A 57,671-nucleotide genomic window follows, 5' to 3' on the forward strand; every position below is an offset into this window, starting at 1 on the left:
CGGGCTGCTTCGGGTGCGGGACTTTTTTATGGTGTGCAGACATTCCTGCAAATAGTGAATGAAAAAAAGGAATTACCGGTAGGAACCGTTACCGATGAGCCGCGCTTTGCTTATCGTGGTATGATGCTCGATGTTTCCCGTCATTTCTTTGATGTGAATTTTGTGAAGAAGCAGATTGATGCTTTTGCCTATTACAAACTGAACCGTCTCCATTTACATCTGACTGATGCGGCAGGATGGCGTATTGAAATAGATAAATATCCCCGTCTTACTGAGTTTGCTGCGTGGCGTGAATTCCCCACCTGGAAAGAGTGGTGGAACAATGGTCGCCAATACAGTGAAGAAGGTAGTGAGAATGCTTATGGAGGTTATTACACCAAAGAGGATATCCGTGAATTGGTAGCTTATGCCGAATCTCGTTATATAACTATCATTCCCGAAATAGAAATGCCGGCACATTCGGAAGAAGTATTGACTGCTTATCCCGAACTGTCCTGTACACATGAACCCTATAAGCAGGCTGATTTCTGTGTGGGCAATGAAAAGACTTTTGAGTTTCTGGAAAATGTACTGACGGAAGTGATGGAATTATTCCCGTCCGAATATATCCATATTGGTGGAGACGAGGCAGGTAAAGCATCTTGGCCGAGTTGTAAGTTATGCCAGGCACGGATGAAAAAAGAAGGTCTGAAAGATGTGAATGAATTGCAGAGTTATTTGATTCATCGCATTGAAGTATTTCTGAATGGCCATAACCGTAAACTGTTGGGCTGGGATGAAATTCTTGAAGGAGGACTGGCGCCTAATGCTACAGTCATGTCATGGCGTGGAACGGAAGGAGGTATGAAAGCAGTGGAATCCGGTCATAAGGCTATTATGACTCCGGGTGAATTCTGTTATTTTGATTCTTATCAAGATGCACCGGATTCGCAGCCCGAGGCTATCGGAGGCTATCTGCCTTTATCCAAAGTCTATTCGTTCAATCCTGTTCCTGATACATTAAGTGCCGAAAAGGTGGGACTGGTGTATGGTGTGCAGGCAAATCTGTTTACAGAATATATTCCGACACCCGAGCATGCTGAAATGATGATTTATCCCCGTGTTCTTGCGTTGGCGGAAGTGGCCTGGAGTGCACCGTCAAAGAAGAATTATGAAAACTTCCATGTACGGGCTTTAAAAGCAGTGGAAGAATTGAAAAAATCCGGTTATAATCCTTTTGAACTTAAGAACGAAATCGGTAATCGTCCCGGAGCTGATAAGCCTGTGGAACATTTGGCAGTAGGGAAAAAAGTGACTTATGGTCTTGATGCGGCTTATTATCCCGGATATGCTGCGGGGGGAGATACGGCCTTGGTCGATGGTGTCCGTGGCGGATGGACCTATGGTGATAAGCGTTGGCAAGGTTTCATTGGCAAGAAAAGAATGGATATTACGATTGATTTGGAAAAAGAAACGGAACTTCATTTTATCGGTGCAGACTTTATGCAGGTCTGCGGACCGGAGGTATTTATGCCTGCCGAAGTGATAATTTCTATATCCGATGATGGTAAAGATTTTACAGAATTGAAGCACATCGAGCATAAAGTAGTGAAAGATGATAAGGTAACTTTTACTAATTTTGGTTGGGAAGGTAATGCGAAGGGACGTTATGTACGTTATCAGGCAACTTCCGGCGAGTTTGGTGGCTTCTTGTTTACAGATGAAGTTGTAATTAAATAAATGACTATGATACGAAAACTGAGTATTTTGACCGGTGCCGCATTGTTTTCTTTGCTGACTGCAATGGCGCAAAAAGAACCGGCCGATTATGTAAATCCTTTTGTGGGGACTACTAATTATGGGACAACTAATCCCGGTGCGCTTTGTCCGCAGGGAATGATGTCGGTCACACCTCTCAATGTGTTGGGGGCTGTTCCCGAAAATAAGATTAACAAGGATAGTACCTGGTGGTCTACTCCTTACGAGTTTAATAATAAGTATATGACGGGATTTGCTCATGTCAACCTGAGTGGTGTGGGTTGCCCCGAATTAGGCTCTTTGTTGCTGATGCCGACCACCGGAAAGCTGAATGTTGATTTTAATACTTACGGAAGTGTGTACAGCAATGAATCGGCTACTCCCGGCTATTATACCAATGTATTGGATAAGTATAATGTGAAGTGCGAAGTGACTGCTACTCCCCGCACCAGTATGGCACGTTTCACTTTTCCGGCAGGACAAAGCAATATCTTATTAAATTTGGGTGAAGGATTGACAAACGAGAGTGGTGCTACAGTGCGTTTTGTCAATGACCGTGAGATTGAAGGAACCAAATTGCTGGGTACTTTTTGTTATAATCCGCAAGCTGTATTCCCGATATATTTTGTGATGCGCATTAATAAAGTTCCGGCAAAGCGCGGCTACTGGAAAATGATGCGTCCGATGGGTGTGGAAGCACAGTGGGATGACACGGCAGGCAAGTATAAACTTTACACTTCCTATACAAAGGAAATGAGTGGTGACGATGTCGGTGCATGGTTTACTTTTGACTCAACAGTGAGCGAAACGATAGAAGTCAGCATGGGGGTATCCTTTGTGAGCATTGAGAATGCACGTTTGAATCTGGAAAAGGAGCAACCGTTCGGAACCACCTTCGACAAGCTGCGTGCCGAAGCGCGTAAGATGTGGAATGATGACCTTTCACGTGTCACAGTCAAAGGCGGAACTGAAGAACAAAAAGGAGTATTCTATACAGCCATGTATCATACCCTTATTCATCCGAATATCCTTCAGGACGTTAGCGGTCAATATCCGCAGATGGAAGGTGATAAGATTCTGACTACCAACCGTAACCGTTATACTGTATTTTCATTGTGGGATACATACCGCAACGTACACCAACTGATGACATTAGTGTATCCTGAGCGCCAGATGGATATGATTCATACCATGCTCGGCATGTATAAGGAACATGGATGGTTTCCCAAATGGGAACTTTACGGACGTGAGACACTGACAATGGAAGGCGATCCTTCTATTCCGGTTATCGTGGACAGTTGGATGAAAGGTCTTCAGGACTTCGACATCAACTTGGCATATAAAGGAATGTATAAGTCTGCCACTACTCCGGGTAAGGATAACCTGATGCGCCCGGATAATGATGACTATATGGCAAAGGGATATGTGCCGATGGAAAGCCAATATGATAATTCTGTTTCACATGCCCTGGAATATTATGTGGCAGATTATGCGTTGTCTACTTTGGCTGAAGAATTGGGAAAGAAAGAAGATGCCAAGTTGTTCCGCAAACGTTCCATGGGTTATAAGAATTATTTCTGCAAAGAGTTTGGTACTCTTCGTCCCATTACGAAGGAAGGCAGATTTTATGAACCGTTCGATCCCAAAGAAGGAGCAAACTTTGCACCCAGTCCCGGTTTCCATGAAGGAAATGCATGGAATTACACATTCTTTGTTCCTCATGATATTAAAGGGCTGACAAAATTGATGGGCGGTGACAAGAAGTTTGTAGATAAGCTGCAAAGTGTGTTCGATGAAGGAAATTATGATCCCGCCAACGAACCCGACATTGCTTATCCGTACTTATTCAGCCGTTTCAAAGGCGAAGAATGGCGTACCCAGAAATTGGTAAAAGAGTTGTTGGCCAAACACTTTACTACCAAACCCGACGGTATTCCCGGAAATGATGATACAGGTACTATGTCTACATGGGCTATCTTCAGCATGATGGGATTGTATCCTGATTGTCCCGGTGTACCCGAATATACATTAACTACTCCGACTTTTGATGAGGTAACTATTAAGCTTGATCCTGAATATTGGGGTAAAGATAAACTGGTTATCAAAAAAGAAGGCCATGGAGATTACATCAAGGAAATCAGATTAGGAAATAAGAAAGTGAACAAATACCTTATTTCTCATGATGACTTGATAAAGGCGGGAGAGATTACTTTTGTTGTTACAGACCATATCAATAAATAAGAAAAACTATGAATACTAAACGATTTTTATGTGCCGCATTGGGAGCTATCTGTTCCCTTGCTTTCATGCAAGCGCAGGTAAGAACCGAGCAGACCTTTGAAAAAGGGTGGAAGTTCACTCGTGAAGACAATGCAGACTTTGCGAAGCCCGGATTTAATGATGCCAAGTGGCAGAATGTCACCGTCCCTCACGACTGGGCTATCTACGGGCCATTCAGTATAAATAATGATAAGCAGGAGATGGCAATTACCCAGGACGGACAAACAGAAGCAATGGAACATGCCGGACGTACCGGCGGGCTTCCTTTTGTGGGAACAGGGTGGTATCGCCTCAATTTTGATGCTCCTTCTTTTGAGAAAGGCAAGAAAGCTACATTGATATTTGACGGTGCCATGAGTCATGCCCGTGTATATATCAACGGACAAGAGGCAGGATACTGGCCTTATGGCTATAATTCGTTTTATGTGGATGCCACTCCTTATCTGAAACCGGGAGAGAAAAACGAACTGGCAGTCCGCCTGGAAAACGAACGTGAATCTTCACGCTGGTATCCCGGGGCAGGATTGTATCGCAATGTACATTTGGTGGTGACAGAAGATGTACATATTCCCACATGGGGAACGGTTATCACAACTCCCGTTGTAGAGGACGGTTTCGCAAGAGTTAATGTGAAGACCGATTTAGTGATGCCTGAAGGAAAAAACGTCGGTAATTACCGCATTGTAACTGAAATTCTGAACCCCGAAGGAAAGAGAATTTCTTCGGATGACAGACCGGGAGATAAACTGGACGGGAATTTCTTTAATCAGAATTTTGTTGTGTACCGTCCTTCTTTATGGTCGCCTGAAAATCCGGCATTGTATACCGCAGTTTCCAAAGTATACGATGGAGAGACATTGAAGGATGAATATACGACTCGTTTTGGTATCCGTACATTGGAGATTATCCCTGACAAGGGCTTCTTCCTGAATGGTAAACTGACAAAATTCAAAGGCGTTTGTAATCACCATGATTTAGGTCCTTTGGGAGGAGCGGTAAATGATGCGGCCATCCGCCGCCAAATCCGTATCTTGAAGGATATGGGCTGTAACGCTATCCGTACTTCTCACAATATGCCTGCTCCTGAACTGGTAGAGGCGTGTGATGAAATGGGTATGATGTTGATGCCGGAATCATTTGATGAATGGAAATCGGCAAAAATGGCGAATGGCTATCACAAGATATTCGATGAGTGGGTTGAGAAAGACCTGGTAAATCTTATTCGTCACTATCGCAATAATCCGAGTGTTGTGATGTGGTGTATCGGTAATGAAGTGCCCGACCAATGGAATGGAAATAACGGACCTAAACTTTCACGTATGTTGCAGGATATCTGTCATCGCGAAGACCCGACCCGTCCGGTCACTCAGGGTATGGATGCTCCAGATGCTGTAGTCAACAATAATATGGCGGCTACTATGGACATAGCCGGATTCAATTATCGTCCCCACAAGTATCCCGAAAACTATAAGAAGCTGCCGCAACAGATTGTTTTGGGCAGTGAGACTGCTTCTACTGTCAGCTCTCGCGGTGTGTATAAATTCCCTGTGACGCGTCAGGCCATGAAGAAGTATGACGACCATCAGTCTTCATCATACGATGTGGAACACTGCGGATGGTCTAACTTGCCCGAAGACGACTGGATTTGGCATGATGACAAACCATGGGCTATCGGAGAATTTGTATGGACAGGTTTTGATTATCTGGGCGAGCCGACACCTTATTATACTGATTGGCCCAGTCACTCTTCTTTATTTGGCATCATTGACCTTGCCGGTCTGCCGAAAGACCGTTACTATCTCTACCGCAGCCATTGGAATAAGGATGAAGAGACTCTTCATATCCTTCCTCATTGGACATGGCCGGGACGGGAAGGAGAAGTTACTCCGATTTTTGTCTATACCAACTATCCTTCGGCAGAAGTGTTTATCAACGGTAAGAGTCAGGGTAAGCGTACCAAAGACTTGAGCGTTACTCCTGAAAATAGTGCTGATTCAGCATCTACAGCCAACTTTAAACGCCAGCAACGTTATCGCCTGATGTGGATGGATACGAAGTATGAACCGGGAACAGTAAAAGTAGTGGCTTATAATGACAAAGGAGAAGCTGTTGCCGAAAAGGAAATTCACACTGCCGGCAAGCCCGACCATATCGAACTGGTAGCCGACCGTAACGAAATCAAGGCAGATGGTAAGGACTTGTCATTTGTAACTGTAAGAGTAGTAGACAAGGACGGTAATTTGTGCCCTGATGCTCAACATCTTATCAAATATTCGGTGAAAGGGGCAGGAACTTATCGTGCCGGAGCTAATGGCGACCCTACATCAATAGAGCTTTTCCATCTTCCACAGATGAAAGTTTTCAATGGAATGATGACCGCCATTGTCCAAAGTACCGATAAGCCGGGCGAAATAACATTGACCGCAACCGGTAAAGGACTTAAATCAGGTAAGTTGGTTTTAATGAGTAAGTAAAGAGATTTGTTTAAATTCCCTCTATCTGTGCCCCGCTTGATTTTATTAAGCGGGGCTTTTTATATTAAAATAGTTAGAAAATAATTCGGGATATCTGCAGTTAGCTCTGAAAAAGTTGCTAAATTTGTTCCCATATTTAATATGCTGTTTAGAAATCTTAATATTTTATTACTATATTATGTTGACCCAAATCATAAACGCGAAGATACTTACCCCTCAGGGATGGTTAAAGGACGGTTCGGTCCTGATGCGTGACAACAAAATTTTAGAAGTAACAAATTGTGACCTGGCTGTTATCGGAGCTGAACTGATTGACGCCAAAGGTATGTATGTAGTTCCCGGCGGTGTGGAAATCCACGTTCATGGCGGTGGTGGCGGAGACTTTATGGAAGGTACCGAAGAGGCTTTCCGTACAGCTGTTAACGCCCACATGAAACACGGTACTACCAGTATTTTCCCAACTCTTTCTTCATCTACCGTGCCGATGATTGAAGCGGCTGCCGAAACCTGTACCAAGCTGATGGCAGAGCCTGACAGTCCGATACTTGGTCTTCATCTTGAAGGACATTACCTTAACATGAAGATGGCAGGCGGCCAGATGCCTGAAAACATAAAAGACCCGGATCCGAAGGAATATATCCCTATTGTAGAGAAGTGGGGCTGTATCAAGCGTTGGGATGCTGCACCCGAATTGCCGGGTGCCATGCAGTTTGGTAAGTATATCACAGGAAAAGGCATCTTGGCTTCTGTGGCACATACACAAGCCGAATATGAAGATATCCGTGCAGCCTGGGAGTCCGGTTATTCTCATGCTACACATTTCTATAATGCGATGCCGGGCTTCCATAAGCGTCGTGAGTATAAATATGAAGGTACAGTAGAAAGTATCTATCTGATAGACGATATGACAGTGGAAGTGGTAGCCGATGGTATTCATGTTCCTCCTACTATCTTGCGCCTGATATATAAGATTAAGGGTGTGGAACGTGCTTGTGTTATTACCGATGCTTTGGCATGTGCCGCCAGTGAAAGCAATGTAGCTTTTGACCCTCGTGTCATTATCGAGGATGGTGTGTGCAAATTGGCCGACCGTTCTGCTTTGGCAGGCAGTGTGGCTACCATGGACCGTTTGATCCGTACCTTGGTGCAAAAGGCAGAAATCCCATTGGAAGATGCTGTCCGTATGGCTTCGGAAACTCCGTCCAAGATTATGGGAGTATATGACCGCAAGGGCTCACTTCAGAAAGGCAAAGATGCCGATATCTTGATTCTTGACCAGGACTTGAATATCCGTGCCGTATGGGCAATGGGCAAGCTGGTAGAAGGAACTTATACTTTGTAAGAACCGGCTGAATAAGAACGGAAACAGGACTTTATAAAATCTCCTTTCACACCAAACGGATTATAATTCTATTGATTTACAATTTGTTACGGTGAAAGGAGATTTTCTTTAATTATAAAAACAATGCATTATGAACAAATATTTCTTTAGGTTTTCATTCTATTTTTTCATGGCAGTTCAGTGGTAAAACCACTGTTATGTTTGTTTCATCATGATAGATGAATCAGCTTTTAGTATTGCATAATATATCTTCTTCTATCTCTTCTGTTGTTTCTTCATGGTATTCTTTGTAAATAACCCCTTCGTTCAGATAGTGGATAATATCACATATTTCCCTTAGCGAGGCAATGAGATGTGAGGAAATTATCACCGTCTTTTCTTTTGCTTTCAGTTGCCGGATGAGTCTTTTCATCAGGATACATCCCTTCAAGTCCACCCCATTGAACGGCTCGTCAAGAATAAATACGTCATTGTCTTGCAACAATAATGCCATAAATCCCAGTTTCTTTTTCATTCCGGTAGAATATTCGGCAGCATACCTGTCAAGGGGCAGTTGGAAAATTTCATTTAAATGTTGAATGGTGGGTGTATTGACCGGCAGACCTTTGGCCTTCATACAGAATTCCAAGTGTTCAAGACCCGTGATTTGGGAATAAAAGAAGCTGGATGCAGACAGATAACCTGTTTTTAAAGTTTTGCTTTTGGTTATGCTTCCGGTATAATCATAGATTCCCATTATACAATTGAATAAAGTAGTCTTTCCGGCTCCATTCTCGCCCACCAAGCCATATATTTTTCCGGGGTGATACTCCAAATGAATGCCGTTTAATACTTTGACCTTACCGAAACTTTTATGTAAATCATTCACTTCTATCATAATAATCTTTTTAAGTGTTTGTGCGCATGGCAGGTCAGCAATGCTGTAAGTGCTATGTCGGATATTAAAATAATTGGAACAAAAAGAGAGCCTAAATAAAAAGGCATTAATATACTTAATTGCACAATAAACAGCAATAGGGGGGATGGGATGATATGGCGCAACATACCGATGCCAATGGCATAAATTAAGGTGGCAGTATAATAAGATAAGAAAAAGAGGATTTCATCTTGGTCATAGGTAGACGCTATAAGCGCTAAGCTGAAAGGAATGGAGGTGATGAAAACATTCCATGCTATGCTTTTTAGTTGGAAAAGGCATAAAGTCTTGAAATTTTTGAAATGAAGAAGATATCTGTTGTCCATTGTTTGCAGATAGCCTGATGCCTGTACCAATCCCCATAGTATGAGACATATTTTGTTTATTTTTATATTTCCGTGTACGGCTCCTGCGGTTGCAAAAAGAAAGAGTAGGATATAGACCCAAAAAGATTGGCGGAACATTCGTATATATTCATAACTTCCTTTGTAAAGAAAAGGAAGACGGACAGGCTTGTGTTCCGGTTTTATTTCTTTCAGGAAAGGTAATAAGACGGCGAACAGCCATAAGCCGATAGCGTCGGTAAATTGTCCTTTTATTATTTCTATTCCGGCAAAAGGTAATGCGATTAAGGCGTATTCTTTTATCAGGAACACAGAAAGATGGGGCGTTAAAGTGCGTAAAAACTCTTTGTCTTTCCGGACATTATGATAACCGGCTAATAAGAGAACGCATACCACAGGAATAGCGAAACGGTTTTCTGCCAAGAATAATATCATGATGGCAGCCACCGTTAAGATGGTAAGGAAGACTATTCTGAAGATACCCAATTCTATAACTATTCTTCCAAAATTTTTCAGACGAAGCAGCAGATACAGTTGAAACATAAAGTGCTTTTTTATTTTGATTGAGGGTACAAAGGAATAAAATATCCGGCTAAGTACCCTCTGTATTTAAAGTAGGTATTACAGGTCTGTTCTTTCAAATGCAATGATTTGTAATTTTCTTGATGTAGCAGGCTGGATTACTTTTTGCGGACGTTAAAGCATTTGTCGAAAAAGTCTTTTTTATTTTTCCATGAAAAACTACTGTCCGGTCCTTTCCATATTTCAGGAAATATCTTTTTAGTGAGTTCCACCTCTTCTTCAAGAATCGCAATATTATCAGTCATCAATGCCATGTTCAGTGCGCGGTTGATGCGGGAACCGGCATACCTGAGGCTGTCTGTAGCATATTCTTTTATGAGGATGGCATAGGCGGAATCGGCAGACCGATAATTTTTTTGGGCGGTAAGGCTGTCTCCGAAATAATCTTCAAACATCGCTTTCATTGACCATAAGTCGGCATTGAGGGTGGATTGTTTTTCGGCTTGCCGGAGTACAGACAGAATCTCATGGTACTTTTTGCAGACTGATAAATAACTGATTCTTCCCACATATACTTTTATATTGGTAGGGTCAATGGCTAACGCGCTGTCAAGTTTGGCCCATATTTCCTTGTCGTTTATAGATATATGTTCACTGTCATTATTAAAGAAGAAAGTGCTGTCTAAAGGAGGCAACCATAGGTTCCTCGCTTCTGCTACCAGACGGTTGGCTTCTTGGGTGTGGAAGTTTTCTTCGGTAGTCACGGGGTTGGAATGGTGTTTGCATGAAACAGTAAGGGTCAATAATAAGCCAAGTAAAATAGTGGTTTTCATCAGTCTGTGTATTATGGTATTAGTTTGTTGCCAACACAAAAATAGGATAAATCTTTGGAATGACCGAGAAAAAAGGTTGAAATGTCACTGAAATGAGTATCAATAAAGCGTTTGCAGTGTCCATTGAAGCCAACCGCAAAAAACAGGAAATGCAAAGGGAAGCAGTTTTATGAAGCAGAAAGGTTTTCAAATCGTTACCCGAAGCGAAACGCAATTATGAAAACACTTTGGGACATCAATCTCGCCCTCGACAACATCAAGGCGTAAATCATCACATAAAGGGCGAAGACTTTGAACATTTTTGGGTGTTTTGAGCCGTACAACAAAATGATTTCGGATATAAAGAGTTATCTTTGTCCCCATAAATCATTTTAATAATCAGATAAGAGAAATGGCAGACGGAATTAACACATTGCGTTATTCAGACATTTTTTTTGCGATGTATTTTGACGGTGGAATGAGCTGTACGCATCGAAATCATTCCCATGTATTGTTATATATTTATTCCGGTGAAATGCTAATCGAGGAAAAAGGAAAAACGACAAGGCTGCATAGAGGCGACTGTGCCTTTATCCGCAAGGATTTCAGTGTGAAGATGACTAAGCAGGCGTGGAACGGAGAGCAGTTCAAAGCTATTTTCCTGACGTTTACACCGAACTTCCTGCGTGGCTTTTACAATAAGTTAGAACCAGACTCAATTCCAAAGGATGCCCGAAGGGAGAACGTAAGCCTTTGTAAACTACCGTCCAACCGTCCCGATATCGTAAGTCTGTTCGAATCCATGACACCTTATTTCGATTCGGGTATCCAACCGTCAGAAGAGTTGTTGCAACTGAAAATGGTTGAAGGAATGTATGTATTGCTTAATACGAACAAGAATCTGTATGCTTCGGTTTTCGATTTTACCGACCCATGGAAAATTGATATTCTGAATTTCTTGGAGAACAATTACATGAATGACATATCAATAGAAGAAATAGCCAATTATACAGGACGCAGCCTTTCTACATTCAAACGGGATTTCAAAAAATGCAGTACGCTTTCTCCTCGGGAGTGGCTGATTCATCGCCGTCTCGAAGCCGCTCACGAGTTAATACAGAAAGGAGAACGCAAAGTATCGGAGATTTGTTTTGATGTCGGTTTCAAGAATTTATCGCACTTCTCTAAGATTTATAAAGAAAAATATGGTACTCCCCCTACAAGGAATCTGCAACACGGAATGGGGGTTGAATTCTAAACGTGGATAACGTTGTCGTTTCGTTCGTAGGGGCGAGGTTTGCTCGCCCGCAAACAGTTTGCTTTGTGTCTTCGGGCAGTCCCTGCCCCTACAGCTGATGATTGGATAGGTCATTTTAGTTTTGACTCACTCCCTTTTTACTCCTGAACCTTGCAGCAAAGTAACTTGAGCCATATAACAAAGTCATTGTGCGGCATTCCCCTTACCTTTGCATCAGAAAACGTAAAACATGGAATGTATGAAGAATATTTTTGAAAAAGATTTGTCAGGTGAAATGGTTTCTCCCAATGAACCGGGTTATGAGGCTTTGATTAGCGATATTTTCGCAACTATCAAGACTGCGACTGAAATGAATACGGGTTATCGCACTTCCGAAGAAGTACGCGAGTATATGAAGCAGATTCTTGGCAAACCGCTCGAAAAGAGCACAACGGTATTGCCTCCGCTCTATATAGACTATGGCAAACCTATCACTATTGGCAAAGGGTGTTTCATTCAGCAATGCTGCACTTTTTTCGGTCGTGGCGGTATTACAATCGGTAACGATGTATTCATCGGTCCGAAAGTCAATCTGATAACAATCAATCATGACCCGAATCCGGAAAACCGCAGTGCAACCTATGGTCGTCCGATAGTCATAGAAGATAAGGCATGGATTGGAATCAATTCCACCATTCTTCCGGGAGTACGCATCGGTTACGGTGCGATTGTCGGAGCAGGAAGTGTCGTGACCAAAGACGTGCCGCCGATGACAGTTGTAGCAGGTAATCCGGCTCGCTTTATTAAGGGGATTGAAGCCTGATGAATTAGAAAACATTGAAATATGAAACCTTACATCATTGTTCACATGATGACCTCTATTGATGGCCGCATCGGAATGGATGCGTAGTAACAACAAAACCTATCCGGTCATTAATCTGGTTATCTTTCCCCTTAATCCATCTTTTCCTTTATATTAAGCCTTTATTCACTAAAGATTAAGTACTTTTGTACAGATGTGTTCCATCTCCATAGGTTGCGGAGTTAACTCCATAACCTTTGGAGATGACTCCATAGCCTTTGGAGTTAAGTCCAAAGGTTATGGAGATAGAACACCAAAGGAAGAAAACCCTTAGCCATAGAGCTGCAAGGGCTTACGGATACAGACAAAATCTTTTAAAGATGGATATAGAATATGATTTCAAGGCTAACCCTTTCAAGGAAAAGGACGGCAAGCCGGTGCTTTATCCGGCGGTAGTGGTGAAGGAAACGATTACTACCGACCACATAGTGAAGGAATTGTCCAAGCACAGTGCGTACTCGGCAGGCTGTGTGGTGGGAGTGCTGCAAGAGGTATCCGATGCTATTGTGGCTCATTTGCGGCAAGGAAAAAATGTGCGGCTGGACGGACTGGGTACGTTCTCTCTTGCCTTGTCCTCGCGTGAGGTGACAGACCGGAAAGAGATACGTGCGGCATCCGTGAAGATAAAGAAGGTGAACTTCCGTCCGGTGCCGGAACTGGTGAAGCGGGTGCGGCAGGAAACAGACATCCTCCGTGCCGAGTTCGGCTTCCTGCCCACGGTGAAGAAGCGTAGCAAGGAGGAGCGTTGGACGTTGCTGGAGGCTTATCTGAAAGAACACGGTTCCATTACACGTCTGGCTTATTCGGAATGGCTGAGAGTGGCGCGTACCACGGCTGCTTACGAACTGAAGGCTTGGTATGAGGAGAAGAGATTGGACAAAAAAGGAAAGCATTCTCATGCGGTGTATGTGTTGTACAAGCAGGAAAGTATCTGATTAATATTGCAGCTGTGAATAATTTTTTTGGTAAATAAAAGATGCGTACTATGAAAAAAAGTATTTCAACTCTTCTTTTCTATTTTATTTCAGTTTCTTTGTTTTCTCAAAAAGTATATACTCCGGATTGGGAATCATTGGATAAACGTCCGGTTCCGTCTTGGTTTGAAGATGCCAAATTTGGTATTTTTATTCACTGGGGATTATACTCTGTGCCGGGATGGTCGCCTAAAGGAACTTATTCCGAATGGTATAAGTATTGGTTGGAAAACAAGAAATTGATGGGGAACGGTGATTTTACCGGTACGGAAATCTATGATTTTCATACAGCCATGTATGGCAGGGATTTCACTTATGCCGATTTTGCTCCCATGTTCAAGGCGATGAGTTATGATGCCAATGAGTGGGCGAAGCTGTTTGAACGTGCAGGTGCCCGCTATGCGGTGTTGACAACCAAGCATCACGATGGTTTTGCATTATGGCCTAGCAAGGAGGCTTCCACATCGTATGGCAGACCTTGGAACAGTATGGTGATAGGTGCTCATCGCGATTTGGTGGGCGAATATGTGGATGCGTTGCGGAAGACCAATATAAAAGTGGGGTGTTATTTCTCGCTTCGCGAATGGGGGAATCCGTTGTATACCAAAGAAACGATGGGATTGTTTTATGAAAAACATTTCTTCCCTCAGCTGAAAGATTTGGTGAATACGTATAAACCGGACTTAATCTGGTCGGATGGTCCTGATGCTATCAATGATAAAGAATGGCAGGTGGAAAGAACATTGGCATGGCTTTATTCAGAATCTCCTGTGAAAGACAGTGTTGTGGTAAATGACCGTTGGGCAAATAATACAGGACGGAAGCATGGAGATTATTACACCAGGGAATATAGTAATTCAAGTGCATCTTATGATAAGCCCTGGGAAGAATGCAGGGGAATAGGATTGTCTTTCGGATATAATCAGAATGAGGATTTGGAAGATTATACTTCTCCTAAGGCATTGGTTTTGACTTTGGTTAATATTGTAAGTAATGGCGGAAACCTGTTGCTGGATGTGGGACCGAATGCGAATGGTAAGATTCCGCCGATCATGCAGGAACGTTTGGTTCAGATGGGAGACTGGCTGAAAGTAAACGGTGAAGCGATTTATGGGACACGTGCCTGGGTGCGTCCTTGTCAATGGACAAAGGGTAACCGGGAATGGAAATCGAAGGAAAAACATTATGTGAGCGGTGATGCTATTTTGAAGCAGACAGTGGACCCGGAACCGGGTTATGCGGTGAAAGAGGTGTTTTTTACCAAGAAAGGAAAGAATGTATATGCCATTTTGCCTGCGTATCCGAAAAATACCATCAAGTTGAAGGATATCCGTTCTACCGGTAAGACCAAAATTTCCTTGCTGGGATCAGAGAAGAAGGTTAACTGGAAGCAAAAAGGAGATGATATTGTAGTGGAAATGCCGGCCTTGTATATGGATGATATGCCATGTGACTATGCCTGGACGCTTAAATTGGAAAATGTGGCAGACTGATTTTTTCTTTTTCCTACCCGCCGGCATTCCTTTTATATATTCCGGGTCGGGAAGTAAAAGTAATGCCGGCGGGCAGGCTGTAAAGAAAGGTTATATTTTTTCTATTTTTGCCAAATATCCTCCTCCCGGGAGTAAGTCAAGCTGTAATGTTTTGCCGGATTTGATTTTTCGGTTGCTGATGACTATCTTTTTATAGTTCGAGCCTTCATCCGATGCGATGGTCATCCGGTAAGTGCCTTTGGGAAGGAAGTCGGTCTGGAGTTTGCCTTTATAGGGTGTTTCACCGTTAAGTACGGAAAGATACCATGTATCGCCACTTCTTCTGACTAAAGCTGCCAATTTTCCGATGCGGCTTTCGGGAAGTACTTTGGTTTCGTCCCAAACCACCGGTACTTCTTCGATAAACATCCGTCCCGGGCATGATAACATATCTTCCATGTCGGCGGCAAAAATCAGCATGGGAGAGGTAAAGGTGTAAATGCTTGCCAATTGGTGTGTAAAGGTTACCGACGGAGGGCAAAATTTCCGGAAATTCAAAGGGGTATAGTCGGCAGGGCCTGCCAGCCAGCGGGTAAAGGGTAATACAGTGTTATGGTAAGGCCATGCCGGACCGGGTGCCCAGCTGTTTTCGGCTCCTACGCTTTCCAGTCCGCGTACTGCTTCTTTTGCCAGCAGGTTAGGATAAGTATAACTGTCACCGGTAGGTTTGTTTACTCCATGGAAAATAACCATCAAATGGGCTTTGGCGGCATCTTTTAAAATGTTTTCCATCAGATTGACGGTAAAAAGGTTTTCGGTGTGGAAGAAGTCAATCTTCAGCCCTTTGACACCTGCTTCGGCACATTTCTTCATAAAGCCGGAGCGTTCGTCGGCATCTACCAGCCCTATGTCGGTCTTGTTGCCCGAACGGGGAGAGGAAGGGCGCCATACCCAGATGTCTACATTCTTGGCTTTGCCATAGTCTGTCAGTTCTTTTAAAAGTTCCCATTTGGAACGTCCGTTGGTGTTCTTTTCAGTTTCTTCCCAAAGTTCCCAACCATCGTCTACCACAACCGATTGTAGTCCCAGTTCGGCTGCCCCGTCTACATATTTTTTATGGTTGGCTACGCTGAGGCGGTCATTCCCTTCTGTCAGCCATGTGAAAACAGAGCGTCCCGGTTTGATCCATTCCGTATCTTTTCCCTTAGGAAAAAGGGTGGGGTTGGGACGGTCGGATACTTGGGCAATGATTTGGTTATTGACTAAACCGTTCAGGTCTTCGGCCAACATCAGTACGCGCCACGGGGTGACGATTTCATTTTCTCCGTTGCGCGGCGAGGTAATCCACGGTATGTTACGAACCTCTTCATGCCAAAACTTGGAGTCGGGAAGACCTGTGATGATTCCTGTTTCCACGTGTCCTTTGTTCTCTACATAGCCAAATTGTACGCGGTTGTTTTCTTTGCCGAATAAAACAGCTCCGTGGAAATTGAAAAGGTTGGCTTCCGTGATGGCAGCATAGGTTCCGTTCGGTAAAAGGAATGTGGCGGGAGGAGCCAGCAGTTCGTCTTTGATGGAGTCGGTGCTCCTGTCCTGATAAGCTTGTATCCATCCATACTGGAAGGGGCCGCTGGCATACCATACGTGTGTGCCGGAGGGGAAAGTGTAGGCGGTTTGTTCGCCGTAAATACAACGGGGACCATCGGAGGGAATACGGTAACGGAGAGCTACGCCGTCATCGAATTCCCATGAGTCTATGTAATAGGTATTTCCATCTTTTTGTTCTATTGTATATGTTTTATACTTTCCGGAAGTTGTGCTGACGGTGCTGTTCTTTACTTCTTTTCCCAGTAGGTGGTTGTCTATGTTCATTCCTAAAGGGGAGGAAAGGATGACGGGTTGCCCTTTGAACGAGACGTCAAAATTGAGTTGGCCTGCTTCTATCCCGATGTTCATTTTGGCTTGTTGTGCTTGAAGGAAGCACGGGATGGAGAAAGTAAATGCCAGATAAGCCAGTCTTTTGAGTTTCATGATATTTATATAGGTTTAATGAGTTATTCAATTACATACCAAGTGTATCCTTTAGCCGGAATTTTTACGGTAAGGTTCACCGTATAGTCCCTGTTCAGGGTATAAGTTGCCGGTGTGCCTTCCTGTTCGCGGATGCGGGCTGTCTTTGTCAGTCCGGTATAGTAAAGCGGAAGTTGGATGTCACGTGTCATTTCCTTGTCGGTAGGATTATAGAACATGGCCAGCCCTTTTTCTTTTCCGGCAGGAGCGACGTGCATGATACCATCCCAGTCGCGGGCATCCGGTTTGCGTAAGTGGATGATGTCACTGTTTAATATATTCCGGTATTTCTTATACCAGCTGATGATTTCCACTACTGCTTTTTTTGTTTCGGGAGTGTCATACAGACGCGGGCCGCGGTAGCAGGCTTGTACTCCTGCACCATAATTTTGGAACATCAGTGTTTTGTATTCGTATAAATGTTCACTCAACGGTTCCAGTGTGGCTGCTGCTCCACCTCCCTGGTATTCCACCAATGGGACAAAGCTCCACAATGAGGAAGGAATGCGTTCGAAAGTGCAATCGTAGTTCAGTTGACGGGTATGGATAAGTTGGCGGTCGCGTGGTAATGACCAATTGGCTTCACGGTAGCCGATTCCTACTTTGGTAGAGCCGTTCAGAAAATAAAAGTCGGGGACATTGAGGTAGATTCCGTTTTCGCACATCCAATGATAAAGTTCCGTTACCTTATGGAATTGGTTCCATTGTGAGTCTTTCAGTCCTTTATGGTGGGGATGGACGGTTGAGGCACAGAAATCTCCCGGATAAGAGCCGTCGTGTTCAAAGCAGCGCATTCCGGTTTTCTCGAAGAACGTCTTTATCTTATGGAAATATTCATAACCCCAGTCACTGCACAGGCAGGGAGAACTGCCGAATGTCATGCCGCCGCGTTTCCCTGTTTTCGGATTGATGACATCCACTTCGTCACTTATCCAGCGGCTGGCAAGCAGGGAGTAACATCCCATTTCGATGCCTTTGTTGCGGGCATAGTCCACGAATGCTTTATATTTGGCGATGTTGGCATCCGAGATGTCTTCTGCATTCAGACCCGAACCGAAACTCAGGATAATCATCTCATAGCCTGTTTCGGCACATTGGTCGATGGCACGGTACACCGTTTCCGGATTGGTTGAGGTGAGATGCATGAAGATGGGATTTTCCGTAGTCCAAGGTGCGATGGTGCGGTACATTTTGCGGGTAAACAGTCCTTTACGTTCACGGTCGTAGCTGTCGAACGGCATTTCGTATACGCTGAAAGAACGGAAAGTGCCTTGGGACGGTATGGCTTGGTCGGGTCCCATTTTGGGGGAAACTTCCAGTATGCAAGGGGTTTGCATCAAATAGTTCCGTTGCGAGGTATAATCAGGATCGGTTACCCATTTTTCGGTAATGTCTGTTTCTTTTTCCGTGAAACTGCCGGCACAAGCATAGTCGCTTTCTATATGGATATTGGGCAAGAGGAACTTGGACGGGTCACCTCCTCCGGGAGATTCAGGTTCGGCAAAAGCCAGGTATTCCAATTGGAATGTGTCGATGTTGATAGGTAGGTCGGACCGGTTTATCACTTCAAGCCGTTTGCGGATGACGGGAATTTTATCGTATACCGATACATGGAGTTTCACAATGACATCTTTCAGTTCCTTGTCACCCCGCAAAGTAAAGGTGATTTCACTGCCGGTTGCAGCTTCCTTATTAAGTGCCCAACGGCTGCGTGCCCATTTTATATCTTCCTTGATAGGGTTTATTTCAAAGTCCTCTACCAAAAAAGATTCGGGAATGGTAGTCATGTTCTCTATCCATTTGTCTTCAATGTAAGCCCGTTCCGGCTGTCCGGCCAATCCCCCGATTAAGTGCTTCTTGCCATCAATTTGTATGCTGCCTTCACTGCTGACAGCACGGAGCATACTTTCTCCGGTCATGCGGTTGATGATATTGGTTGTGGCCAGGTTCGGGAAAATCCGGAAGGTGCGGGATACCATCGGGTTGGCCACAATAATACTTTTACCGTCTGCCGAAGCATAAATGCCTGCTTTGGCTTTTTCGGGTGTAATCAACCAATCAAAGTCGGTTTTCGTAGAAGCGGGAACGGATAAGACAGGGAGTTTGCTGATTTTATCTGCCAGTTTGCGGGAAATGCCGGTCGTCATTTCCGGGCCTTTTCCTGCGTATCCCGCATGGATGGTTTCGGGTTTGGCCGATTTATATTCAATGGTTGGGGTAATCCACAATGCATTGTCACCGCTGGCACCGTCGTCGGTGGGTTCTACCGATAATTCCAGTATACGGATGCCTTTCAAGTCTATATCCATGGATAGAGGCGATTCATTGCCGTGCAAGATGCCGCTGTTGTAAAGCTCTTTGCCGTCTCCTTTCACGATAAAGCAAACGGAACCTTTGTCTATTTTGCCACTGGTGCCGGCCAGTCCCAGGAATTGCTTGTCATTGCCTTCCTTGCGGAAATAAAGTTTTGTTCCGTTTACTAATGGAAGGACGGCCAGGCTCTTGTCCGAAATATCGACTTTGCTGTCTGCAACGCCTATTTGGGAGCGCAGGCGTGTAGCATCCCCATGAAGGTCTATTTTCAGTATGCTTTTAGCATGGGTACCTATCACTTCATTGTATATTTTCCCATTGACGGCAGCTTGTTCTCCGGTGACGGATTTTCCGTTCTGTACTTTTCCATACTCTTGCCATATATGAGATAAGTCTAGTTCCGATAGTTTTATCGTATGTTGGGCTTGCCCGCTTAAGCAGATGAAAAGGGCAGTGGTCAGTAATAAATTCTTTTTATTCATATAAATCTTTTAAATGTGTTTCTATTTATTACCAATATCTGTCCTTTCCGGTTGAACAAATTCCTGATGGTAGTATCAGGTGTCTTTTGGTGGCAGGACTGCAACAAAAGGACAGAAATGGCTTTTATGTAACAAAGGAAAGAATAATAAATGTATAAATCAATGGATTTTCTTGTTTAAAACATGGATTATGTTTTTGTATTCCATTGATTTGAGATGAGATAGGAGTGTGCCAAAAGCTCTAAATGACACTTGCATCGTGAATCATTACTTTTGACACACTCTCTCTTTTTAGTATTTCTATTTCCTATTCATACGGATTGAATGTTCCGTTGTCCCAATCTTGCGTTTGCTCCAGCTTGGAATTGGTTTCCAAATGCTTGTTGGGAATGGCATAGAAATAATAGTTATTTTGGAAATTGATTTCATATTTCTGGTCTAATACCACCACAGAATCTTTAAAATAGGTCGTATAGTCTTTGTCTATGTCTATATTGTCTTTTATTTTGTCGAATTCGACGGGGGAAATCTTTAGTTTGGGCAAAAGACCATGACGTCGGGTTCCATTCATTTCGGATGCGAACATGCGTTGTCGGCGCAAATCCCAGTAGCGTTTGCCTTCATAGGCAAATTCTATTTTACGTTCCAACATGATGGCAGCTATCATTTCATCGTGTGACATATTTGCTTTCAGACCATACATGCCATTGCTTCCGGCTTCTATTCCGGCGCGTTGGCGAATGCGTTTTAAAACTTCGTAAGCTTCATCCGATTTACCATTTTCGGCAGCACATTCGGCATAGTTCATCAAGACTTCGGTAAAACGTATTTCTATCCAGTCGGTACTGCTTCTTTCAGTATAATAGGGAGTATAGCTTACATTGATGGCTTTCCGGCAATAGAAACCGCTGCTGCTGGGGTTCAGGGTAGAGTGTCCTTGGTATGTCCATTGGATTCTGTCTTTTTTACCACTCAATTCCCATTTGCATCCATTATAGGCTATGGTGCTGGTGAAGCGGGGATCACGGTTTTGCCAGAAGTGAAGCGGGTCATAATCAGGTGATTCTGTGATAGGAGTTCCGGTGATCATCGGGTAAGATTCTACCATTTCCTTTGTAGGCTGATTGCAACCCGAATAGTTTTGGGCTTCCGACAGAGGACGTGTCGCAGCATCCCAATGGTGGGTAATGTCGGGTTCCTGATAGCGTGTAACGAATAATACTTCTTTATTCATTTCATCAAACCAGATATTTTCATAACTGTCGTACAGCCCGTATCCGTTGGCTTCTATTTGTTCGGCTGCCATTTTATTGTACGTATAGGCTGTTTCCCAGCGTTCAGCCTTGTTCTCAGGATTGAATTGCGGGCTGGCATAATAGAGCAGAATCCGGCCTTTCAGTGCCATTACGGTTGCTTTTGTAAAGCGTCCTTCGTCGTCTCCTGTCCATTTCCAGGGCAGGGCATCGATAGCATCGTCCAAATCTTTGATGATTAAGTTGATGCATTCCGAAGTTTTGTTACGGGTGACATATAAGTCATCGGTTAATGCCTGCGGTTCCAGAATCATAGGAACTCCACCGTATAAACGTACCATCTGGAAATATCTCCAAGCTCTTAAAACAAGTGCCTGGGCCTTTAATGAGGTTTTGGTTGCGTTATCTATATTTCCGGTTTCGATACTGCTTAACATGATATTGATGTTGCGTATTTCTTTGTAGGGCCAGTTATCTATTGAAGTAGTGGTAAGATGACCGTATAAAATGCCAGTTTCACCATAAGCCTCGTCCGAATATCCGGCTACGTCCTGATCCCATCCCGGAAGGTTGTCACGATACAATTTGTTAAGATAGGCGGTGGCATATTGGGCATTGTTCCAAACATCTTTCTCGGTGATGGCAGATAAGTCTTTTTTATCTAAAACATCAATACATCCCGAAAGGACAGCGGTTGTTAATACGCTATATAATAAATATTTTATTTTCATGATATTTTCATATTTAAAGAGTTAGAAACTGACATTGATACCAAATGAATAGGTGCGCATCAATGGGTAATTCATGATGCTTGAGTTCTCCGGATCATAAGCTTTAATTTTATCTTGCAGCAGGAACAGGTTGGTTCCCATCAGGAAGAATTTCATTTGTGAAAGCCCCCATTTGGATACCAGTTGTTGTGGAAGCTGGTAAGTGATATTCACATTCTTCAAGCGCAGGAATGAAGTATCTTGAATCCAGAAAGTCGATTCTTCGGAAGCTCCGTTGTCGGCTCCTGCCCTTGGGAACTTGGCATCTGTGTTCTCCGGTGTCCAATAATCTGCCCGCCATGCATATGCGGAAGCTTCCATTCCTTCCCATTCTGTACGCTGGTCATAAAAGCGTTTACCTCCGGCTACACCTTGGAAGAATAAGTCCACACTTAATCCTTTCCATGCCCCGCCCACAGAGAAACCGTAATTGATAGGTGATTTGGTATGTTTTATAATCCATTCTTTATCATTATCGTCAATCTTTCCATCCGGTTCGTCCGAGTTTGCACCTCTGATATCTCTGTAATTGAGCATTCCCAGTTCCGGTTTTTTCCCAAAGATGGTATATCCTTCGGGCAGTGCGTCGAGGTCGGCCTGTGTGCGGATGATATCGGTTGCCACATATCCCATGCTGCGGTCTGTGTTGTATCCTAATTCTGATTTATAGGGACGTAAGTTTTCGGCTTCGTCTTTGGTAATCAACTTATTGGTGGCGTAACCGAAGTTGGCGTTGATATTATAGGTAAAGTCTTTTCCTATTTTATCTTTGTAGGAAAGTTCTATTTCGAAACCTTTTGTGTCAATCGTCGCGTAATTTTCTTTAGGCATGACTCCTCCGAAAGTTGAAGGCAGGCTGGCCAGGCGGTCTCCTAAAATATCGTAGGTATGTTTATAGAATCCACCGGCACTTAACGATAAGCGGTTTCGTAATATCTGCATATCAAATCCATAATCTATATCCAATGATTTTTCCCAGGTAATTTCGGTATTGGGGATTACATCGGCCGAAACTCCGTTGCTTAGCGAACCGAAATAAGCACCGGTATTCAGGTTGTAGCGTTGCATCCATTGCCAGCCTCCCACAGCATCATTTCCCAGTAAGCCTATGGAGGCGCGTAGTTTCAGGTAATCAATGAACCGGACGTTGTTTTTGAAGAAGTTTTCTTCTGAGATTCTCCATGCCGCCGATGCTGACGGGAAGAATCCCCAGCGGTGTTTCGGATCGAAATTGACAGAACCGTCATAGCGGAAAGAGGCTTCCAGCAAATACTTGTTGTCGTATGTATATCCCAGGCGGCCTACATAAGAGAGGCGTCCGCTTTCTGAACCTTTACCGTTGAGTGTCGAATTTTTAGGATCTGAACTTCCGGCAAATAATTGGTCTACAGCCGAAGATATGAAGTAATTGCGTTGTCCGTCCATCCAGTCGGTAGTTCCTTCATACTGTTCGTATACAAACAGGGCATTGATATCGTGTTTGCCGAAAGTATTGTTGTAAGTCACCATGGCATTGAGTTGGTAACTGTTGTCATTATTGTATTTTTCATACAAGAAGTCTCCGTCATCTCTGGTTTTCACATAGTCCAGTTCATTGGTTTGTATGTGGTTGTGTGATCCTGTAGTTTTGAAAACATACAAGTCGTAAGGACGGCTGAACTGCTTGATGAACGTGTGTCGTTCATATTTATTGTATGTCAGTTTCAGGCTGAGGCCTTTGATGAAAGGAACATCATATTGGAGAGCTACGTTTATTTCATAGTTGGAATAACGTTTTTTGTTGTATCCGCTATTTCCATTGATTACTTCCATCGGGTGCCATGCCAAATAGGTTCCGTTGGGTTTTCCGTCAATATAAGGGGCAAAAAGTCCGCGGCGTAGCAATCCATTGTATAGGTTGTTCATATTGTCGTTGTCATTGTCCCATTTCCAATAAGGTTTATGGTCGTTGCGCGTATCCATGCTTAAGTTTAAAGATACTTTCAGGTCTTTGGTGATATTGGCATCAATGTTGCTGCGGATACTGTATTTTTTGAAATTAAGGTTGTCGAATGAACCTGTCTCGTAATAATAGTTTCCACCGATAAAATAGCGCACCTTATCATTACCACCGTTTACATTCAGCGAATGGCGGGTGACAACGGGAGATTTCCATGTCTCATCCATCCAGTCGTATGAGTGGTTCTTGTAATATTCCAGTTCGTCTTCGGCATAATATTGCATGTCTCCTTCGGGAACCAGTTGGTTGCGCAAAGCCTCGTTGGTGTATAAAGCTTGTTCGTATGCATTGAACATATCCGGTATTTTGGTTGCTTCCGAAATACCGATTGAGCCTGTATAATTGATGGTCGGTTTGCCTATTTTGCCTTTTTTGGTAGTGACCAGGATAACACCGTTGGCGGCACGTGAACCATAAATGGCAGCCGAGGCACCGTCTTTCAAGACAGAAAGATTTTCCACTTCGCTGGCATCCAGCCCGTCGAAGGCAAACTTGTCGCGGACTACGCCATCAATGACGTACAGGGGGGCGGTACTGTTCCAGGTACCATCGGCACGTATGGATACGGATGAACCACCTCCCGGTTTACCGGCTGTTTGGGTGATGTTGACTCCGGCCAACCGACCGCTTAGTGCATTGGAAAGGTTGGAAGCGGGTACATTTTCGATTACTTCGGAATTGATGGAGGCTACCGAACCGGTCAGGTTGACTTTCTTTTGGGTGCCATAGCCTATCACAACAACTTCTTCAAGAGTTTGTGAATCTTCCTGAAGGATGATGGAAACCATACTTTTATTGCCTATTGTTATATTTTGGTCAACGTAGCCGATATAAGAGATAGCTAAGGTTGCTTTGGCTCCCACTTCAAGGGAAAAACGTCCGTCTATGTCTGTAATGGTTCCGTTGGTCGTTCCTTTTTCCAGTACACTGGCACCGATGATGGCTTCCCCATTTTTATCCATGACTGTTCCCGTCACTTTCTTTTTGGTTTGCTGAGTAACATTAGTTTCATCGTTTTTCTTTGAAAATACGATGTAATTGTTGGTATGTTCGTATTTTAGATTGGAACTTTTCAGCAGTTCTTTCAGTATGTCGCTTACTTTGGCTTTTTTCTTTGACAAAGTAACAATGTTCTTTACATTCAGTTCTCGGTTGCTGTACACTACCAGGTAGTCTGTTTGTTTTTCTATTTCAGAGAAAAGGGTTTCTACCGTTACAGCGTTTGAAGGTAGTTCTATTACAGCGTTTTGTGCTTTACCGGTAGAAGCAAATAAGGGGAAAGTACAGAAAAACGTCAAAAATATAGTTACTTTCATAATATTTAATGTCCTGTTTTGCGTTTTTAGGCATAAAAGATGCCCTAACAAAGGTTTTATTTTCATATCTTTGTTTCCGATTAAGTTAATAATTTCTAGATTTTTGAAAGGGTTTGGAATACGTTACGCTTAATGTCGGGTTGGCAGGTGTTGGCGCATCTGCCGACTTTTTTATTAAGGAAACGCGTGTGTGGTGTGTTTTTCTATGTTTTCATGGTTCTTTTTGGTTTTATGGATTAGACAATAGGTTAACGGTATAAAGTAATTTCATTCGTATTCTCTTTTTGTTTTATTTTGAAAGGGTGTATTTTCTGAATAATCCGCAATACCTCCATTACCCCGTCGCGCTGGCGGAACTTTCCTGTGTATTCGTATTCCAGTATAGAGGTGTCTTTGACGATGATTTTCACGTCATAATAAAGTTCCAGTTTTTTCAATATGTCTTTCAGCTTTTGTTTGTCGAAAGCATAAAGACCGTCTTTCCAGATGATGGGGTCTTTAGTGATGGAGCCCACCAGGAAACGTCCATTGGCAGTTGCGGTTAGCTGTTGTTCAGGGCTTAACAGAACTCCTTGTTGTTCTTGTTCGGGATGGTAGACGCGTACAGATCCTTCCAACAGTGCAACGGTAAGTTCTTCGCTAGGATAGTTGAAGACATTGAATTGTGTACCAAGTGCTTTTATATCCACCTTTCCGGTAGAGACAATAAACGGCAACGTTCCTTTCGCCACTTCAAAGAAGGCTTCTCCGTTGAGCTTTACCCGGCGTTCCTCACCGAATATGGAAGGATAGGTGAGGGTGGAACCGGCATTCACCCATACTTTGCTGCCGTCCGGCAGTACAATATGTGCGCGTTGTCCGGCCGGGACAGAGAGTTTCTGAGTGACAGGCTGTGGTATATCCATACTGATAAACGAGTAAGTAACCCACCATGTGGAAACTATACAGGCAATGATGATAGCCGCATAGCGTAAAAAATGGAATGACAATCTTTTCTTTTTTTCTATCTGTCGGGCTTTCATGAAACGCTTCAGGCTTTCCTTACCTAATAATTCGTTTTTTTCTTGTGGGTGGAGTTTTACCAGCGATTGCAAGTGCTGGCAATTTATCATTTCCTTCTTCAGTTCTTGGTTGGAAAAGGCCTCCTGCAGTAAAGCTTTCCTTTCTTCTTTACTGAGTTCTCCTGCGTAATATTTTATAATTCGATGGTCCATTTTTTATCTGTTCTGTATAGTAAACGAAGCAAGAGAAAGAATCCGCCAAAAGAAAATGAAAAAAATCAGGGAAGAGTAAATAAAAAAAGAAGTAGAGGCAGGCAGTCTTTTAATTCCTCGCGTAATTTTTTGTATGCAATAGCCATTTGTGATTCTACGGTGTTGATGGATATTTGCAGTTCTGAAGCTATTTGCTGTTGTTTTTTGCCTTCCAGTTTGTTCATGACAAAAATGCTTCGGCACCGTTCGGGGAGTTTCTGCAAAGCTTGTTCCAAACGTTCTTCTATGTCGGTTTCATCGGGGAAGTTGGTATTGAGGATCTCCAAAGAATCATATTTCATGCGTAAGGTCATATCAAATTCGCTTTGCATTTCGGCCACAGCTTCCTGTTCGTTCACCCGTTTGCGTAAGTAGTCCAGACATTTGTTTTTGATGGAAGTAAACAGGTAAGCTGTAAGGTTGGTGTATGCATCCAACCGGTCGCAGTGTTCGTATAAATGCAGGAACACGTCTTGAACGATGTTTTCGGCATCACTTTCGGACAATACATATTCGCGTGCGAAATAAATAGCACGTGAATACCATGTGATATAGAACCGTTCAAAATTTGTCATGACGAATCCTTAAATGATTTAAATGCAAATTTAAATTTTTCTATTGAAATATTAAAAAAATGATAAGGAATATTATGGGATTTTTATTAAGAGAAGAATTACGCTCTTTGTGCTTCTTACATCGGTTGATACGGTCATCTCTCCGAACTGTTATAAAGTCAAAAGAAAAATATGGGGGGAGTTTCGTGATATCCTGTCCGGAGAATAAAATAATTCTTTAAGAACTCAAGCCCCATGATTTTGTAGGCGGGTCGGTTTTACTTTGCCGGTATTGTTTGAAGCCGTCAATTGATGGGGTAAGGTAAGTAATTGAAAAGTTTTTTGTATTTTTGAGCTGTATAAACAGTGAAATGGATGAAAGAAAATAATAAGGAACAAGAAAGGTTTGTTGCTTATATTACTAAGCAGCAATGTGTTAATGAAGCAGCATCCGTTACCGATTTTCTTCGGAAATATGCTTTTAGGTATCATAATTCCGCTTTTATATCATCTGATCCGGTTCAGTTTCCTCATCGTTATCATCGGAAGGAAGATATAGAAATAAGCGGTTTTTTGACGGCCTATCTGAGTTTCGGTGCTCGTCCTCAAATACTGAAGGCAGCGGAGAGGCTGGATGCTGTCATGCAGCATAACCCTTTGGTTTATGTATTGTCGAAAGATTGGAAATCGGATTTTTGTGGGGAAGAATCTTTTTATCGCACAGTGTCGAAGAATAAAATGGGGGAATTATTCCATTGGTTACATGGAATATATACAAAATATGGCTGTATGGAAGCGGCTTTAATGGCGTGTCAGGAGGGCTCTCCGATACAACGCCTATGTCGTTTGTTGGGCGTTTCGGACAAGGCACCGCAAAAAAAACTTAATATGTTTCTTCGTTGGATGATCAGGCGTGACTCGGAAGTAGACTTCGGTATTTGGACTTCTTTTTCGCCTTGTGATTTGTTGATTCCGTTGGATATTCATGTCTGTGAAGTAGCTCATCGGCTTCATCTTACTCGAAGTAAATCTTATACATTGAATAACGCAAAGGCCATTACCCGTGCACTTGCCGAGGTTTTTCCGGACGACCCGTGTTTGGGGGACTTTGCGTTATTCGGTTATGGAATTAATGATGGAAAATAACGATATTAATTTTACTATGAAAGAGTCTTTATAGCAGTTGCTGTATTTGTTCTCTTTTGAGTTCCGTATCAACATGGAATGCCGGACTGTTCATGTATTTTTTCAAGCTATATAACAGTTGTCGGGCTTCGGGGCGTTTATCCATGTCTTGCCAAAAGTCTATACCTGAAACCAATATTTTTCCTTTACCTACTCTAGCTTCGAACAATAAGGCTAAGGGGCGATTGGTAAACCAGTCGTCGATGACGCGGACGATGGGATGTATCTTTGGAGAAAGTTTGCTGAACTCAATTGCTCCGGAATGGCTCATGGCATCCCACCATTGGTAGTCGCTGTGATATTCTGTGGGGAATTCACTAAGAGCCGGATGTGCGGGATTGCATAATATGCCCAAGGTATGAGGTGCTTGTTTGGCAGTCCATGCTGTATTCCAGAAAATGCTGGAGAAGCCTATTTGGATATCGCCCCCCAGTTTTTTGGATAAACTTCCTTTCTTTAGTGAAAGTAAGACTGTGGCTCCTTTCTCAAGGGTGTTTAGTGTGATGGTATCCAAGCGGTCGGTCATACAGATTTTATTTTCATGGGGAATGGCTTGTCGGACTGTTGGGTATACCCAGATGTTCCAGTCATTTTTTCTATTGTTTACTGAAACTTCTAATATCAAACGTTGAGGTGTGGTCACAGTAGTGAGTGGAGCTGCTACTTCCCCTAAAGTAAAATTATTGCCGACAGGTATTTCTTTTGAATTCCATTGTCCTGATTGGAGAATGTTTCCTTCAGTGTCACGTAAAGTCCATCCGGTAGTTGCGTTTTGCAGAGGGCTGCTTCCATAGTGAGCGACCTCGGCAGATGCTTTCAAAGTATCATTGTTTGTGAAAATTAGTTTGGACAGACGTGCCAATGGTACGGTGGCATTGCAGAAACGGCTGTATTCTTCGGGGGATATATACCCTTTTTCTTCCCAGAAGGCATCAAGCACACCTACCGGTGCGGTGCCTTGTCCCGGAAAATCGTATAAACCCAACAATTGGAATCCTCCGAAGTCTTTAGTGCGGAGGGCGGCTTCTATGTCGGCCTTGTAACAAAGTACTTGTAACTTTCCTGATGCCAGCAGGAAACTATCGGAAAGGGCTTTCATGCCATTCTCTTGTAGACTTTCTTGGAATATTTCAAAGTTGGTAGGGCGCATTACCCCTGTATACTTTTTCATTTCTTTAAAATTGGGATAGACGCACCATTGTCCTATTTCATGACTTACTATGGGTTGGGTGAACCGGTTAATATATTCAGACCAGTCGTAGTCTGTACGTGGTGCCTGGGCATTGATGATACTGTTCAGCCCTTGTCCCCATCCCTGTATGCGTGGTGAGGGGTCGCTTAAGAAATCACTGACAGGCAAGTTGGGCCATCCGCCTGCTGTGCTATAAATTCGTCTTTTATCTTGTTTTTTCCAATAGAAGGTAAATTCAGCCAGATAATTGTTGCTTCCTGCGCCGGCAGGTTCATTGCCGTACATCATCATGCAGAAAGAGGGATGATTGCCAAAAGTTCTCACTATAGCTTCGCTTTCTTTTAATATAAAGGCGTCCAATGGTTTCCCATCTCCGATAGTGGTGCTGCTGTTTGCCCAGGATGAACATTCTATTTCCAGATACATTCCCATTTTGTCGGCTGCACAAAAAGCAGCTTCGGGAGGACACCAGGAATGAAAACGTATATGATTCAAACCGTGGTTACGGCAGGCTGTGAATATCTTTTCCCATGAAGCTTGGTCGGTAGGTGGGTAGCCGGTTTTGGGAAAAGCTGCACAATCCAGTGTTCCGCGTAGAAAGACGGGACGTCCGTTGATGGTGATGTGGCGGTCTGTTACTCTGAAATCGCGCATACCGAACTGCTCTGTATGAGTATCGGTAGTTGTTTTTTCTTTATCGGTCAGGCTGGCTTCCAGTGTATATAAATTCGGATTGAACTCATCCCACAGACAAATATTGTCTCCTAATGAAAGTATTGTTTCAGTTTTGTTCTCGCCGGGGAGAAGCACTATTTCTTGTTGTATGCTTTTCCCATTGGCTTTTAAGGTTAGAATAGCGGTGGCTTTTGTCTTTTTTTTGTTTTTCAGGTATGTTTTTACGCGAATGTTTTTAGCATTGATATCAGGATAAATATCTGTGTGTACTATGCTTACTTGTGGGCGGACTTGCAGGTACATGTCGCCTATTACTCCGTTCCAGTTACCTTGCGTGTGGTCTGAAATACTGTGTGAGTTTTCTCCCGGATCAATGTCTTTTATTCTGTTATCTATACGTAAAGTGAGTGTATGCTTGCCTGGAGTGAGTACATCGGATAAGTCATATTGATGGGGAGTTCCGAGTGTGTTCTGCATGCCTATTTCTTTATCATCTACCCATAAACGTGTTTCCCAATGGCATCGTTCCAGAAAAAGAGAGATGTCTTGCTGGTTCCAGTCGGTTGGAATATTTACTTCTTTCCGATACCATGCTACACCTTTGTAGTATTTTATGGGTTGCAGCCAAAAAGGTATTTTGATGTTATCGGAGTTCCGATATTTTGCATAATGTTCATTTTTAAAATAAGAGTCATCGTTGATGCTTCCTGTCCAAGGTGTGTTAATATTAATATCTTCTCCTAATCCATTGGAAGTCATAGAACCGGGCAATAGAATGCTACCACTCCAATTGGTAGAGTCTGTAGTAAATTGCCATTTGCCTGTCAGGTCAATTCGGTTTTCAGGTTGTGAACATGAAACTGTTAATAGGAATAAGAATAATAAAGAATTGATTTTCATCTATCTGATTGTTTATGGTACTTGGTTAATGATATATTAAATGTTGTCTCCTGCCGATATTTTTTATTATCTATCTGTGCGGAAAGGTGCTACAGGCAGTCCTTCTGCATTGAATAAATTTCCTACAGTCGCATCATCGAAACAGTAACGGACAGCAATCGGCTGTTTTATTTTGGGTGAAGAAACTATCAGCCGGTTTTCTTTGATACGTGCATTGGCAGGTACGAAGTTTCCGTCATTTCCGGCTATTGTTACTCCTCTGATTTTTTTGTCGGGACATACTAATTTCTTTTCTGTATGACTAAAAGAGAGGATAGCTTTTCCTTTTTCTATGGTCATTTGTGTGAAGAAAGGTGTTTCATAACCTTTTTTTAATGCTTTGTAAGTTCTGCCCAATACTAAATTAGCCAGTCTAAAGCCAGCTTCGGCTTTTTGGGCAGGATGGATGTTGTCAGGGTCACCAATATCGGTAGTGGTTATCAGTCCTACATTGTCAACTCTATGTGCTACTTGTTCTTGTGCTTCACGTATCAATGCGGGACCGTTATTGGTAGAGTGGTAGTTGTATGGAGCTATTTGAACCATATAAAAAGGAAAATTCTTGCCGAAGCCTTTTCGCCAACTTGCAATCATTTTTTCCATGAGCAAATTGTATGATGACGGATTGTCTCTGTTTGATTCTCCTTGATACCAAATGGCTCCGGCAATGTCGTATGGCATTAACGGATGAATCATGCTGTTGTAAAGGACTCCCGGTGTTACCGGCCACCAGGGGTAAGGCTTGTTTATTACTGCTTCGGCAATGACTTTGTTGTTTATGACGGTGTCTCTCGGAGTCCATACTTCGGCAGGAGTTCCTCCCCATGCGGAAACAATTAATCCTATGGGTACATTGAGTTTCTGTTGCAAACGTTTGCCGAAAAAATAAGCTATGGCACTTCTCTTCTGCATTATTTCGGGGGTACATTGTTCCCATTGTGCATAGCAATCTTCTTGCGGAGATTTGCTTCCTTGTTTGCTCAGACTGAAGAAACGTATGTGGGGATGGTTAGCGTTGTCAATCTCTTCTTGCCGGTTATGGATTCCGTTATTGGGACTCCATTCCATGTTTGACTGTCCACTACATAACCATACTTCGCCCAATAGGATATCTTTCAGTATTATTTTGTTTTCTTTTCTGTTGTCGGTGAATATTTGCAGGGTGTACGGACCTCCGTGCCCACAGGTAGGAATTTTTGTTCTCCAACGTCCGCAGTCATCTACAGAGGTTGAAATGGTATCATTGGGCATCCAACTTCCTACTAATTTGACCGTAGTGCTTGCTTCTCCCCATCCCCAAATAGAAACAGTACTTTTCTGTTGGAGTACCATGTGGTCCGAGAATATGGCCGGTAAATGTATTGGGGTAGAAGTTTGCCCATTTGTAACTGCACTATAACACAATGCCAGAAAAATAGTTTTAATAGTTCTTTTCATTATATTGTATAGATTAAGGTGAATGAATATTCCTGATAGAGGAATAGATTTGCAAAAGAAATAATAATTGTTGTATAATCCCATAGATATTTTAGCTTAAATGATGGATTATATTTCTATTTTTGGGGGTAGGAAATAAAAATCCCCGGTCAGGATAATCACATCCTCCGGGGATTTACTTTTACTTTAAAGGTTAGTATAAATTAGGTTAGGTCTTATACTTCTTATAGTGGGACATATTCTACAAATGCTTCCATGGCTTCATAGCATGCCAAACCTAGCTGGTCATACAATGCTGCTGTACCACGATTACGGTCTTCGCTACGTTGCCAGAACAGACGTTCGTCATTACCCAGGAACGGTGCACTTTCCATTTGAGACTGATGTTTCAAGATAGAGTTACGTTTAGCACGCAGTTCCTCAGGGCTGAACGGAACTGCCATTTCAATATTCTCTATTTCCCATTCTGCCCATGCGCCACGGTACATCCATGTGCGACAGTCTTTCAACCATTCTGCTCCAGCTTCCTTTTCAATATCGATGGCAGCAAGAACTGCATCAGTACATACGCGGTGAGTTCCGTGTGGGTCGGCCAAGTCACCGGCTACGAATATTTGGTGAGGCTTTACTTCGCGTAACAGCTTCAGTACAATTTCTACATCAGCTTCACTGATAGGATTCTTTTCAATCTTACCGGTTTCGTAGAACGGCAGGTCGAGGAAGTGGCAACGGCTCAAAGGAACTTGATTGAAGGTACAAGCAGTACGGGCTTCACCACGACGAATCAGACCTTTAATGGTCAGGATGTCGCGTGTATCCATATCGCCTTCCTTCTTTGCTGCAAGGAATTTCTTGATTTCAGCATACTTGTTCTTGATTGTCTCATTAGAGTTATCATCGAAAAGTTGATTGAAACCATTGATAAAATGCATGAAACGTACTACTTCTTCATCACCTACGGCGATATTTCCGGATGTTTCGTATGCAACGTGCACTTCATGACCTTGTTGAACCAAACGGCGTAAGGTTCCACCCATTGAGATGACGTCATCGTCAGGGTGCGGAGAGAAGATTACCACACGTTTGGGGAACGGTTTTGCACGTTCGGGGCGATAGGTATCGTCTGCATTCGGCTTGCCACCCGGCCATCCGGTGATGGTGTGCTGCAAATCATTGAAGATTTTAATGTTTACGTTGTAAGCAGAGCCATAGAGTGCCAGCAGTTCGCTTAATCCGTTTTCGTTATAGTCTTTGTTGGTAAGCTTCAGGATGGGTTTCTTTGTCTTCAAGCATAACCATACGATGGCACTGCGAATCAATTTATCGTTCCACTCGCAGTTGGTTACCAACCATGGACGTTGAATGCGTGTTAAGTGGGAGGCTGCTGCCAGGTCAATGCAAACATTTGCATTGTTATGCAACTGTAAGTAAGAAGCGGGAAGTGTATCACTTACTTTATCTTCCACTGCTTTCTTGATAATATCGGCTTTGTCATCGCCCCATGCCAACAGATAAACCTTGCGAGCTGCCATGATAGTGGCAACGCCCATAGTGATGGAACAAGGAGGAAGATTGTCCACACCCAGATTGTGTGCGGCTTCGGCACGTGAAGTGGAGTCAATCAGAATCAGTCGGGTAGGTGAGCTGAGACTTGAGCCCGGTTCGTTCATGGCAATATTGCCTTCACGACCGATACCCATCAAAATGATATCCATACCGCCAAATGTCTGGATGCGTTGTTCATACAGGCGGCAGTATTCGATTACGGCTTCTTGAGGAATAGTGCCGTCAATCGTAAACACATTCTGCTTATCGATATCTATCTGGCCTAAAAACAGGTCATTGAGTTGTGCGAAACTGCTTCCTGCACCTTCGGCGGCCAAGGGATAGTATTCATATAAGTTGAAGATGACTACATTGCGGAAACTTAGTCCTTCGTCTTTATGCTTACGGACGAGCTCAGCGTATAGCGGACGCAATGAAGCACCAGTTCCTGCACCAATCACGCAGAATTTTCCTTCGCGCTGGCGCTCATGGATTTTGGCAGCTATTTCATCGGCTATGTGTTGCACTCCTTCGTCTACCGTTTCGTAGATGTCTGTCGGCACCTTCTCAAAACGAGTGAGTACGGAACGCTCCACTGCATTTTCGGGTTTATAATACTTCGGAGATACTCTGTTAAGAGAAATCTGCGAGCTTAGGTTTGTTCTCATAAATTACAAATTAGCTTTTTCGATGTCCTTAAAATACTTGTAGGTACCTACTTTCAGTTCATCTGTTGCTGCTTCATCACAAACAATGATGCCATGTTGATGCATTTGTAATGCGCTAATGGTCCACATTTGTGTGATACCGCCTTCGACAGCATGCTGTAATGCGCGAGCTTTGTTGTGACCGTTGCAGATAATCAGCACTTCTTTGGCTGAAAGAACAGTTCCTACACCTACTGTTAACGCAGTTTTGGGAACTTTGTTCACATCATTGTCGAAAAAGCGTGAGTTTGCAATGATAGTATCGGTGGTCAGGGTTTTGATACGGGTGCGAGAAGACAGGGAAGAACCCGGTTCGTTGAAAGCGATATGGCCGTCAGGACCGATACCTCCCATAAACAAATCAATACCACCTATTTCGGCAATCTGCTTTTCGTAGTTTGCACATTCAGCTTCCAGATCTGTTGCGTTTCCGTTCAGGATATGTACATTTTCTTTCTTGATATCAATATGGTTGAAGAAATTCTTCCACATGAATGTGTGGTAGCTTTCAGGATGGTCTTCGGGTAAACCGACATATTCGTCCATGTTGAAAGTAACAACGTTCTGGAAAGATACTTTTCCTTGTTTGTTCAGCTCGATCAGCGCTTTGTACATACCTAGTGGCGATGAACCGGTAGGACAACCCAGTACGAATGGTTTTTCGGGAGTGGGGTTTGCTGCATTAATTTTACTTGCTACATAGTTTGCTGCCCATTGTGACAGTTTTTGATAATCAGGTTCGATAATTACTCTCATGGTTCTTTTTTTAAGTTTTAAGTTAACTATTCGTTTTTTCTATTTATTGTCTGTTTTAGGATGAACTGTTCACCCAAGTTGCAATATTACTGAAAATTGGGGACATTCCCTTCAATAAATGAGTTTTTTCTTTCTGAGAAAGTGATTTTCTTTGTTTTATTAGCATTCTCTTTCGTTTTTATAAAAAATAACATAAAAAAATGGTTCGTCTAAAATGAAAAAGAGATGAGGGTAGGAGGAGTGCCTTTTTTATTTATAGGAAAGAAATAAAGAGTTATGTAGGTTGTAGCCGGTATTGATATATAAATCATTTAGTAATAGAGTTTGATAAGTGAATTTATTTATTAAATAAAGCTTATTTAATAATCTCCTAATTTATGGGTACGTAAACGGTGTTGACGAATAATTCTTATGAATTAGAAATAATTGACAGAAAGATATAATATATTAGGTTCTATAAAAACTTTTTGCAAAATTCTCTCTTTATGAAATATGATTTCATAAAAAAATAACTATATTTGTGAGCATTAACGGAATATTTTAGTATGGGTGATAAGTTGTTGAAAGAGATAGAGAAAGGCTCTAAGTTGGCTGTGATGAAGAAACGTATCATCACACATTATATTTATAATGGTAGTTCTACCATTACTGATTTGGCAAAAGAAATGGATTTGAGTGTGCCTACTGTCACAAAGTTCATTGATGAAATGTGTGAGGATGGGTACATTAATGACTATGGAAAGTTGGAAACCAGTGGAGGCAGACATCCTAGTCTGTATGGATTGAATGCAGAGTCCGGCTATTTTGTCGGAGTAGAGGTGCGGCAGTTTTCTATTCATTTGGGGTTAATAAACTTTAAAGGTGACGTGATGCAATTAAAGATGAATGTACCTTTTAGGGCAAAGAATACTCCTGAGTGTTTGGATGAGTTGTGCAAGATAATCAAACAATTCCTTCAGAAACTTCCGATAGAGCAGGATAAAGTTTTGAATATTAATGTAAACCTTTCGGGACGTGTAAATCCTGATTTGGGGTACAGCTATAGTATCTTTAATTTTGATGAGCGTCCACTTTCGGATATTATTTCTGAAAAATTGGGCGGTTTCCGGGTGTCGATTGATAATGATACGCGTGCAATGATATATGGTGAGTATATGCAGGGTGCGGTGAAAGGTGAAAAGAATATCATCCTCATTAACGTTAGTTGGGGATTGGGTATGGGTATTATCATTGATGGAAAGCTTTATAAAGGAAAATCCGGTTTCTCCGGTGAATTCGGACATAATTACGGATATGAAAATGAGATTATCTGTCATTGTGGCAAGAAAGGATGTATAGAGACTGAAGTTTCGGGTTCTGCCTTGCAGCGGATTTTATTGGAGCATATTAAGAATGGAGAGACTTCTATTATTTCAAATAGCAGGAAGAATATTGAAGAAATAACGCTTGATGATATTATTGCTGCTGTGAATAAAGAAGATTTGCTTTGTATTGAGTTGGTAGAAGAAATTGGTGTGAAGCTGGGAAGGCATGTTGCCGGATTGATTAATATATTTAATCCTGAATTGGTGATTATCGGTGGTGATCTTTCTCGTACAGGAGATTATCTGATACAGCCTATTACAACGGCTATCCGTAAGTATACGCTCAATTTGATGAACCGTGATTCTGTGATTGTGGAATCTAAATTGAAAGAGAGAGCCGGTATTATCGGTGCATGTATGCTTTCCAGAAGTAAATTGTTTGAATCTTAGCCTTTTTCGGGCAAATTATTGTTTTGATGTCGAAACATTAATAATGTAATTATTTTGTTTTGTCATTCTGAATTTTGCGAAGAATCTGTAAACATAAAGTAGATGTAAACAGATTCTTCAATTTGTTGGGGATGACAAAGTGATAGGTTATTTTAGCCTTGACACATACATGGCGATAATGAGAGATTGCCTCTTTCTATTTATTTTTCAACTCTTGTTTCAATATTTCCCAATTCTCATTGAATGCAGGCATGGAAGGAAATAGTAGGTTTGCTCCTTCATCCCATAGCACTTGGTCGGGCAGAGGACCGGTGTTTACCGCAATCGTAAAGATACCCGCAGCTACTCCGGCTTGTACTCCTAATGGTGCATTTTCTATAACGAGTGCTTCATTGGGTTGAAGGTGAGCTTTCTTTAAAGCCATTAAGTAGGGCTCGGGGTTGGGCTTACCATATTTTACATCGAAAGCAGTGACCATCAGTTCCTTTTTAAATATGCCGGGGAAATTATGGTTTAATCTGTCTAATAGAGAAGTTTGTCCCGAACCGGTTACTACCATCGGAATGAGACCTTCTTCTTTGATTTTTGTCAGAACTTCATAAGCTCCGGGCATTCTTTCTGCCATAGGGCATTTATTAAACTCTTCAGTTTTTGCCTGATAGATTGCTTTTATTTCTTCTTCTGTTGCGTCATGTCCGCGTTCACGACGGCTTACAATGTTTATCGTTGAGGCTCCTGTGCGACCTTCGTGCATGTAGGCTTCATCGCGGCTGAGTCCGAAACCGAAGCGGAGCATCACTTTGTGCCATGATTCGGCATGGTTGGGCATGGAGTTGAATAATACGCCGTCCATATCAAATAATACGGCTTTCAGATTGATGGTATTATATCCGTGAGATTGGAGGTAATTGTTTATTGCTTCTTGAAACATTATTTTATAGTATCATAATGAAGCACGGATTACACAGATTCACAGTTTTAATGAAACTGCATGTATCCGTGAAATCCGTGCCTGAATAAAAAATCTTATAGATTATAATCTAGCTTGGATTGCTTTAGATTCTTCTTCGTATCCCGGTTTGTTTAATAGAGCGAACATATTCTTTTTGTATGCTTCCACACCCGGTTGGTTGAAAGGATTAACGCCAAGAATATAGCCACTGATACCGCAACCGATTTCAAAGAAGTAAATAATTTCTCCCAAATAGAATTCGTTCAGTTCAGGAACAATCAGACGCATATTAGGCACGCCACCGTCTACGTGTGCCAATTGCGTACCCAGCTCTGCCATCTTGTTTACTTCATCTACACGTTTTCCGGCCAGGAAGTTTAGTCCGTCAAGGTTTGCCTCATCCGAAGGAACTTCAAGTTTATGATTCGGCTTCTCAACAGAGATTACTGTTTCGAAGATGGTGCGTTCGCCTTCCTGAATCCATTGTCCCATGGAGTGGAGGTCTGTTGAGAAATCTACAGAAGCGGGGAAGATACCTTTGTTTTCCTTACCTTCAGATTCTCCATACAATTGTTTCCACCATTCTGATACATAATGCAATTTAGGTTGGAAATTCACTAGAATTTCAATCTTCTTGCCGTCTTGGTATAAAGCGTTACGAGTTGCTGCATAAACAGCAGCAGGATTTTCTGCAAAAGGTGTGTCGGGATTGCTGCAAAGAGCTTCCATTGTACGTGCGCCTTCCACTAATTTAATAATGTCATATCCGGCTACTGCGATAGGTAATAAACCTACGGGAGTCAATACTGAGAAACGACCGCCTACATTATCCGGAATAATGAATGATTTATAACCTTCTTTGTCGGCAGTTACGCGTGCAGCTCCTTTCTTGGCATCGGTAATGGCTACAATTACTTTCTTTGCCATTTCTTTACCGCGTTGGTCTTCGCATTGCTTTTTCAGCAGACGGAAAGCCAAAGCTGTTTCTGTAGTAGTACCTGATTTGGAGATATTAATTACACCGAATTTCTTGTCTTTCAAGAACTCTGTCAGTTCAAACAAGTAATCTTCACCGATATTATGTCCTGCGTAAATGATAGTCGGAGCATTTTTCTTTTCCTGCAACCATTGGAAGCTGTTGGATAAAGCTTCAATAATGGCGCGTGCACCAAGATAACTACCACCGATGCCGGCAACGATGACTACTTCACAGTTTTCGCGAAGTACCTGAGCAGTCTCTTGCAAATCAGTCAAGTGTTCAGCAGTAATTGATGAAGGCAAGTGTAGCCAGCCTAAGAAATCATTACCTTTACCTGTACCGTTTTCCAGAGTTTCAATACAGGCTTTTACCTGAGGTGCATAAGCAGCGATCGTTTCTTTTGAAACAAATCCGGCTACTTTGTCGATGTTTAAACTAATATTCTTCATTGTATCTGAATTTTATCTGAATGAATCAGTTAATAATTTTATCTCAATCATGGGCGAGATGCGCTCATACAATATATTATAAACGGCATCTACGATGGGCATGTTCACGTGCAAATGTTTATTTAGCTCCTTAATACATTTTGTACCGTAGTACCCTTCCGCTATCATTTCCATCTCTATTTGTGCGCTTTTTACAGAATATCCCTTACCAATCATTGTACCGAACACACGGTTTCGGCTGAAATTGGAATAAGAAGTAACAAGCAAGTCTCCCAAATAGGCAGAATCATCGATAGAACGTTCTACGGGATGTACGGTGTTAAGGAAGCGATTCATTTCCTGTATGGCATTCGAAATCAATACTGCCTGAAAGTTATCGCCATATTTCAAACCACTGCAAATACCGGCAGCGATAGCATAAATATTCTTCAAGACAGAGGCGTATTCGATACCTGCCACATCAGGGCTTACTGAAGTCTTGATATAATGTCCGGCCAATTGGCGGGCAAAAATTTTGGCTTTGTCAATATCCTTACAACCGATAGTCAGGTAAGAAAGACGCTCCAAAGCGACTTCTTCTGCATGGCAAGGCCCTGCGATAACGGCAATATTATCTTCGGGAACACCATATACTTTGTTAAAATAGTCGGAAACAATCAGGTTTTCATCAGGGACGATACCTTTAATAGCTGTGACGATGAACTTGTCCTTTATTTTGGTTTTCAGCTTTTTGAGGTGGCTTTTCAGATAAGGAGAAGGAGTCACAAATATCAGGGTATCCGATTCCTTGACTATCTTGTTTATATCCGACGAAAAGTTAATGCGCTTGATATCAAAACGCACACTAGTCAGATAAGCCGGATTATGGCCGAGACGTTTAAACTCTTCAATTCGGTCGTCACGACGCATATACCAGTTGATTGATTCAGACTGAGCCAAGACTATCTTTGCAATAGCCGTGGCCCAGCTGCCACCACCCATTATTGCTATTTTACCGGGCAATTTCATGTTTTGTCAATTAGATTTTGCTAATCCATCCGGCTACTTCATCTACCGTAGGATTGGTCAATTCCAATTTATATTTTTTATTTATGCCACAAATGTCTTGGTGTAACTTCTGTGGGTTTACATCTTTCATATCACTCACTAAATTGTAACCGGCTTTTTGAATAGCGGGAACCCACTCTTCTGCAATACCCAGTTCCATGAACTTGGCTGCCGAGTCTTTTGGAGTAATCTTTTCAGGACGCATTTGCGGGAAGAATAATACTTCCTGAATATAAGGCTTACCTGTCATCAGCATCACCAATCGGTCGATACCGATACCGATACCTGAAGTGGGAGGCATACCATATTGTAATGCACGCAAGAAATCCTGATCAATAATCATTGCTTCGTCATCACCCTTGTCGGCCAGCTTCATTTGTTCTTTGAAACGTTCTTCCTGGTCAATCGGGTCGTTCAGCTCAGAATAGGCATTCGCCAATTCTTTACCGTTTACCATCAATTCGAAACGTTCTGTCAGTCCCGGTTTAGAACGATGCATTTTAGTCAGCGGTGACATTTCCACCGGATAGTCAGTGATGAAAGTGGGTTGGATATAGGTACCTTCGCAAAACTCTCCGAAGATCTCATCTATCAGTTTTCCTTTACCCATTGTTTCATCTATCTCTTCCATTTTCAGCTCTTTACAAACCTGACGTATTTCCTCTTCGGTCTTATCATTGAGGTCATAGCCGGTCTTTTCCTTAATAGCCTCCAAGATAGGCAAGCGGCGGTAAGGAGCTTTAAAACTGATTGTTTTTCCGTCAATAATACTATCTGTGCTTCCGTTTACAGCAATACAGATGCGTTCCAATAATTTTTCTGTGAAACTCATCATCCAATTGTAATCCTTGTACTGAACATAAAGTTCCATGCAGGTAAACTCAGGATTATGGTTCTTGTCCATACCTTCATTACGGAAGTTCTTACCGATTTCGTATACACCTTCAAAACCACCTACGATGAGTCGTTTCAGATAAAGCTCTGTTGCAATACGCAGATAGAGATCCATATCCAATGAATTATGGTGCGTAATAAACGGACGTGCACTTGCTCCACCGGGAATGGATTGGAGGATAGGAGTTTCCACTTCTGTGTAGCCGGCTTCGTCTAAAGCTGCACGCAGTGTTTTAACCACAATGGCACGTTTTTCAAAGGTTTCTTTTACACCTTCGTTGACAATCAGGTCAACATAACGTTGACGATAACGCAATTCCGGGTCTTCGAACTTGTCGTATGCTACACCATCCTTATATTTTACGATAGGCAACGGTTTCAGGGACTTAGATAGTACGGTCAGCTTTTTGGCATGGATACTGATTTCACCCATTTGTGTTTTGAAGACATATCCTTCGATACCTATGAAGTCACCAAGGTCCAGCAGACGTTTGAATACTATATTGTATAAATCCTTATTTTCATCCGGGCAGATATCATCGCGGGTGATATATATCTGAATACGGCCTTTTGAGTCTTGTAATTCGATAAATGATGCTTTACCCATCACACGGCGGCTCATCATACGTCCGGCTACCGATACTTTGCGGGGCTCTGTTTCATCTTCTTTGAACTCGGCTTTTATATCTGTAGAAAATGCGTTGGTTACATACTCAGCTGCGGGATATGGATCAATGCCCATAGCGCGCATTTCATTCAGACTGTTCCGTCTGATAATCTCCTGTTCACTTAGTTCTAATACGTTCATCCTGTTAAAACATTAACTCAATTTGGAGGCAAAAATACGAAAGATTTTGCAAAGTACCTCATTTAGACTTATTTTTATTTCGATAAGCTTCCATCTTGTGCCAGCTCGCATACCATGGAAATCATAAATAACAGACTGATGGCTCCACAAACAACAAGGAGAGTAATGTTGACTAGGCGTGCTTTTAAATGGGTTGCAGTGTGCAGATTGGCTGCTATGTATTCTTTAAAGAAAAGGTATAATCCGGGTACGGCTGAACTTGCCAGCAAGAAATCTTCGGGAATCTGGAAGAAATAAGTTTTGGTAAAACCGATAAGCGCCCAATGGCACAAGAATAAGATGAGGAAAAGATTGACTCGTTGTGAAAAAGCCAATAACAGTCCGATGGTGAATACTGCTACCGAACATGGCATGACAGGAGAAGTCATCATGGGGAAATCCATGCCGCGGGCTACAGAAAACAAGGGGTAAGCTAAAGGGAGGAAACATAATAGAACAGCTAGTTTCTTATGTTTGTGATTCAACTCGAAGGGAGTGTAATCTACTATTAAATCGTAAATCCAGAAGACGCACATTATTCCCCAAAAAAGAGCTAATGCATTGCTGTAGCTGCGCGGATCGCAATAAATATGATAATAAACTACGGCTACCCATGCATTGATAAAAATAAGATAGAGTTTCATCCCCTTTTTCTTTGCAGGGGTGGGATGGTGGAATAATGAATAGGTAAGCCATAAGCCGACAAGGGTGATAATTAGTTGGTAAATCCATGTTCCGGCATTGTATTGAGCGATTGTTTCCCAAAAAATATTCATCTCGTATGTGGTTATTGGTTAAATTCGGGCGGCAAAATTACAAAAAAACGATTGAATAGTCTATCTTTGTGGCAAATTATAAATGGAGAATACAATGAAAAAGCTGATGAGTTTAATGATGTTGGTTTGCGCATGTCTGCTCAGCCAACCGATGCAGGCACAGAAGAAGGAGGTAACTCCTGATGATGCCGGTTATATAGTAAAAGTAGGTGATATGGCCCCTGATTTCGAAATGGAGCTGACCAACGGGCAAAAGGTGAAATTATCCGATTTACGGGGTAAAGTGGTTATGCTTCAGTTTACGGCAAGTTGGTGTGGTGTTTGTCGTAAGGAAATGCCTTTTATCGAAAAGGATATTTGGCAAAAGCACAAAGATAATGAAGCGTTTGCTCTTTATGGGGTAGATCGCGATGAGCCGCTTGATAAAGTAGTGGCTTTTGCCAAGCAGACGGGCGTGACCTATCCTTTGGGGCTTGATCCGGGAGCGGATATTTTTGCAAAATATGCAGACCGTAAAGCCGGTATTACTCGTAATGTGTTGATTGATAAGGCCGGGAAGATTGTGATGTTGACTCGTCTTTATAATACAGAAGAGTTTGCTTCGCTATGTAAAAAGATAGATGAAATGTTGGCTGAAAAGTAATAAAGAATGAGATTTATAATAGTACTGATTACTTCATTATTTGTTTTATCCCTTTCATCGTTTGCACAGAATAAAAAGCCCCGTACCGGTAAGGAATCTCTTTTTGGCAAGAAACTGGCCACTTATCAAATTACTTCTAACGAACTTAGCGGGGCTTGTTTTTATTTGGTGAGTGGGCATGGAGGTCCCGACCCGGGAGCAATAGGTATTTATCAGGGACGTCAGTTGCATGAGGATGAATATGCGTATGATATCATTCTTCGTTTGGCACGTGAACTGCTGACACGGGGGGCAAAAGTGCACATTATTATCCGAGATAAGAAGGATGGTATCCGTGACGGTCACATTTTGTCGAACAGTAAGCGGGAAACTTGTATGGGAGATCCCATTCCTTTGAATCAGGTGGAACGGTTGAAACAACGTTGCAAGTGGGTTGACAAGCTGTTTAAGAAAGATAAGAGTAATTACAAGCGGGCAATCTTTATTCATGTGGATAGCAGAAGCAAAGGAAAGCAAACGGATGTATTCTTTTATCATGCACCGGGTAGCAGTAAAGGCAAACGTTTGGCGAATAATTTGCATCGCACCTTTGATAAGAAATACGACAAGCACCAGCCGAACCGGGGATTTACCGGGACGGTAAGCGGACGTAACCTTTATGTATTACGCAACACGCAGCCGGTGGCGGTGTTTTTGGAACTTGGAAATATCCAAAACAAGCGTGACCAACAAAGACTGGTGTTGCAGAATAATCGTCAGGCACTGGCTAAATGGATAGCAGAAGGTATAGTGACCGATTATAAAAAAGGGAAGTAATTACTTCCCTTTTTTTATATTCGATAAGAAAAATTTGTTAAACTAAAGATGCAATATTGCCTGTGTCCGACAAATTTGTATATTTGAATCTTATATATCTGATCTATCGATTGAAAAACTAAACACAAACAATTATGAGTAGTAATATCTTCTTAATTATCGCTCTTATCACAACCGGAATCTTTGTGATACAATTTATTCTTTCTATTTTTTTCGGGGACATTGATACGGAGATAGACGTAGACGCTGATATCAGTAGTGTAGTGTCTTTTAAAGGACTTACCCATTTTGGTATTGGCTTTGGCTGGTACATGTATCTGGCAGGACATACGGATGTAGCCAATTACATCATAGGAATATTAATAGGTCTTTTCTTTGTGTTGGCTGTTTGGTTTCTTTATAAGAAAGCTTATCGGTTACAACAAGTAAACCGTAGCGAAAAAACAGACCAATTGGTAGGAAGGGAAAGTACCATTTATTTTAAACACGGTGATGGAAAATATACCGTCCAGATAAAACGCGATGGCGCTATTCGTGAGATAGATGTGGTTTCGGAAAGTGGAAAGACTTATCAAACCGGAGACAGGACCATCATTACGGCTTACAAAGATGGCATATTATATATTCAATAGTTGAAACTTTAAAGAAATAATCTATGACACAAGAAATGATGATTATGGCTGCTATATTGGTAGCAGTCATTTTGCTTACTTTTATCGGTATTCTTTCTCGTTACCGTAAGTGTAAAAGTGACGAAGTACTCGTTGTATATGGTAAGACCGGCAATGATAAGAAGTCGGCGAAACTGTATCATGGTGGCGCTGCTTTTGTTTGGCCTATTATACAGGGCTATGAATTCCTGTCTATGAAGCCGATGCAGATAGACTGTAAGTTGACCGGTGCCTTGTCTGCACAGAATATTCGTGTGGATGTACCCACCACCATCACCGTAGCCATCAGTACAGACCCCGAAGTGATGCAAAATGCAGCCGAACGTATGTTGGGATTGACAATGGATGACAAACAAAACCTGATTACCGATGTCGTTTACGGGCAGATGCGTTTGGTTATTGCCGATATGACTATTGAGGAGCTGAACTCGGATCGTGATAAATTTCTTTCAAAGGTAAAGGATAATATCGATACGGAACTTCGTAAGTTCGGACTTTATCTGATGAATATCAATATCAGCGATATTCGTGATGCCGCCAATTATATTGTCAATTTAGGTAAGGAAGCCGAGAGCAAAGCGCAGAATGAAGCGCAGGCAAATATTGAGGAACAGGAGAAACTGGGTGCAATCAAAATAGCCAATCAGATTAAGGAACGTGAAACAAAGGTTGCCGAGACTCGTAAAGATCAAGATATTGCGATTGCCGAAACTAAAAAGCAGCAGGAAATATCGGTTGCCAATGCTGATAAAGACCGTATCTCTCAGGTAGCCATTGCCAATGCTGAAAAAGAATCTCAGGTGGCAAAAGCTGAAGCCGAAAAGAATATTCGTATCGAACAGGCCAATACTGAAAAGGAAAGTCGCATTGCCGAGTTGAATTCGGATATGGAAATTAAACAGGCGGAAGCTGCCAAAAAAGCGGCTATCGGACGAAATGAAGCACAAAAGGCCATTGCACAATCTGATGCTGAACTGGCAGTGACGCAAGCTAATGCCGATAAACAGGCAGGTGAAGCGGCTGCCCGTTCGGAAGCTGCCGTGCAGACTGCCCGGGAAATCGCTCAAAAAGAAGTGGAAGAAGCAAAGGCGCGTAAAGTAGAATCTTCATTGAAAGCTGATAAAATTGTTCCTGCCGAAATAGCCAAGCAGGAAGCTGTTTTGCAGGCAGATGCCGTTGCAGAAAAGATTACCCGCGAGGCAGAGGCGCGGGCGAAGGCTTTGCTGGCTCAGGCACAGGCTGAAGCCCAGGCTATCAAAATGAAATTGGAAGCAGAAGCGGATGGTAAGAAGAAATCATTGCTTGCCGAGGCCGAAGGTTTCGAGGCTATGGTGAAGGCTGCCGAATCGAATCCGGCAATCGCCATTCAGTATAAGATGGTAGACCAATGGAAGGAAATTGCCGGTGAACAGGTGAAAGCATTCGAACATATCAATTTAGGTAATATCACAGTGTTTGACGGAGGCAACGGTGGAACAAGTAATTTCTTGAATACGTTGGTAAAGACAGTAGCTCCGAGTCTTGGGGTACTTGATAAATTGCCTATTGGAGAGACTGTAAAGGGAATCATTAATCCGGAAGAAAAGAAAGAAGAGAAGACGGAAGGTAAGGAAAAATAATTCCAACGGTTACAGTCTTGGAAGTAATAAATGTACAAGGCAAACTGTTTTAGGATTGTGTCAAAACGTGGATAATGCTGTCGTTTCGTTCGCAGGGGCGAGGTTCGCTCGCCCGAAAACAGTTTGCTTTGTGTCTTCGGGCAGGCGACCCCTGCCCCTACAGCCAACAATCGGATAGGCCATTTGAGTTTTGACACACTCCTAACTTGCAAAATAGCAGTATGATCAAAGAGTTGAAAGATAGACTCTTTTTTTATTCTTTCATGCGGATTAATACATTGGATACGATGGCCGTCACTCCGCCTGTAGTAATCCCGGAAGAGAAAATATTTTTTATTGTTTCGGGAAAGTGGCACAGGATGTCGGGAACCATCTCCACACTTAGTCCCAAAGAAAAACTGAGTGCCATCACTAATGTGGCTTTGCGATTGATTTTCTGTGCGGCAATAATGCGGATACCTGCCGAGGCAACTGTACCGAACATTAGCAAGGTAGCGCCTCCCAATACCGGTTCAGGCATCAAAGAGAAAATCAATCCTACACCGGGGAATAACCCCAATAGAATCAGACAACCGGCAATGTAATAACCTACATAACGACTGGCAACTCCTGTCAATTGTATCATTCCATTATTTTGGGCAAATACGGAATTGGGAAAAGAATTAAGAACCCCCGCCAGCATAGAATTAAATCCATCGGCAAGAATACCTCCCGAGGCACGTTTGATAAATGTTTTTCCTTCTACCGGTTCTCCCGAAATCAGTGAATTGGCTGTGATGTCTCCATAAGCTTCAATTGCTGTGATGAGGAATACCAATCCCAAGGCAATGAATGCAGAGAAGTCAAAATCCAATCCATACTTGAAAGGTAGGGGGATATTGACTCCTCCGAAGCTTTGTACGGCAGAGAAATCGACTTTTCCAATGCACCAGGCAACTGCATAACCTATCATCAAGCCGATGACAATGGAACTCATGCGTAAGTAGCGATTGGAACTTCGATTGAAGAATATGATAAGAACAAGTACCAGCAGTGCCAGCCCTAAATTCTCAAAACTGCCGAACGTACCGTTACCTTGGGCAGCAACACCTCCTCCGCATGCGGTTATACCTACTTTAATCAGACTCATTCCAATCAGGGTCACTACGATTCCCGATACCAAAGGGGTGATTACTTTACGGGTATATTTCAAGATACGGCTGATGACCATTTCTACAGAAGAAGCAGCAATGCAAGTTCCAAAAATCAATGGGAGCCCTCCCAGCATACCGGCTGAAATAATGGGACCGATAAAAGAAAAGCTGGTTCCTTGAATGCATAACAATCCTGTTCCGATACCCCCAATGCGTTTGCATTGGATGAAGGTAGAGATGCCTGAGGCAAACAATGCCATGGATACCAGGAAACTTGTGGTTTCCAAATCCAGTTTCAATGCTCCTGCAATAATAAGAGGCGGAGTGATGATGGCTACAAAAATGGCTAATAAATGTTGTATGGCCGCAAAGATAGCTTCTCGTACAGGAGGACGGTCATTCAGTCCGTAAATCAGCCCTGTTGTATGAGTTGAGGTTGCTTTTTCCTCCATACGATTATCTTATTTTGATTTCACAATTGTCCAGACTGTCAATGATAGCCAGCGATTCAATGCGTATGCCTGCGTTGCGTAAGTAATCACCACCGTGTTGGAATGACTTCTCGATGATAAAGCCCATACCGGCAAGTTCGGCTCCTGCTTTCTCTACCAGGTCGATAATACCTTTGGCGGCATTGCCATTGGCAAGAAAGTCATCAATGAAAAGAACCCGGTCTCCTTTTTGGAGAAAGTCCTTACTTACACAAACGTCGTAAGAACGGTCTTTGGTAAAAGAATATACACTGGTGGTGAGCATGTTTTCCATGGTAACGGGTTTTTTCTTCTTTGCGAAGACCACAGGAAGCTCAAGCAGGTATCCCACCATGATGGCGGGTGCGATTCCGCTGGCCTCGATTGTCATTACTTTATTGATATTGGTCGAGGCAAAACGACGTACAAATTCCACGGCTATGGATTTCATTAAAATGGGGTCCATCTGGTGGTTGATAAAGTTATCTACTTTTAGGATGCCTCCTTCAAAACATTTGCCATCTCGTAAGATTCGTTCTTTTAATGCTTTCATTGGTTGTGTGATTTTTGATAATGGCGGCAAAATTACAAATTTTATTGGGAAGAGGAAGGGAGAAGGCGGTTAATGTTTATGATATATCGAGAATATGAAATATGAGCGGGAGGCAGTCGGTATCCGATGTAACTGCCGGTGCCTGAGAGGAGGAATGTTTCCGCCCAAGTACTAAAGCAAGTTACTTTGGGCGGATTCGGTTTATTTCTACAGCGAAACGATAACAAGAGTTGTTTTTGATATACTCTCTTGTGTTACCATTGGTTGTAATGTATATTTTCCTGTTTGAATTTATCTTTGGCTTCCTCATTGCGTTGAGGATAACCGATGGGAATTAAGTTGAAAGGTACGATATGTTCGGGCAATGACAGAACCTTGCGTACGTTCTCTATACGTTGTTCTTCAGGATAGATGGCTGTCCATACAGCCCCTAGCTCCAAAGCTTCGGCTGCCAGCAACAGATTTTCGGAGGCTGCAGAACAGTCCAGCATCCAGTACTTGCCGAATTCTCCATTCAATGATTTGGCTAAATCACCACAAACCACGATGGCCATGGGTGCTTCCGCGGTCATTTTGGCATAGGGCAATACTTCTGCCAGCTTGTTTAATACGTCTCTGTCATCTATCACGATAAAAGCCCAGGGTTGCTTGTTTACAGCCGAGGGAGCCGCCATAGCAGCTTTCAGCATGATGTCTACTTTCTCCTTTTCCACGGGGCGGGATGTATAAGAGCGGACACTTTTGCGTGCCATAATTATTTCGATGGCGTTTTTTTCTTCTTTAGTATTTTCGTTTTTATCCATATTCTGACAATTTTCCATCGTTATTACCGATAAAACAACAGCAGGTAATAACTTGAATATTGTATTTACATTCATCGTTTTAATAAATGATTAGTAATTCAAGTGGAATTCGACCACTGCTTCAATTCCTTTACGGAAGATATCAAGAGGAATATTTTCATTGGGAGAGTGGATAGCGTTGCTTTCCAGTCCGAATCCCATCAATACGGTTTTTATACCCAGAATTTGTTCAAAGTCGCTGATGATGGGAATACTTCCTCCACGGCGAACGGCAAGCGGCTTCTTCCCGAATGCTTTGGCGAATCCTTTTTCGGCAGCCTGATAAGCCGGAAGGGTAATGGGGCAGACATAACCTTCGCCACCGTGCATGGGGGTTACTTTTACTTTTACATAATCGGGAGCGACAGCATTGATGTAATCGACAAACAATTTGGAAATCTTCTCATGATTTTGATGTGGAACAAGACGGCAGGATACTTTGGCGTAAGCTTTTGATGGCAACACGGTTTTAGAACCTTCGCCCGTATATCCTCCCCAAATACCGCAAATATCGAATGATGGGCGGCAACTGTTACGTTCCAGGGTAGAATATCCTTTTTCACCTTTCAAAGCCTTTACATTGATGGCAGCCATATATTTTTGTTCGTCGAAAGGTATTTGGGCTATCATCTCGCGTTCTGCGGCAGGCACTTCTTCCACATCATCGTAGAAATGAGGAACAGTGATGCGACCGTCTTCATCAATGACTTTTGCCAATATGCTGCATAAGGTATTGATGGGGTTCGCTACGGCTCCGCCGAAATGACCCGAGTGAAGGTCGCGGTTAGGCCCCGTCACTTCAATTTCCCAATATGCCAGTCCGCGCAGTCCGGTAGTCAGTGAGGGAAGGTCGGCTCCCAGCATACTTGTATCCGAAACGAGGATAACATCGGCTTTCAGCAGCTCTTTATGTTCTTTGATAAAGGCATTCAGACTGGGTGAACCGATTTCTTCTTCTCCTTCGAAGATAAATTTCACATTGTGCTTCAGCAATCCGTGTTTCACCACGTATTCGAAAGCTTTTACCTGAATCATCGCTTGACCCTTGTCATCATCCGCACCGCGTGCCCAGATATGTCCGTCACGTATTTCGGGCTCGAACGGTTGGCTTTTCCAAAGCTCCAATGGTTCTGCGGGCATTACGTCATAATGCGCATATATTAATATGGTGGGGGCTTCATCGCTGATATGTTTCTGTGCGAACACCAATGGATTACCTTGAGACGGCATAATCATGGCTTCGTCTGCTCCGGCCTCCAGCAGCAGTTCTTTCCAGCGCAGGGCACAGGCAAGCATATCGTCTTTATGTTCGGGTAATGCACTGATACTGGGTATGCGGATGAGACTGAAAAGTTCTTCCATGAAGCGGGCTTCATTTTCTTTAATGTATTGTTTAATTTCCATAGCTGAATGATTTTTGTCGGGTTAAAGTTAACTTTCCCGGAGGAAAGAAAAAAATTATAAAACTTAAATAAAGGAAAATGCATATATAGAAAGTCCAAAGAGAAGCAGACAGGCTGTTTGGCTCTTTGGGCTTTTTGATAAAGACACTTTTTATAGTTGAGTGGTTCTGTCTATCAAATAGTAGTCTAAAACAGTGATGGCTGCCATCGCTTCTACAATGGGAACAGCGCGGGGCAATACGCAGGGGTCATGGCGTCCCTTCGCTTTCATGGTGGTGTCGATTCCATTGATATTCACCGTGTGTTGCTCCATTAATACGGTGGCAACAGGCTTGAATGCAACACGGAAATAGATATCCTGTCCGTTGCTGATGCCGCCTTGGATGCCGCCCGAGTAATTGGTTTTTGTTTCTATTCGTCCGCCGTTGTTGTAGAATACATCATTTTGTTCGCTGCCTCTCAGTTCCATGGAGTCGAAACCTTGTCCATAGGCAAAGCCTTTCACGGCATTGATGCTCAGCATGGCATTTCCCAGTGCGGCGTGCAGTTTGCCAAATACAGGTTGTCCCAATCCGATGGGGCATCCTTTGATGACACAACTAATCACACCTCCGATGGTATCGCCTTCACCTTTGACTTTCCAGATGAGTTCTGCCATTTCTTTTGCTTTTTCAAGGTCGGGACAACGGACATCGTTGCTTTCTATCAGGTCGAGGTCATAGCTCTTGTAGTCATGGTCCAGCTTGATAGGTCCCACTTGTGAGGTGTAGGCTGTTACGCTGATGCCTAATTGCTTTAAGGCAAGTTTGGCAAGTGAACCGGCCACAACGCGCGAAATTGTTTCGCGTGCTGATGAACGTCCTCCGCCGCGATAGTCGCGGATGCCGTATTTTTCCATATAAGTATAGTCCGCATGCGAAGGGCGGAAGAGATTCTTTATATTCTCGTAGTCGTTAGAATGTTGGTTCTTGTTCCATACCACGAAACCAATGGGACAGCCGGTGGATTTTCCATCGAAGATGCCTGAAAGGAATTCCACTGTGTCAGGTTCCTTTCGGCTGGTGGTAAGGAGCGATTGTCCGGGGCGGCGGCGATTCAGTTCCTTCTGCACAAAATCCATATCGATGTCGATACCTGCCGGAAAACCGTCAATTACACCACCGACACCGGGACCGTGAGACTCGCCGAAACTCGTTAATCGGAAAATATTACCAAATGAATTGAACATGTTGTTTGTAGTTTTAAAAGTTTCTATTCGTAAAGATAACGATTTTCTTGAAACAATGGCTATGTTTCAGGTAAAATTTTACTTTTCCGGTTTTAAGCTTTTGCATATTCTTTGCGGTTTTCTTAAATCACTTTTTCAGGTGGGCTAAGGTTTTTCTTCCTTTAGGCTAAGTCTTTTCCTACGTCCGGCTATTACGTCCCACCATAGCAGAACGTACGTCCCACTGTAATGGGACGTATGTCCCACCGTGGCAGGACGTACGTTCCATTGCAATGGGACGTAATAATCTGCCGTTCAAAAAACCTTGGTCTTCTGTATGAAACGGCTTAATATTCCTTATGGGTTTAGATATATCGGTTTGTGAATTCTCTAACTCTTTCCGTATATTCCTTGGTGTGGATGAGGTAGGAATGGGCATGGTCGGCTCCCGGAACTATCCATAGTTCCTTGGGTTCGGGCTTTGCCTCATATAATTTATATACCATCCGGGTTGGTACGTAGTCATCTTTGTCTCCGTGGATGAAGAACATGGGGAGGTGGCATCGGGCCACTTGCTTTAAGGCGGATGCTTCTTTGAATCCCCATCCGTATTCCATCCGGCATAACCGGTCGGCAATGTACATTAGCGGAAATCGGGGTAGGCCGAACTGGGCTTTCAGTTCTTTGGAGAACTGGTCCCATACATTGGTATATCCGCAGTCTTCGACGAAACATTTTACATAGCCGGGTTGAGGCTCTCCCGATACCATCATGGTTGTTGCCGCCCCCATTGAGATGCCATGTACCACCATACGGGTGCTGTCCCCATATATTTCATTGGCTGTGTTCATCCATTGTATGACGTCTTTGCGGTCGAGCCACCCCATCTGAATGGCATCTCCTCCGCTCAGTCCTGTGTCTCTAAGATCGGGCAGGAGAATGTTAAAGCCTAACTCTTTATTATACATGTAGCCAATCATCATCATGCGGATAGCGTTGTCGGTATATCCGTGAACAATGACGGCGGTTTTTGCCGTCGGCTGTGCAGCAGCTACATAATAGGCATGCATTTTGACATCGTCCGGGGCATAGATGAATGTATCTTTAAGAGCACCTGCATTTTGCAAACTGTCTTTCCATGACTTCAAATAAGGATACGTATCGAACATATACTGCCATGAGCCGGCCAAATCCCTTCCCCGGTTATCGGGACGAAGAGAGTAGTTGAGCATATATTGACCGGCTCCCAGCAGAATGGCAGCGAGAAGAACGAGTACAATACCCGTTCCGATGAGATATTTCTTTTTCATACTTTATTTATTCCATATATCCCAAGCACCGAAAGCCTGCAATAACAGCATCTCCAAACCGTTTTTGGTGATAGCTCCCTTGTCGGCTCCTTTCTTCATGAATAGGGTGGTGTCGGGATTATACAACAAATCATAAAGCAAATGGTTGGGGGTAAGGCACTCGTATGGAATATTGGGATATTCATTGGCACGAGGATACATACCCACCGGTGTACAGTTGATGATTACTTTGTATTCGTCCATCACTGCTGGGGTTAAATCTTCGTATGTGAACATTCCTTCGCGAGGAGTGCGTGATACGAATCTGGCTTCCATTCCTAGCTTCTTAAGTCCATGATAAATAGCTTTGGAAGCGCCTCCTGTGCCCAGTATCAAAGCTTTCTTGTGTTGCGGTTCCAACAGTGGCTCAATAGATTGGGTAAATCCCATAATATCAGAGTTATATCCGACCAGTTTGATTTTCCCTTTAGCGGGGCGGATGATTTTAATCACGTTTACGGCACCGATGGCGGCTGCATCAGAATCTAATTCATCTAAATAGGGAATGACTTGTTCCTTATAGGGGATGGTGACGTTCAGACCTGCCAAATCATGATTCTCCAGCAAAACGCCCGGCAGTTCCTTGATGGAAGGAATCTCGAAGTTTACATATTCGGCGTCGATACTCTCGGAGTGGAACTTCTCATTGAAGAAGTTCTTTGAGAAAGAATGTCCGAGTGGATAACCTATCAAACCATATTTTTTCATAAAACTCTTGCTTTTAGTTATTTTGTTGCTAAATAAAGTGTACAGATACCCAATGTCAATCGTTTAAAGTTTACTTGGCTGAATCCGGCTTTGCGGATGATATCAGTCATTATTTCTCCTTGTGGAAAAGCCTTGATGGATTGGGGCAGGTAAGTGTATGCACTTTGGTCTTTGGAAAGAAGTTTTCCGAGGGTGGGGATAACTACTTTGGAATAGATGGCATATAATTGTTTCATGGGGAACCAATCCGGTTCCGAAAGTTCCAGAATGACTAATTTTCCATTGTCGTCAAGTACGCGGTGTATTTCACGCAAACCTTTATCCAGGTCTTCGAAATTGCGCACTCCGAAAGCTACGGTTATGGCATCAAAGCGTTTGTCGGGGAAGGTTAGTGCCGTACAATCTTCTTTGGCAAAAGAAATACGGCTTTCCAGTCCGGCAGCCTTTACTTTTTCACGACCCACATTCATCATGCCTTCCGATATATCTGTGCCTATCAGTTCTTCGGGTTGAAGGATGCGACAGGCTTGAATGGCAAAGTCACCGGTGCCGGTGGCTACATCCATCATGCGTTGCGGATGAAAAGGTTTTAGCCAGTTGATGGCTTTACGTCGCCAACTTTTATCTATGTTCCATGACAGAGCATGATTCAGTTGGTCGTAGGCGGGAGCAATGTTGTCGAACATTTTCTCTACCTGCACACTTTTCTTTTCGTCATCGTTATAGGGCTTGATATTTTCTTGTGGATAGTTAGTCATACGCTTCTTTTATATATAGGGGGAAATCCGGGGCGGACTGAATCTGCCCCGGATGCATGGGAGTGTGTCAAAACTAAACCGGTCTATCCCATCGTCAGCTGTAGGGGCAGGGTTTGCCTGCCCGAAGAGACAAAGCAAACTGTTTTCGGGCGAGCGAACCTCGCCCCTACGAACGAAACGACAGCATTATCCACGTTTTGACACACCCACGTTATTTATTTCAAGTACTCGGTAACGTTCTTTTCAATACGTTCGGCGATATTGTCAGTATCAGCTTTTACAAACTTCTCACCGGTAATGTGCTCGAACAGTTCCATATAACGTTCGCTGATAGAGTTTACGATTTCTGGAGTCATTTCGGGAACCTTTTGTCCTTCTTTACCTTGGAAGCCGTTTTCCATCAACCATTCGCGTACAAACTCTTTGGAAAGTTGTTTCTGAGGCTCACCTTTTGCAAAGCGTTCTTCGTAACCTTCCGAGTAGAAATAGCGGCTTGAGTCGGGAGTGTGGATTTCGTCCATCAGGTAGATAGTGCCGTTGTGCTTACCGAATTCGTATTTGGTATCTACCAGAATCAATCCGCGTTCGGCAGCGATTTCTGTACCGCGTTTGAACAAAGCCAATGTATATTTCTCCAAAGTTTCATATTCTTCAGGAGTAGCCAATCCTTGTTTCAGGATTTCTTCCTTGGAAATATCTTCGTCGTGCAGACCCATCTCAGCCTTGGTAGTCGGAGTTACAATCGGTTCCGGGAACTTTTGGTTTTCTTTCATCCCTTCGGGAAGTTTCACACCGCAGATTTCGCGGACACCGTTTTTATAAGCACGCCATGCGCTACCGCAAAGGTAACCGCGGACGATCATTTCTACAGGGAAGCCCTGGCACATAACACCTACAGTTACCATAGGGTCGGGAGTAGCCATTTTCCAGTTGGGGCAGATGTCGGTGGTTGCATCCAAAAACTTGGCTGCAATCTGATTCAGCATTTGTCCTTTGTAAGGGATACCTTCGGGCAGAACTACATCGAATGCAGAGATACGGTCTGTAGCTACCATTACTAACTTTTCGTCATTGATGTTGTACACATCACGCACTTTACCGTGGTACACGTTTTTTTGTCCCGGAAAGTTAAAGTCTGTTCTTGTTAATGCTTTACTCATGTCTTTTTTATATTAAATGAATTGTTTTTCTTCTTGCAGGGTCAGATAGTCTTTTGTGATTTGTCGGCCGCAGCTTTTTCCATCCGCTCGGTTTTCTGCTTATCCTCAAACTTTTCGTAAGCTTCCACTATTCTTGTCACCAGCTTATGCCGCACGATATCTTTTTTATTCAGTTCGATAAAACTGATGCCTTTTACCCCTTTCAGAATCTTCAAGGCCTGCACCAGTCCCGAAGTTTGCGATGACGGCAAATCGATTTGCGTCATATCTCCCGTAACAATCATTTTGGTGTTCATCCCCATGCGGGTGAGGAACATTTTGATTTGCTGTGTCGTGGTATTCTGAGCTTCGTCCAATATCACCACGGCATCGTTCAGTGTACGTCCGCGCATAAATGCCAGCGGAGCAATCTGAATCACATTCAGTTCCATATATTCTTTCAGTTTGGCAGCCGGAATCATATCCTGCAGAGCATCATACAGCGGTTGCAGATAAGGATCAATCTTATCTTTCATATCACCGGGAAGGAATCCGAGCTTTTCACCGGCTTCCACTGCCGGGCGGCTTAGAATAATTTTCTTGATTTCTTTGTTCTTCAGAGAGCGCACAGCAAGTGCAATGGCGGTATAAGTCTTGCCGGAACCGGCCGGACCGATGGCAAACAGCATATCGTTCTTTTCGTACTCCTGCACCAGTTTCAACTGATTGGGGCTGCGAGGCACGATAGGCTTTCCCGTCACACTGAATACAATCGTGTCGCCGGTCTTTTCCACTTGGGGTTTGCGTCCTTTGACAATATCCAGGATGACTTCTTCCTTCAATGAGTTATACTGTGCACAGTGTTTCTCCAGTGCCAGGATGCTCTCTTCGAAAGCACACATTTCTTCCTCGTCCCCCATTACTTTAATGACATTTCCACGTGCCACTATTCTCAGTTTGGGATACAAGGCTTTAATCATTTGCATATTGGCGTTGTTTACGCCATAAAAAATAACAGGATCAATATCCTCTAAAACAATATGTTTTTCTATCATTTAACTAGTTTAGGTACAGATGTACTATTTTATAGGGTGCAAATTTAATGAAAGGTTTTCATTGTTTTCATTTTCCGGGGCAATTTATTTGCATAAGCTTTCCCTGAAAAAAGATTTTAGGTTATCTTTGCCCGGCAATAATGAAAAAGACAATTAAAGTTATGAATTATATCAAATGTGCATGTTGCA

At 42.9% G+C, this 57,671-nt stretch carries 43 protein-coding genes (2 of these 43 running past the window's edge); 15 read left to right on the forward strand and 28 right to left on the reverse strand.

Annotation, left to right across the window (positions count from 1 at the left end; genetic code table 11):
• From HMPREF1534_RS16645 to nagA, 4 genes are all read left to right on the forward strand, one after another.
• Window positions 1-1,719, forward strand: the 3' portion of a protein-coding gene (locus tag HMPREF1534_RS16645) for a glycoside hydrolase family 20 protein (protein ID WP_005936507.1). Its footprint begins 342 nt before the window's first position; only the last 1,719 of its 2,061 coding nucleotides appear in the window; its start codon lies beyond the left edge, outside the window; the stop codon is at window positions 1,717-1,719.
• Between the two features lie 6 nt (window positions 1,720-1,725).
• A complete protein-coding gene (locus tag HMPREF1534_RS16640) occupies window positions 1,726-3,978 on the forward strand; it encodes a GH92 family glycosyl hydrolase (protein WP_005936510.1) in 2,253 nt (750 codons plus the stop codon).
• Window positions 3,979-3,986: 8 nt separating this feature from the next.
• Window positions 3,987-6,491: a beta-galactosidase GalB gene (gene galB / locus HMPREF1534_RS16635; protein WP_005936513.1), complete on the forward strand. Its 2,505-nt coding sequence runs from the start codon at window positions 3,987-3,989 to the stop codon at window positions 6,489-6,491.
• A gap of 178 nt (window positions 6,492-6,669) precedes the next feature.
• Window positions 6,670-7,833 carry an N-acetylglucosamine-6-phosphate deacetylase gene (nagA, locus tag HMPREF1534_RS16630; RefSeq protein ID WP_005936515.1) on the forward strand — a complete coding sequence of 388 codons (1,164 nt, stop codon included), beginning with the start codon at window positions 6,670-6,672 and terminating at the stop codon, window positions 7,831-7,833.
• Between the two features lie 223 nt (window positions 7,834-8,056).
• On the opposite strand, the gene HMPREF1534_RS16625 is transcribed toward nagA, so the two are convergent.
• From HMPREF1534_RS16625 to HMPREF1534_RS16615, 3 genes are all read right to left on the reverse strand, one after another.
• Window positions 8,057-8,710 carry an ABC transporter ATP-binding protein gene (locus tag HMPREF1534_RS16625; protein ID WP_005936518.1) on the reverse strand — a complete coding sequence of 218 codons (654 nt, stop codon included), beginning with the start codon at window positions 8,708-8,710 and terminating at the stop codon, window positions 8,057-8,059.
• Complete coding sequence (locus HMPREF1534_RS16620) at window positions 8,707-9,636, reverse strand: hypothetical protein (RefSeq protein WP_005936521.1); 930 nt, start codon at window positions 9,634-9,636, stop codon at window positions 8,707-8,709. The genes HMPREF1534_RS16625 and HMPREF1534_RS16620 overlap by 4 nt, the downstream gene beginning before the upstream one ends.
• 137 nt (window positions 9,637-9,773) lie before the next feature.
• Complete coding sequence (locus HMPREF1534_RS16615; protein WP_005936524.1) at window positions 9,774-10,448, reverse strand: hypothetical protein; 675 nt, start codon at window positions 10,446-10,448, stop codon at window positions 9,774-9,776.
• 391 nt (window positions 10,449-10,839) lie between these two features.
• Between HMPREF1534_RS16615 and HMPREF1534_RS16610 the strand changes: the two genes are divergently transcribed.
• The 4 genes from HMPREF1534_RS16610 (at window position 10,840) to HMPREF1534_RS16595 (ending at window position 14,993) form a co-directional block, all read left to right on the forward strand.
• Entirely contained in the window at window positions 10,840-11,685 is an 846-nt protein-coding gene (locus tag HMPREF1534_RS16610) for a helix-turn-helix domain-containing protein (RefSeq protein WP_005936526.1), read from the forward strand.
• 238 nt (window positions 11,686-11,923) lie between these two features.
• Complete coding sequence (locus HMPREF1534_RS16605; RefSeq protein WP_005936528.1) at window positions 11,924-12,487, forward strand: DapH/DapD/GlmU-related protein; 564 nt, start codon at window positions 11,924-11,926, stop codon at window positions 12,485-12,487.
• A 359-nt stretch (window positions 12,488-12,846) separates the two neighbouring features.
• Entirely contained in the window at window positions 12,847-13,461 is a 615-nt protein-coding gene (locus HMPREF1534_RS16600) for an HU family DNA-binding protein (protein ID WP_018451916.1), read from the forward strand.
• Window positions 13,462-13,511: 50 nt separating this feature from the next.
• Window positions 13,512-14,993: an alpha-L-fucosidase gene (locus tag HMPREF1534_RS16595; protein ID WP_005936535.1), complete on the forward strand. Its 1,482-nt coding sequence runs from the start codon at window positions 13,512-13,514 to the stop codon at window positions 14,991-14,993.
• A 90-nt stretch (window positions 14,994-15,083) separates the two neighbouring features.
• On the opposite strand, the gene HMPREF1534_RS16590 is transcribed toward HMPREF1534_RS16595, so the two are convergent.
• The 6 genes from HMPREF1534_RS16590 to HMPREF1534_RS16565 form a co-directional block, all read right to left on the reverse strand.
• Window positions 15,084-17,003 carry a glycoside hydrolase family 97 protein gene (locus HMPREF1534_RS16590; protein ID WP_005936537.1) on the reverse strand — a complete coding sequence of 640 codons (1,920 nt, stop codon included), beginning with the start codon at window positions 17,001-17,003 and terminating at the stop codon, window positions 15,084-15,086.
• A gap of 23 nt (window positions 17,004-17,026) precedes the next feature.
• Window positions 17,027-19,837 (reverse strand): NPCBM/NEW2 domain-containing protein, encoded by a 2,811-nt coding sequence (locus HMPREF1534_RS16585; protein WP_005936539.1) that lies wholly within the window; start codon window positions 19,835-19,837, stop codon window positions 17,027-17,029.
• 307 nt (window positions 19,838-20,144) lie between these two features.
• On the reverse strand, window positions 20,145-21,821 hold the full coding sequence (locus HMPREF1534_RS16580; RefSeq protein WP_005936541.1) for a RagB/SusD family nutrient uptake outer membrane protein: 1,677 nt from the start codon (window positions 21,819-21,821) through the stop codon (window positions 20,145-20,147).
• Between the two features lie 21 nt (window positions 21,822-21,842).
• The gene (locus tag HMPREF1534_RS16575) at window positions 21,843-25,175 is read right to left on the reverse strand and encodes a TonB-dependent receptor (RefSeq protein WP_018451914.1); all 3,333 of its coding nucleotides are present in this window, start codon (window positions 25,173-25,175) and stop codon (window positions 21,843-21,845) included.
• 248 nt (window positions 25,176-25,423) lie between these two features.
• Complete coding sequence (locus HMPREF1534_RS16570; protein WP_005936546.1) at window positions 25,424-26,389, reverse strand: FecR family protein; 966 nt, start codon at window positions 26,387-26,389, stop codon at window positions 25,424-25,426.
• A gap of 65 nt (window positions 26,390-26,454) precedes the next feature.
• Window positions 26,455-27,003: an RNA polymerase sigma-70 factor gene (locus HMPREF1534_RS16565; protein WP_005936548.1), complete on the reverse strand. Its 549-nt coding sequence runs from the start codon at window positions 27,001-27,003 to the stop codon at window positions 26,455-26,457.
• Between the two features lie 354 nt (window positions 27,004-27,357).
• Here HMPREF1534_RS16565 and HMPREF1534_RS16560 point away from each other — a divergent pair, with 354 nt between their 5' ends.
• Window positions 27,358-28,128 carry a TIGR02757 family protein gene (locus HMPREF1534_RS16560; protein WP_005936550.1) on the forward strand — a complete coding sequence of 257 codons (771 nt, stop codon included), beginning with the start codon at window positions 27,358-27,360 and terminating at the stop codon, window positions 28,126-28,128.
• Window positions 28,129-28,156: 28 nt separating this feature from the next.
• Here HMPREF1534_RS16560 and HMPREF1534_RS16555 read toward each other — a convergent pair whose 3' ends face one another.
• The 4 genes from HMPREF1534_RS16555 to nagB form a co-directional block, all read right to left on the reverse strand.
• Complete coding sequence (locus HMPREF1534_RS16555; RefSeq protein ID WP_005936553.1) at window positions 28,157-30,934, reverse strand: glycoside hydrolase family 2; 2,778 nt, start codon at window positions 30,932-30,934, stop codon at window positions 28,157-28,159.
• A 66-nt stretch (window positions 30,935-31,000) separates the two neighbouring features.
• Window positions 31,001-32,305, reverse strand: coding sequence for a sialate O-acetylesterase (locus tag HMPREF1534_RS16550; RefSeq protein ID WP_018451912.1), 1,305 nt, complete (start codon window positions 32,303-32,305; stop codon window positions 31,001-31,003).
• A 329-nt stretch (window positions 32,306-32,634) separates the two neighbouring features.
• Entirely contained in the window at window positions 32,635-34,623 is a 1,989-nt protein-coding gene (locus tag HMPREF1534_RS16545; RefSeq protein WP_005936559.1) for a glucosamine-6-phosphate deaminase, read from the reverse strand.
• A 3-nt stretch (window positions 34,624-34,626) separates the two neighbouring features.
• Complete coding sequence (nagB, locus tag HMPREF1534_RS16540) at window positions 34,627-35,418, reverse strand: glucosamine-6-phosphate deaminase (protein ID WP_005936562.1); 792 nt, start codon at window positions 35,416-35,418, stop codon at window positions 34,627-34,629.
• A gap of 545 nt (window positions 35,419-35,963) precedes the next feature.
• Here nagB and HMPREF1534_RS16535 point away from each other — a divergent pair.
• Window positions 35,964-37,172 carry an ROK family transcriptional regulator gene (locus tag HMPREF1534_RS16535; protein WP_005936564.1) on the forward strand — a complete coding sequence of 403 codons (1,209 nt, stop codon included), beginning with the start codon at window positions 35,964-35,966 and terminating at the stop codon, window positions 37,170-37,172.
• 196 nt (window positions 37,173-37,368) lie between these two features.
• Here the strand turns inward: HMPREF1534_RS16535 and HMPREF1534_RS16530 are convergent, their stop codons facing one another.
• The 5 genes from HMPREF1534_RS16530 to HMPREF1534_RS16510 form a co-directional block, all read right to left on the reverse strand.
• A complete protein-coding gene (locus HMPREF1534_RS16530) occupies window positions 37,369-38,103 on the reverse strand; it encodes an HAD-IA family hydrolase (protein ID WP_005936566.1) in 735 nt (244 codons plus the stop codon).
• Window positions 38,104-38,205: 102 nt separating this feature from the next.
• Window positions 38,206-39,552, reverse strand: coding sequence for a glucose-6-phosphate isomerase (locus tag HMPREF1534_RS16525; protein ID WP_005936568.1), 1,347 nt, complete (start codon window positions 39,550-39,552; stop codon window positions 38,206-38,208).
• A 12-nt stretch (window positions 39,553-39,564) separates the two neighbouring features.
• Window positions 39,565-40,560 (reverse strand): NAD(P)H-dependent glycerol-3-phosphate dehydrogenase, encoded by a 996-nt coding sequence (locus tag HMPREF1534_RS16520; RefSeq protein WP_005936570.1) that lies wholly within the window; start codon window positions 40,558-40,560, stop codon window positions 39,565-39,567.
• 10 nt (window positions 40,561-40,570) lie between these two features.
• Window positions 40,571-42,301 carry a lysine--tRNA ligase gene (lysS, locus tag HMPREF1534_RS16515; protein ID WP_005936571.1) on the reverse strand — a complete coding sequence of 577 codons (1,731 nt, stop codon included), beginning with the start codon at window positions 42,299-42,301 and terminating at the stop codon, window positions 40,571-40,573.
• Window positions 42,302-42,375: 74 nt separating this feature from the next.
• Window positions 42,376-43,116: a DUF6064 family protein gene (locus HMPREF1534_RS16510; RefSeq protein ID WP_005936573.1), complete on the reverse strand. Its 741-nt coding sequence runs from the start codon at window positions 43,114-43,116 to the stop codon at window positions 42,376-42,378.
• A 94-nt stretch (window positions 43,117-43,210) separates the two neighbouring features.
• Here HMPREF1534_RS16510 and HMPREF1534_RS16505 point away from each other — a divergent pair, with 94 nt between their 5' ends.
• The 4 genes from HMPREF1534_RS16505 (at window position 43,211) to HMPREF1534_RS16490 (ending at window position 46,865) form a co-directional block, all read left to right on the forward strand.
• Window positions 43,211-43,759 carry a TlpA family protein disulfide reductase gene (locus HMPREF1534_RS16505; RefSeq protein ID WP_005936577.1) on the forward strand — a complete coding sequence of 183 codons (549 nt, stop codon included), beginning with the start codon at window positions 43,211-43,213 and terminating at the stop codon, window positions 43,757-43,759.
• A gap of 6 nt (window positions 43,760-43,765) precedes the next feature.
• The gene (locus HMPREF1534_RS16500; RefSeq protein ID WP_005936579.1) at window positions 43,766-44,575 is read left to right on the forward strand and encodes an N-acetylmuramoyl-L-alanine amidase family protein; all 810 of its coding nucleotides are present in this window, start codon (window positions 43,766-43,768) and stop codon (window positions 44,573-44,575) included.
• Between the two features lie 134 nt (window positions 44,576-44,709).
• Complete coding sequence (locus tag HMPREF1534_RS16495) at window positions 44,710-45,207, forward strand: hypothetical protein (protein WP_005936581.1); 498 nt, start codon at window positions 44,710-44,712, stop codon at window positions 45,205-45,207.
• Between the two features lie 23 nt (window positions 45,208-45,230).
• Window positions 45,231-46,865: a flotillin family protein gene (locus tag HMPREF1534_RS16490; protein ID WP_005936585.1), complete on the forward strand. Its 1,635-nt coding sequence runs from the start codon at window positions 45,231-45,233 to the stop codon at window positions 46,863-46,865.
• A 253-nt stretch (window positions 46,866-47,118) separates the two neighbouring features.
• On the opposite strand, the gene HMPREF1534_RS16485 is transcribed toward HMPREF1534_RS16490, so the two are convergent.
• The 10 genes from HMPREF1534_RS16485 to HMPREF1534_RS16440 all read right to left on the reverse strand — a co-directional run bounded on the left by HMPREF1534_RS16485 (window position 47,119) and on the right by HMPREF1534_RS16440 (window position 57,482).
• Complete coding sequence (locus HMPREF1534_RS16485) at window positions 47,119-48,450, reverse strand: nucleobase:cation symporter-2 family protein (protein ID WP_005936588.1); 1,332 nt, start codon at window positions 48,448-48,450, stop codon at window positions 47,119-47,121.
• Between the two features lie 4 nt (window positions 48,451-48,454).
• Window positions 48,455-49,021, reverse strand: a complete 567-nt coding sequence (gene xpt / locus HMPREF1534_RS16480) for a xanthine phosphoribosyltransferase (protein WP_005936590.1) — start codon at window positions 49,019-49,021, stop codon at window positions 48,455-48,457.
• A gap of 254 nt (window positions 49,022-49,275) precedes the next feature.
• Entirely contained in the window at window positions 49,276-49,842 is a 567-nt protein-coding gene (locus tag HMPREF1534_RS16475; protein ID WP_018451909.1) for a nitroreductase family protein, read from the reverse strand.
• 72 nt (window positions 49,843-49,914) lie between these two features.
• Window positions 49,915-51,267, reverse strand: coding sequence for a dipeptidase (locus HMPREF1534_RS16470; RefSeq protein ID WP_005936596.1), 1,353 nt, complete (start codon window positions 51,265-51,267; stop codon window positions 49,915-49,917).
• A gap of 150 nt (window positions 51,268-51,417) precedes the next feature.
• Window positions 51,418-52,494 carry a chorismate synthase gene (gene aroC, locus HMPREF1534_RS16465; RefSeq protein ID WP_005936599.1) on the reverse strand — a complete coding sequence of 359 codons (1,077 nt, stop codon included), beginning with the start codon at window positions 52,492-52,494 and terminating at the stop codon, window positions 51,418-51,420.
• A gap of 344 nt (window positions 52,495-52,838) precedes the next feature.
• Window positions 52,839-53,783, reverse strand: coding sequence for an alpha/beta hydrolase (locus HMPREF1534_RS16460; RefSeq protein ID WP_005936602.1), 945 nt, complete (start codon window positions 53,781-53,783; stop codon window positions 52,839-52,841).
• Between the two features lie 3 nt (window positions 53,784-53,786).
• Window positions 53,787-54,530, reverse strand: coding sequence for a shikimate dehydrogenase family protein (locus HMPREF1534_RS16455; RefSeq protein ID WP_005936605.1), 744 nt, complete (start codon window positions 54,528-54,530; stop codon window positions 53,787-53,789).
• Window positions 54,531-54,547: 17 nt separating this feature from the next.
• A complete protein-coding gene (gene ubiE, locus HMPREF1534_RS16450; RefSeq protein WP_005936608.1) occupies window positions 54,548-55,288 on the reverse strand; it encodes a bifunctional demethylmenaquinone methyltransferase/2-methoxy-6-polyprenyl-1,4-benzoquinol methylase UbiE in 741 nt (246 codons plus the stop codon).
• 215 nt (window positions 55,289-55,503) lie between these two features.
• Entirely contained in the window at window positions 55,504-56,448 is a 945-nt protein-coding gene (locus HMPREF1534_RS16445) for a phosphoribosylaminoimidazolesuccinocarboxamide synthase (protein ID WP_005936611.1), read from the reverse strand.
• 41 nt (window positions 56,449-56,489) lie between these two features.
• Window positions 56,490-57,482, reverse strand: coding sequence for a PhoH family protein (locus HMPREF1534_RS16440; protein WP_005936614.1), 993 nt, complete (start codon window positions 57,480-57,482; stop codon window positions 56,490-56,492).
• A gap of 161 nt (window positions 57,483-57,643) precedes the next feature.
• Between HMPREF1534_RS16440 and HMPREF1534_RS16435 the strand changes: the two genes are divergently transcribed.
• Window positions 57,644-57,671, forward strand: the start of a protein-coding gene (locus HMPREF1534_RS16435) for a DUF5715 family protein (protein ID WP_005936616.1). Its footprint extends 647 nt past the window's final position; the window shows 28 of its 675 coding nt (coding positions 1-28); it begins with the start codon at window positions 57,644-57,646; its stop codon lies off the right edge, out of view.

The organism is Phocaeicola massiliensis B84634 = Timone 84634 = DSM 17679 = JCM 13223 (assembly GCF_000382445.1).
Lineage (GTDB): Bacteria > Bacteroidota > Bacteroidia > Bacteroidales > Bacteroidaceae > Phocaeicola > Phocaeicola massiliensis.

Bases quoted from the DNA above. Each gene is read 5' to 3' on its own strand.
- HMPREF1534_RS16640 (WP_005936510.1), top strand. From the start codon at position 1,726: ATGATACGAAAACTGAGTATTTTGACCGGTGCCGCATTGTTTTCTTTG.
- galB (WP_005936513.1), top strand. From the start codon at position 3,987: ATGAATACTAAACGATTTTTATGTGCCGCATTGGGAGCTATCTGTTCC.
- nagA (WP_005936515.1), top strand. From the start codon at position 6,670: ATGTTGACCCAAATCATAAACGCGAAGATACTTACCCCTCAGGGATGG.
- HMPREF1534_RS16625 (WP_005936518.1), bottom strand. From the start codon at position 8,710: ATGATAGAAGTGAATGATTTACATAAAAGTTTCGGTAAGGTCAAAGTA.
- HMPREF1534_RS16620 (WP_005936521.1), bottom strand. From the start codon at position 9,636: ATGTTTCAACTGTATCTGCTGCTTCGTCTGAAAAATTTTGGAAGAATA.
- HMPREF1534_RS16615 (WP_005936524.1), bottom strand. From the start codon at position 10,448: ATGAAAACCACTATTTTACTTGGCTTATTATTGACCCTTACTGTTTCA.
- HMPREF1534_RS16610 (WP_005936526.1), top strand. From the start codon at position 10,840: ATGGCAGACGGAATTAACACATTGCGTTATTCAGACATTTTTTTTGCG.
- HMPREF1534_RS16605 (WP_005936528.1), top strand. From the start codon at position 11,924: ATGAAGAATATTTTTGAAAAAGATTTGTCAGGTGAAATGGTTTCTCCC.
- HMPREF1534_RS16600 (WP_018451916.1), top strand. From the start codon at position 12,847: ATGGATATAGAATATGATTTCAAGGCTAACCCTTTCAAGGAAAAGGAC.
- HMPREF1534_RS16595 (WP_005936535.1), top strand. From the start codon at position 13,512: ATGAAAAAAAGTATTTCAACTCTTCTTTTCTATTTTATTTCAGTTTCT.
- HMPREF1534_RS16590 (WP_005936537.1), bottom strand. From the start codon at position 17,003: ATGAAACTCAAAAGACTGGCTTATCTGGCATTTACTTTCTCCATCCCG.
- HMPREF1534_RS16585 (WP_005936539.1), bottom strand. From the start codon at position 19,837: ATGAATAAAAAGAATTTATTACTGACCACTGCCCTTTTCATCTGCTTA.
- HMPREF1534_RS16580 (WP_005936541.1), bottom strand. From the start codon at position 21,821: ATGAAAATAAAATATTTATTATATAGCGTATTAACAACCGCTGTCCTT.
- HMPREF1534_RS16575 (WP_018451914.1), bottom strand. From the start codon at position 25,175: ATGAAAGTAACTATATTTTTGACGTTTTTCTGTACTTTCCCCTTATTT.
- HMPREF1534_RS16570 (WP_005936546.1), bottom strand. From the start codon at position 26,389: ATGGACCATCGAATTATAAAATATTACGCAGGAGAACTCAGTAAAGAA.
- HMPREF1534_RS16565 (WP_005936548.1), bottom strand. From the start codon at position 27,003: ATGACAAATTTTGAACGGTTCTATATCACATGGTATTCACGTGCTATT.
- HMPREF1534_RS16560 (WP_005936550.1), top strand. From the start codon at position 27,358: ATGAAAGAAAATAATAAGGAACAAGAAAGGTTTGTTGCTTATATTACT.
- HMPREF1534_RS16555 (WP_005936553.1), bottom strand. From the start codon at position 30,934: ATGAAAATCAATTCTTTATTATTCTTATTCCTATTAACAGTTTCATGT.
- HMPREF1534_RS16550 (WP_018451912.1), bottom strand. From the start codon at position 32,305: ATGGTACTCCAACAGAAAAGTACTGTTTCTATTTGGGGATGGGGAGAA.
- HMPREF1534_RS16545 (WP_005936559.1), bottom strand. From the start codon at position 34,623: ATGAGAACAAACCTAAGCTCGCAGATTTCTCTTAACAGAGTATCTCCG.
- nagB (WP_005936562.1), bottom strand. From the start codon at position 35,418: ATGAGAGTAATTATCGAACCTGATTATCAAAAACTGTCACAATGGGCA.
- HMPREF1534_RS16535 (WP_005936564.1), top strand. From the start codon at position 35,964: ATGGGTGATAAGTTGTTGAAAGAGATAGAGAAAGGCTCTAAGTTGGCT.
- HMPREF1534_RS16530 (WP_005936566.1), bottom strand. From the start codon at position 38,103: ATGTTTCAAGAAGCAATAAACAATTACCTCCAATCTCACGGATATAAT.
- HMPREF1534_RS16525 (WP_005936568.1), bottom strand. From the start codon at position 39,552: ATGAAGAATATTAGTTTAAACATCGACAAAGTAGCCGGATTTGTTTCA.
- HMPREF1534_RS16520 (WP_005936570.1), bottom strand. From the start codon at position 40,560: ATGAAATTGCCCGGTAAAATAGCAATAATGGGTGGTGGCAGCTGGGCC.
- lysS (WP_005936571.1), bottom strand. From the start codon at position 42,301: ATGAACGTATTAGAACTAAGTGAACAGGAGATTATCAGACGGAACAGT.
- HMPREF1534_RS16510 (WP_005936573.1), bottom strand. From the start codon at position 43,116: ATGAATATTTTTTGGGAAACAATCGCTCAATACAATGCCGGAACATGG.
- HMPREF1534_RS16505 (WP_005936577.1), top strand. From the start codon at position 43,211: ATGAAAAAGCTGATGAGTTTAATGATGTTGGTTTGCGCATGTCTGCTC.
- HMPREF1534_RS16500 (WP_005936579.1), top strand. From the start codon at position 43,766: ATGAGATTTATAATAGTACTGATTACTTCATTATTTGTTTTATCCCTT.
- HMPREF1534_RS16495 (WP_005936581.1), top strand. From the start codon at position 44,710: ATGAGTAGTAATATCTTCTTAATTATCGCTCTTATCACAACCGGAATC.
- HMPREF1534_RS16490 (WP_005936585.1), top strand. From the start codon at position 45,231: ATGACACAAGAAATGATGATTATGGCTGCTATATTGGTAGCAGTCATT.
- HMPREF1534_RS16485 (WP_005936588.1), bottom strand. From the start codon at position 48,450: ATGGAGGAAAAAGCAACCTCAACTCATACAACAGGGCTGATTTACGGA.
- xpt (WP_005936590.1), bottom strand. From the start codon at position 49,021: ATGAAAGCATTAAAAGAACGAATCTTACGAGATGGCAAATGTTTTGAA.
- HMPREF1534_RS16475 (WP_018451909.1), bottom strand. From the start codon at position 49,842: ATGGAAAATTGTCAGAATATGGATAAAAACGAAAATACTAAAGAAGAA.
- HMPREF1534_RS16470 (WP_005936596.1), bottom strand. From the start codon at position 51,267: ATGGAAATTAAACAATACATTAAAGAAAATGAAGCCCGCTTCATGGAA.
- aroC (WP_005936599.1), bottom strand. From the start codon at position 52,494: ATGTTCAATTCATTTGGTAATATTTTCCGATTAACGAGTTTCGGCGAG.
- HMPREF1534_RS16460 (WP_005936602.1), bottom strand. From the start codon at position 53,783: ATGAAAAAGAAATATCTCATCGGAACGGGTATTGTACTCGTTCTTCTC.
- HMPREF1534_RS16455 (WP_005936605.1), bottom strand. From the start codon at position 54,530: ATGAAAAAATATGGTTTGATAGGTTATCCACTCGGACATTCTTTCTCA.
- ubiE (WP_005936608.1), bottom strand. From the start codon at position 55,288: ATGACTAACTATCCACAAGAAAATATCAAGCCCTATAACGATGACGAA.
- HMPREF1534_RS16445 (WP_005936611.1), bottom strand. From the start codon at position 56,448: ATGAGTAAAGCATTAACAAGAACAGACTTTAACTTTCCGGGACAAAAA.
- HMPREF1534_RS16440 (WP_005936614.1), bottom strand. From the start codon at position 57,482: ATGATAGAAAAACATATTGTTTTAGAGGATATTGATCCTGTTATTTTT.